At 74.1% G+C, this 50,822-nt stretch carries 45 protein-coding genes (1 of these 45 cut by a window edge); 16 read left to right on the top strand and 29 right to left on the bottom strand.

The features are described 5' to 3' along the window. From GA0070213_RS27725 to rimP, 8 genes are all read right to left on the bottom strand, one after another. Positions 1 to 437: the 5' portion of a DHH family phosphoesterase gene (locus GA0070213_RS27725; RefSeq protein WP_091071051.1), read on the bottom strand. Its footprint begins 649 nt before the window's first position; only the first 437 of its 1,086 coding nucleotides appear in the window; the start codon lies at positions 435 to 437; its stop codon lies off the left edge, out of view. After that, positions 434 to 922, bottom strand: coding sequence for a 30S ribosome-binding factor RbfA (rbfA, locus tag GA0070213_RS27730; protein WP_091071157.1), 489 nt, complete (start codon positions 920 to 922; stop codon positions 434 to 436). The genes GA0070213_RS27725 and rbfA overlap by 4 nt, the downstream gene beginning before the upstream one ends. Positions 923 to 1,102: 180 nt before the next feature. Beyond that, entirely contained in the window at positions 1,103 to 1,396 is a 294-nt protein-coding gene (locus tag GA0070213_RS27735; protein WP_091071054.1) for a DUF503 domain-containing protein, read from the bottom strand. Between the two features lie 42 nt (positions 1,397 to 1,438). After that, on the bottom strand, positions 1,439 to 2,479 hold the full coding sequence (locus GA0070213_RS27740; protein ID WP_091071056.1) for a TRM11 family SAM-dependent methyltransferase: 1,041 nt from the start codon (positions 2,477 to 2,479) through the stop codon (positions 1,439 to 1,441). Positions 2,480 to 2,559: 80 nt separating this feature from the next. After that, positions 2,560 to 5,562: a translation initiation factor IF-2 gene (gene infB / locus GA0070213_RS27745; RefSeq protein ID WP_091071058.1), complete on the bottom strand. Its 3,003-nt coding sequence runs from the start codon at positions 5,560 to 5,562 to the stop codon at positions 2,560 to 2,562. Between the two features lie 93 nt (positions 5,563 to 5,655). Next, the gene (locus tag GA0070213_RS27750) at positions 5,656 to 5,991 is read right to left on the bottom strand and encodes a YlxR family protein (RefSeq protein ID WP_091071061.1); all 336 of its coding nucleotides are present in this window, start codon (positions 5,989 to 5,991) and stop codon (positions 5,656 to 5,658) included. Between the two features lie 15 nt (positions 5,992 to 6,006). Further along, on the bottom strand, positions 6,007 to 7,050 hold the full coding sequence (nusA, locus tag GA0070213_RS27755) for a transcription termination factor NusA (protein ID WP_091071064.1): 1,044 nt from the start codon (positions 7,048 to 7,050) through the stop codon (positions 6,007 to 6,009). Next, the gene (gene rimP, locus GA0070213_RS27760) at positions 7,047 to 7,703 is read right to left on the bottom strand and encodes a ribosome maturation factor RimP (protein WP_091071066.1); all 657 of its coding nucleotides are present in this window, start codon (positions 7,701 to 7,703) and stop codon (positions 7,047 to 7,049) included. The genes nusA and rimP overlap by 4 nt, the downstream gene beginning before the upstream one ends. A 265-nt stretch (positions 7,704 to 7,968) precedes the next feature. Here rimP and GA0070213_RS27765 point away from each other — a divergent pair, with 265 nt between their 5' ends. From GA0070213_RS27765 to GA0070213_RS27795, 7 genes are all read left to right on the top strand, one after another. Then, positions 7,969 to 8,421, top strand: coding sequence for a hypothetical protein (locus GA0070213_RS27765; RefSeq protein ID WP_175441533.1), 453 nt, complete (start codon positions 7,969 to 7,971; stop codon positions 8,419 to 8,421). A 206-nt stretch (positions 8,422 to 8,627) separates the two neighbouring features. After that, a complete protein-coding gene (locus GA0070213_RS27770) occupies positions 8,628 to 9,086 on the top strand; it encodes a ferritin-like domain-containing protein (protein WP_091071163.1) in 459 nt (152 codons plus the stop codon). A 69-nt stretch (positions 9,087 to 9,155) separates the two neighbouring features. Next, positions 9,156 to 9,740: a PadR family transcriptional regulator gene (locus tag GA0070213_RS27775; RefSeq protein WP_091071069.1), complete on the top strand. Its 585-nt coding sequence runs from the start codon at positions 9,156 to 9,158 to the stop codon at positions 9,738 to 9,740. A gap of 22 nt (positions 9,741 to 9,762) precedes the next feature. Further along, positions 9,763 to 10,485 (top strand): ABC transporter ATP-binding protein, encoded by a 723-nt coding sequence (locus GA0070213_RS27780; protein ID WP_091071076.1) that lies wholly within the window; start codon positions 9,763 to 9,765, stop codon positions 10,483 to 10,485. Further along, positions 10,482 to 13,160, top strand: coding sequence for an FtsX-like permease family protein (locus GA0070213_RS27785; protein ID WP_091071079.1), 2,679 nt, complete (start codon positions 10,482 to 10,484; stop codon positions 13,158 to 13,160). Before GA0070213_RS27780 ends, GA0070213_RS27785 begins: the two co-directional genes overlap by 4 nt. 27 nt (positions 13,161 to 13,187) lie before the next feature. Continuing rightward, complete coding sequence (locus GA0070213_RS27790) at positions 13,188 to 13,655, top strand: nitroreductase family deazaflavin-dependent oxidoreductase (RefSeq protein WP_091071081.1); 468 nt, start codon at positions 13,188 to 13,190, stop codon at positions 13,653 to 13,655. A 16-nt stretch (positions 13,656 to 13,671) separates the two neighbouring features. Next, positions 13,672 to 14,397 carry a hypothetical protein gene (locus tag GA0070213_RS27795; RefSeq protein WP_091071166.1) on the top strand — a complete coding sequence of 242 codons (726 nt, stop codon included), beginning with the start codon at positions 13,672 to 13,674 and terminating at the stop codon, positions 14,395 to 14,397. 6 nt (positions 14,398 to 14,403) lie between these two features. Here GA0070213_RS27795 and GA0070213_RS27800 read toward each other — a convergent pair whose 3' ends face one another. Then, positions 14,404 to 15,120 carry a VIT1/CCC1 transporter family protein gene (locus GA0070213_RS27800; RefSeq protein WP_091071084.1) on the bottom strand — a complete coding sequence of 239 codons (717 nt, stop codon included), beginning with the start codon at positions 15,118 to 15,120 and terminating at the stop codon, positions 14,404 to 14,406. Then, positions 15,117 to 15,974 carry a type I methionyl aminopeptidase gene (gene map, locus GA0070213_RS27805; RefSeq protein WP_091071087.1) on the bottom strand — a complete coding sequence of 286 codons (858 nt, stop codon included), beginning with the start codon at positions 15,972 to 15,974 and terminating at the stop codon, positions 15,117 to 15,119. The genes GA0070213_RS27800 and map overlap by 4 nt, the downstream gene beginning before the upstream one ends. Positions 15,975 to 16,069: 95 nt before the next feature. Between map and GA0070213_RS27810 the strand changes: the two genes are divergently transcribed. Further along, entirely contained in the window at positions 16,070 to 16,381 is a 312-nt protein-coding gene (locus tag GA0070213_RS27810; protein WP_091071090.1) for an STAS domain-containing protein, read from the top strand. Here the strand turns inward: GA0070213_RS27810 and GA0070213_RS27815 are convergent. The 5 genes from GA0070213_RS27815 to GA0070213_RS27835 all read right to left on the bottom strand — a co-directional run bounded on the left by GA0070213_RS27815 (position 16,378) and on the right by GA0070213_RS27835 (position 24,514). Further along, a complete protein-coding gene (locus GA0070213_RS27815) occupies positions 16,378 to 20,037 on the bottom strand; it encodes a SpoIIE family protein phosphatase (RefSeq protein WP_091071092.1) in 3,660 nt (1,219 codons plus the stop codon). The genes GA0070213_RS27810 and GA0070213_RS27815 overlap by 4 nt on opposite strands. Before the next feature lie 123 nt (positions 20,038 to 20,160). After that, a complete protein-coding gene (locus GA0070213_RS27820) occupies positions 20,161 to 20,919 on the bottom strand; it encodes a gamma-glutamyl-gamma-aminobutyrate hydrolase family protein (RefSeq protein ID WP_245716580.1) in 759 nt (252 codons plus the stop codon). After that, positions 20,916 to 21,683, bottom strand: coding sequence for a 3-oxoacyl-ACP reductase (locus GA0070213_RS27825; RefSeq protein ID WP_091071168.1), 768 nt, complete (start codon positions 21,681 to 21,683; stop codon positions 20,916 to 20,918). Before GA0070213_RS27825 ends, GA0070213_RS27820 begins: the two co-directional genes overlap by 4 nt. A gap of 5 nt (positions 21,684 to 21,688) precedes the next feature. Next, positions 21,689 to 23,044 carry an aldehyde dehydrogenase family protein gene (locus GA0070213_RS27830; protein ID WP_091071095.1) on the bottom strand — a complete coding sequence of 452 codons (1,356 nt, stop codon included), beginning with the start codon at positions 23,042 to 23,044 and terminating at the stop codon, positions 21,689 to 21,691. Positions 23,045 to 23,149: 105 nt separating this feature from the next. Beyond that, the gene (locus tag GA0070213_RS27835; protein ID WP_091071098.1) at positions 23,150 to 24,514 is read right to left on the bottom strand and encodes a glutamine synthetase family protein; all 1,365 of its coding nucleotides are present in this window, start codon (positions 24,512 to 24,514) and stop codon (positions 23,150 to 23,152) included. A gap of 88 nt (positions 24,515 to 24,602) precedes the next feature. On the opposite strand from GA0070213_RS27835, the gene GA0070213_RS27840 reads away from it, so the two are divergent. Beyond that, the gene (locus GA0070213_RS27840) at positions 24,603 to 25,781 is read left to right on the top strand and encodes a PQQ-dependent sugar dehydrogenase (protein ID WP_091071100.1); all 1,179 of its coding nucleotides are present in this window, start codon (positions 24,603 to 24,605) and stop codon (positions 25,779 to 25,781) included. Between the two features lie 18 nt (positions 25,782 to 25,799). Here the strand turns inward: GA0070213_RS27840 and GA0070213_RS27845 are convergent, their stop codons facing one another. Then, positions 25,800 to 26,387: a TetR/AcrR family transcriptional regulator gene (locus GA0070213_RS27845; protein WP_245716581.1), complete on the bottom strand. Its 588-nt coding sequence runs from the start codon at positions 26,385 to 26,387 to the stop codon at positions 25,800 to 25,802. Between the two features lie 157 nt (positions 26,388 to 26,544). Here GA0070213_RS27845 and GA0070213_RS27850 point away from each other — a divergent pair, with 157 nt between their 5' ends. Beyond that, positions 26,545 to 27,324 (top strand): SDR family NAD(P)-dependent oxidoreductase, encoded by a 780-nt coding sequence (locus GA0070213_RS27850; protein ID WP_091071105.1) that lies wholly within the window; start codon positions 26,545 to 26,547, stop codon positions 27,322 to 27,324. 28 nt (positions 27,325 to 27,352) lie between these two features. Here the strand turns inward: GA0070213_RS27850 and GA0070213_RS27855 are convergent, their stop codons facing one another. The 6 genes from GA0070213_RS27855 to pcaF all read right to left on the bottom strand — a co-directional run bounded on the left by GA0070213_RS27855 (position 27,353) and on the right by pcaF (position 35,177). After that, positions 27,353 to 28,924, bottom strand: a complete 1,572-nt coding sequence (locus GA0070213_RS27855; RefSeq protein ID WP_091071108.1) for an amino acid permease — start codon at positions 28,922 to 28,924, stop codon at positions 27,353 to 27,355. Between the two features lie 248 nt (positions 28,925 to 29,172). Beyond that, complete coding sequence (locus GA0070213_RS27860) at positions 29,173 to 30,222, bottom strand: UbiA family prenyltransferase (protein ID WP_091071111.1); 1,050 nt, start codon at positions 30,220 to 30,222, stop codon at positions 29,173 to 29,175. A gap of 81 nt (positions 30,223 to 30,303) precedes the next feature. Next, complete coding sequence (locus tag GA0070213_RS27865) at positions 30,304 to 30,804, bottom strand: DUF456 domain-containing protein (protein WP_091071115.1); 501 nt, start codon at positions 30,802 to 30,804, stop codon at positions 30,304 to 30,306. A 75-nt stretch (positions 30,805 to 30,879) separates the two neighbouring features. Continuing rightward, positions 30,880 to 33,030: a putative bifunctional diguanylate cyclase/phosphodiesterase gene (locus GA0070213_RS27870; RefSeq protein WP_091071118.1), complete on the bottom strand. Its 2,151-nt coding sequence runs from the start codon at positions 33,028 to 33,030 to the stop codon at positions 30,880 to 30,882. A gap of 6 nt (positions 33,031 to 33,036) precedes the next feature. Then, the gene (locus GA0070213_RS27875; protein WP_091071121.1) at positions 33,037 to 33,855 is read right to left on the bottom strand and encodes an SAM-dependent methyltransferase; all 819 of its coding nucleotides are present in this window, start codon (positions 33,853 to 33,855) and stop codon (positions 33,037 to 33,039) included. A 116-nt stretch (positions 33,856 to 33,971) separates the two neighbouring features. Next, a complete protein-coding gene (gene pcaF, locus GA0070213_RS27880) occupies positions 33,972 to 35,177 on the bottom strand; it encodes a 3-oxoadipyl-CoA thiolase (protein ID WP_091071123.1) in 1,206 nt (401 codons plus the stop codon). A 111-nt stretch (positions 35,178 to 35,288) separates the two neighbouring features. Here pcaF and GA0070213_RS27885 point away from each other — a divergent pair, with 111 nt between their 5' ends. The 4 genes from GA0070213_RS27885 (at position 35,289) to GA0070213_RS27900 (ending at position 39,578) form a co-directional block, all read left to right on the top strand. Further along, the gene (locus GA0070213_RS27885) at positions 35,289 to 36,254 is read left to right on the top strand and encodes a glutathione S-transferase family protein (RefSeq protein WP_091071124.1); all 966 of its coding nucleotides are present in this window, start codon (positions 35,289 to 35,291) and stop codon (positions 36,252 to 36,254) included. Then, positions 36,247 to 36,879, top strand: a complete 633-nt coding sequence (locus tag GA0070213_RS27890) for a DUF998 domain-containing protein (RefSeq protein WP_091071127.1) — start codon at positions 36,247 to 36,249, stop codon at positions 36,877 to 36,879. The genes GA0070213_RS27885 and GA0070213_RS27890 overlap by 8 nt, the downstream gene beginning before the upstream one ends. Positions 36,880 to 37,143: 264 nt before the next feature. Beyond that, entirely contained in the window at positions 37,144 to 38,433 is a 1,290-nt protein-coding gene (locus GA0070213_RS27895) for a dicarboxylate/amino acid:cation symporter (protein WP_175441534.1), read from the top strand. A 77-nt stretch (positions 38,434 to 38,510) separates the two neighbouring features. Next, positions 38,511 to 39,578 carry an NADH:flavin oxidoreductase/NADH oxidase gene (locus GA0070213_RS27900; protein ID WP_091071131.1) on the top strand — a complete coding sequence of 356 codons (1,068 nt, stop codon included), beginning with the start codon at positions 38,511 to 38,513 and terminating at the stop codon, positions 39,576 to 39,578. Between the two features lie 39 nt (positions 39,579 to 39,617). Here the strand turns inward: GA0070213_RS27900 and GA0070213_RS27905 are convergent, their stop codons facing one another. The 5 genes from GA0070213_RS27905 to GA0070213_RS27925 all read right to left on the bottom strand — a co-directional run bounded on the left by GA0070213_RS27905 (position 39,618) and on the right by GA0070213_RS27925 (position 47,600). After that, positions 39,618 to 43,124, bottom strand: coding sequence for an ABC transporter ATP-binding protein (locus GA0070213_RS27905; RefSeq protein WP_091071133.1), 3,507 nt, complete (start codon positions 43,122 to 43,124; stop codon positions 39,618 to 39,620). 90 nt (positions 43,125 to 43,214) lie between these two features. Next, entirely contained in the window at positions 43,215 to 43,808 is a 594-nt protein-coding gene (locus GA0070213_RS27910) for a TetR/AcrR family transcriptional regulator (RefSeq protein ID WP_091071134.1), read from the bottom strand. 10 nt (positions 43,809 to 43,818) lie between these two features. Next, entirely contained in the window at positions 43,819 to 45,969 is a 2,151-nt protein-coding gene (locus tag GA0070213_RS27915; RefSeq protein WP_091071136.1) for a YhgE/Pip domain-containing protein, read from the bottom strand. Then, positions 45,966 to 46,661, bottom strand: a complete 696-nt coding sequence (locus GA0070213_RS27920) for an ATP-binding cassette domain-containing protein (protein WP_091071138.1) — start codon at positions 46,659 to 46,661, stop codon at positions 45,966 to 45,968. Before GA0070213_RS27920 ends, GA0070213_RS27915 begins: the two co-directional genes overlap by 4 nt. Positions 46,662 to 46,760: 99 nt before the next feature. Further along, positions 46,761 to 47,600 carry a GNAT family N-acetyltransferase gene (locus GA0070213_RS27925; RefSeq protein ID WP_091071141.1) on the bottom strand — a complete coding sequence of 280 codons (840 nt, stop codon included), beginning with the start codon at positions 47,598 to 47,600 and terminating at the stop codon, positions 46,761 to 46,763. Positions 47,601 to 47,737: 137 nt separating this feature from the next. Here GA0070213_RS27925 and GA0070213_RS27930 point away from each other — a divergent pair, with 137 nt between their 5' ends. Beyond that, positions 47,738 to 48,322: a PadR family transcriptional regulator gene (locus GA0070213_RS27930; protein WP_091071143.1), complete on the top strand. Its 585-nt coding sequence runs from the start codon at positions 47,738 to 47,740 to the stop codon at positions 48,320 to 48,322. 52 nt (positions 48,323 to 48,374) lie between these two features. Here the strand turns inward: GA0070213_RS27930 and GA0070213_RS27935 are convergent, their stop codons facing one another. Beyond that, positions 48,375 to 49,193 carry a class I SAM-dependent methyltransferase gene (locus GA0070213_RS27935; protein ID WP_091071146.1) on the bottom strand — a complete coding sequence of 273 codons (819 nt, stop codon included), beginning with the start codon at positions 49,191 to 49,193 and terminating at the stop codon, positions 48,375 to 48,377. 128 nt (positions 49,194 to 49,321) lie between these two features. Between GA0070213_RS27935 and GA0070213_RS27940 the strand changes: the two genes are divergently transcribed. After that, complete coding sequence (locus GA0070213_RS27940; protein WP_091071148.1) at positions 49,322 to 49,996, top strand: winged helix-turn-helix transcriptional regulator; 675 nt, start codon at positions 49,322 to 49,324, stop codon at positions 49,994 to 49,996. Positions 49,997 to 50,054: 58 nt separating this feature from the next. Here GA0070213_RS27940 and ispG read toward each other — a convergent pair. Beyond that, the coding region (gene ispG, locus GA0070213_RS27945) for a flavodoxin-dependent (E)-4-hydroxy-3-methylbut-2-enyl-diphosphate synthase (protein WP_091063152.1) at positions 50,055 to 50,822 on the bottom strand (768 nt) is incomplete at its 5' end.

Consider the following 50,822-nt stretch of genomic DNA (forward strand, 5'->3'; position numbering starts at 1 on the left):
GAGGCGTGGTGGTCGAGCACCAGCGCCGTGCCCGCGGTGGCCAGCCGGTCGGCCAGGTCACCGAGCCGGGACTCGCTCGCCGCGTCGAAGCAGATCACCAGGTCCGGGTCCGGGTAGGCGTCGTCCTGCGACACCAGCAGCTCCACGCCGGGCAGCCAGCGGAACGGCTCGGGCACGCCCGCCGGGCCGGGGAACGTGGCCTGGAGCTGACGTACGCCGAGCCGGCGCAGGCCCAACGCGAAGCCGAGCATGCTCCCGAGCGCGTCCCCGTCCGGGTTGACGTGGCAGATGAGCAGCACCCGCGCGTCGGCGCGGAGGTCGCGTACCGCCGCGACGGCGGCCGCCCAGTCGGCGTCGGTGGGACCGCCCGCCGCGGCGTCGTCAGGCCCGGCGGCGGCCGGCGCACCGGCCTCGGCGTCCTCGACGGCCTCGGTCACCGCCGGTCGCCGCCGCGCGGCTCGTCGTCCGTCGACGACGCGCCCTCGGCCGGCTCGTCCTCGTCGTCCTCCTCCACCCGGTACGGCTGGGCGTCGCCCGCGTAGGCGGCCTTGGCGGCCAGCCGCTGCACCTCGGCGTCGGCGGAGCGGGCGGCGGTGAGCAGGTCGTCGATGTGCTTGACCTGGTTCTGCACGTCGTCGAGGACGAAGGTCAGCGTCGGCGAGTGCCGCAGCCCGAGCGCCTTGCCGACCGTGCTGCGCAGCATGCCCTTGGCGCTCTCCAGCGCGGCGGCGGTGCTCGCCTGGGCCGCCGCGTCGCCGAGCACCGTGTAGAAGACGGTGGCGTCGCGCAGGTCGGCGGTGATCCGGGCGTCGGTGATCGTGATCATGCCGAGCCGGGGGTCCTTGATCTGGCTCCGCACCACCGACGCGACGAGTTCACGGACGCGCTCCGCGTGCCGGCGTACCTTGGCCGGATCCGACATGTCCCCCACCTCCACGATCACTGTTCCTACGACCCCGGCGCGCCTGACGCCGCGATCGGGAAACCGCCGGCCGGGGACGGGCTGCGCCCGGGCCCGACCGCCCAACGTCCGAGAACATTACCCGCGCCCCACGGGGCGGCGCGCGGCACGGCCGGGCTGCCGCGCGACGCGCCGACGGTGTCAGTCGTCCGCGCCGTGCAGGCGGCGGCGCACCGACAGCAGCTCGGTCTCCGGGCGGGCGGCGACCAGCCGCTCGCAGGAGTCGAGCACCTCACGGACGTGCGCCGGTTCGGCGGCCACCACGGCCACCCCGATCTCGGCCCGGCCGTGCAGGTCGAGCGCCCCGACCTCGGCGGCCGAGACCTCGAACTTGCGCAGCGCGGCGATGATCGGCCGGACGTAGGACCGCTTGGCCTTCAGGGAGCGGGAGTCGCCCGGGAGCAACAGGTCGAACAACGCGGTTCCGGTATACACGGCGAGCAACGGTACGCGGCGCGCGGTTCACGTGGCACCCGATTACGGCGCGACCGCGACCAGCACGTCCCGCTCGATGGCCTGGTCGACCCGGTGGGCGAGGTCCCGCCAGCCGGGCCCGTCGACCACCCGCAGGCCGGCGGCGGTCAACACCGCCTCCGCCTCGGCGCGCGGCGCCACGTGCGTGTTCCAGGACAGCCCCAGGGCGCCGCCCGGGCGCAGCAGCTCACGCCACACCGGTACGGCGGCGGCGAGCAGCTCCAGTGGGCTGCGGGACAGGCCCTGGCCAGTGCGGCTGCCGTGCGCCACTCCGTACGGGGCGTCGGTGACGATCACGTCGGCGCACCGGGGGCGCAGCACCTCGCGGGCCCGGGTGGTGTCGGTGTTCAGCACGACGACCCGCTGGGTGACGCCGGCCCGGTGCGCGTCCTTCGACGGCGAGAGCACCGCCTCGAAACGTCGGGCGACCAGCTTGCGGTCCCGGCGCACCGACGTGGTCTCCGCGGTGTGCTTGAGTCGCTTGCGGCGCAGCCAGGTGCGCAGGAACCCGGCGTACGCCTCCACGTCCTGGCTGTCGCGTTCGACGCCGATGCCGTCGTGGCCGTACATGAGCGCCTGGTTGAGCGTGGTGCCCCGGCCGCAGAGCGGGTCCAGCACCACGAGCCCGCCGTCGAGCATCCGGGGCGCGGCGGCGGAGGCGAGCAGCGTGACGTTGAGCAGCAGCCGGGTGAACTGCTCGTTGGTCTTCCCGGCGTACTTGGGGATGGTGATCAGGTCCGAGTCGTACGCGGCCAGCGGGTGCAGCGGCACCGGCCGGAGCAGGTCGCCGACCCGTTCGAAGAGCGCGTACGCCGCCGACAGGTTCGCCAGGTGGGCCAGGTCCCGGGTGCCGAGGCCGGGTTCGGGCGCGGTGAAGGTCAGGTAGTCGACCCCGCCGATCCGGGTGACGTCGACGTCGCCCGGCGCCACCTCGAGCACGCCCGAGCGGGCGAACACGGTCAGTTCGGCGCGGGCCAGCCGGACGGCCGCGTCGGCGTAGACGCGGTTGGCGGAGGGGGCGAGGAGCAGTGCGTACCCGATCACGCCGGAGATTGTCGCAGCCTGCGGAAACGGCGACGGCCGGGACCCGAAGGCCCCGGCCGTCGACCGTCGTGCACATCACCTCAGGCGCGCGGCTTCTCCCGCATCTCGAAGGTCTCGATGACGTCGCCGACCTGGACGTTGTTGTAACCGCCCAGCGTCAGACCACACTCGAAGCCTTCGCGGACCTCGGTCGCGTCGTCCTTGAACCGCTTCAGGGAGCTGATCGTGAGGTTGTCCGCCACGACCGCCCCGTCCCGCAGCAGACGCGCCTTGGCGTTGCGGCGGATGAGACCGGACCGGACGATACAGCCGGAGATGTTGCCGATCTTGGACGAGCGGAAGACGTCGCGGATCTCCGCGGTGCCCAGCTCGACCTCCTCGTACTCCGGCTTGAGCAGACCCTTGAGCGCGGCGTCGATCTCCTCGATGGCCTGGTAGATGACCGTGTAGTACCGGATCTCCACGCCCTCGCGGTCGGCGATCTCGCGGACCTTGTTGGCGGCCCGCACGTTGAAGCCGATGATCGTGACCGCCTCGTTCGAGGCGCTCGCGAGCATGACGTCGCTCTCGGTGATCGCACCCACGCCCCGGTGGATGATCCGAAGCTGGACCTCCTCCGGGATGTCGAGGTTGAACAGCGCGTCCTCGAGCGCCTCCACGGAACCGGAGCCGTCGCCCTTGAGCACCAGGTTGAGCGAGGTCTTCTCGCCCTCCTTGAGCTGCTCCATGAGCGTCTCGAGGGTGGCCCGGCCACGGGAGTTGGCGAACGAGGCCGCACGCCGCCGTGCCTGCCGCTGCTCGGCGATCTGCCGCACGGTGCGGTCGTCCTCGGCGGCCAGGAAGGTGTCACCCGCACCCGGCACCGTGGTCAGACCCAGCACCATGACCGGACGTGCCGGGCCGGCGTAGTCCACCGGCTTGCCGTTCTCGTCCAGCATGGCCCGGACCCGGCCGTGCGCCCCACCGGCGACGATGGAGTCACCCGCCCGGAGCGTGCCCTTCTGCACCAGCACGGTCGCCACCGCGCCACGACCCTTGTCCAGGTGCGCCTCGATGGCCACACCCTGAGCCGGCCCGTCGATCGGAGCGGTCAGCTCCAGCGACGCGTCGGCGGTCAGCAGGACGGCCTCCAGCAGCTCGTCGATGCCGATGCCCGGCTTCGCGGCCACGTTGACGAACATGGTGTCGCCGCCGTACTCCTCGGCGACCAGGCCGTACTCGGTCAGCTGCTGGCGAACCTTGTCCGGGTTCGCGTCCGGCTTGTCGACCTTGTTGACCGCGACCACGATCGGCACGTCCGCCGCCTTGGCGTGGTTGAGCGCCTCGATGGTCTGCGGCATCACGCCGTCGTCGGCCGCCACCACCAGGATCACGATGTCCGTCACCTGGGCACCACGGGCACGCATGGCGGTGAACGCCTCGTGACCCGGGGTGTCGATGAAGGTCACCGCCCGGTCCTCGCCCTCGTGCGGGACGTGGACCTGGTAGGCGCCGATGTGCTGGGTGATGCCACCCGCCTCGCCGGCCACGACGTTCGCCTTGCGGATCGCGTCGAGCAGCTTGGTCTTACCGTGGTCGACGTGACCCATGACGGTCACCACCGGCGCACGGCTGACCAGGCGGTCCGCCGCGACCTCGGCGTCGAGGTCGATGTTGAACTGCGCGAGCAGCTCGCGGTCCTCGTCCTCCGGGCTGACGATCTGCACGTCGAAGCCGAGGTGCTCACCCAGCAGCAGCAGGGTCTCGTCGGAGCACGACTGGGTCGCCGTCACCATCTCGCCCAGGTTGAACATCTCCTGGACCAGCGAACCCGGGTTGGCGTTGATCTTGTCGGCGAAGTCCGACAGCGAGGCGCCACGGGACAGCCGGACGACCTGACCCTGACCGCGGGGAGCACCCGAGGACATGGTCGGGGCCGACAGGTTGTCGAACTCCTGTCTGCGCTGCTTCTTGGACTTGCGGCCACGGGTCGGCCGACCACCCGGACGCCCGAAGGCACCCGCGGCGCCGCCGCCACGGCCACGACCGCCGCCGCCGGGACGACCGCCGCCGCCACCTGGACGGAAACCACCGCCGGGAGCGCCGCCGCCACCGCCGGCACCGCCGCCGGGACCGCCGCGGTAGCCACCGCCACCGCCGCCGCCACCGGGACCGCCGCGGTAACCGCCGCCACCGCCGCCGCCACCGGGACCGCCGCGGTAGCCACCGCCGCCGCCGGGACGACCCGCGCCACCGCCGGGACCGCCACGACCGCCGCCGGGACCGCCGGGGCGACCCGTGGTCGGACGCTGGCTCGGCATCGACGCCGGGCTCGGCCGCGGCGGCATGGACGCCGGGCTGGGCCGCGGCGGCATGCCGGCCGGGCTGGGACGGGGACCGCCCCCACCGGCGGCCGGGGGCCGCTGCTGCTGGCCGCCCTGGATACCGAACGGGTTGTTACCGGCGCCGCGCGCCGGCGGGCGACCGCCGGGACGGGCACCGGGGCCCTGACCCGGGCCACCGGGACGGGCGGCCGGGGAACCCGGACGCGCCGGCATGGCGTTCGGGCCGGGACGCGGACCGGGGCGGGGACCGCCCTCGGCCGGAGGCTCCCGGCGCGGGTTCTCGCGCTGCTGCTGGCGGGCGGCCTGGGCGGCCTTGACCGCGGCCTCCTGCTCAGCCTTGAGCGCGGCGGCACGCGCTTCCGCGGCCGCCACTTCGATGTCGTGCGCGCTCGCCGGCTTGGCGACCGGGGTCGCCGGCTGCGGCGGGCCGGGGACCGGGCCCTTGGGCTTCGGTCCAGGGGTCGGCGCGGTCGGCCGCCGGGGCGGCATCGGTCGGGCCGAGACCCGGGGGGCGCCCGGGGTCGGGGTGGGCGTCGGGGTCGGTGCCGGGCCGCTGGGCGCGGCTGCCGGCGGGGCGGCGGGCGCCGGCGAACCGGCGGACGCCACGAACGCGTTCCGCAACCGTCGGGCGACAGGCGCCTCGACGGTGCTGGAGGCGGACTTGACGAACTCGCCCATCTCCTTGAGCTTGGCGAGAACGGTCTTGCTTTCGACCCCGAGCTCCTTGGCAAGCTCGTGTACGCGGGCCTTTCCTGCCACTGCACTCCTCACTCCGAGGTCGTGCGGGCAGCACCCGCAGCGACCTCACTCGTGCACTTGAAGCCTGGTCATTTCTGCGACTTCATCGTGTGCTCATGTCGGTCGTCCTACCTTGCTAGCGACCCTCGACCGGTCGGGTTGACCGGTCGTCGGGGGTTGCGCGTCGACGTGCTCGGCAAGCGCGCCGTGGTCGGGGACCCCGGCGACACGCAGCGCCCGCCCGAAGGCACGGCGCCGCACCGCCTGCGTGAAGCAGGCCGGATTGGGGTGCATGTTCGCTCCCCGACCCGGCAGTCTGCGGGCCGGATCGGGCCGGAGACTGGTCTGACCAGCCCCGTCACCGATCGCGACGACCCGCAACAACTCGCTGGCCGGCGCTCGTTTCCGGCAGCCCACACAGGTGCGCTCCGGCAGCGCGCGTCGTGCCACTGAAGAAGTCTACCCCTAGCTGCTCGAGACCGCGCCGCCCGGCTCCGGCACGTGCTCCGCTCCGCCCCGCCCGCCGGGGGCCGGCTGCTCCGCGTCGGACCGGATGTCGATCCGCCAACCGGTCAGCCGGGCCGCGAGGCGGGCGTTCTGCCCTTCCCGGCCGATCGCGAGCGAGAGCTGGAAATCCGGGACGGTGACCCGGGCGGCACGGCTGGCCAGATCGACCACCTCGACCCGCAGGGCCTTGGCCGGCGAGAGCGCGTTGCCGACGAAGGTGGCCGGGTCGTCGGACCAGTCGATGATGTCGATCTTCTCGCCGTGCAGTTCGCTCATCACCGCACGCACCCGCTGCCCCATCGGACCGATGCAGGCGCCCTTGGCGTTGACGCCGGAGGCGGTGGAGCGTACGGCGATCTTGGTGCGGTGACCTGCCTCACGGGCGATCGCGCCGATCTCCACCGTGCCGTCGGCGATCTCCGGCACCTCCAGCGCGAAGAGCTTCTTCACCAGCGCGGGGTGCGACCGGGACAGCGTGATCTGCGGGCCGCGCATGCCCTTGGCCACGTGCACGACCACGCAGCGGATCCGCTCGCCGTGCTCGTAGCGCTCACCGGGAACCTGCTCGGACTGCGGCAGGACGCCCTCGAGCTTGCCCAGGTCGACGCTGACGATGCCCTTCTCGCGCCGGGTCTCGTGGGCCTGCACCACGCCGGTGACCAGGTCGCCGTCGCGGCCGACGTACTCGCCGAAGTGCACCTCGTCGGTGGCCTCCCGCAGCCGCTGGAGGATCACCTGCTTGGCGGTCATCGCGGCGATCCGACCGAAGTCGTGCGGGGTGTCGTCCCACTCCCGGGTCACCGTGCCGTCGTCGTCCAGCTCCTGGGCGTAGACCGAGGCGGCGCCGCTCTTGCGGTCGATCTCCACCCGGGCGTGCGGCTCGGCGCCGTCGGTGTGCCGGTAGGCGGTCAGCAGCGCGGTCTCGATCGCCGCGAGGATCGTGTCGAACGGGATCTCCCGCTCGCGCTCCAGGGCGCGCAGCGCCGCGAGGTCGATGTTCACCTCTCCTCGTCCTCCAGATCTTCGTCGTCGTCGATGTCGGTGTCGTCACCGAGGTCGGAGTCGGCCACCTCGTCCAGGCGGTTGAACTCCACCTGGACCCGGCCGGGCCCGAGTTCGGGGTAGGGGTGCGCGGCCGGGCCGGCGTCGGTCTCCAGCGTCACGCGCTCGTCGTCGGCGGCCGTGATCCGGCCGGTGAGCTGCCGGTCCCCGGCGTCGCCGCGCACGGTGACCTTGACCAGCCGGCCGACGTTGCGCCGCCAGTGCCGGGGCAGGGTGAGCGGACGGTCCACGCCGGGCGAGCTGACCTCGAGCTGGTATTCCCCGGCGACGATGTCGCCACCGGCCTCCTCGGCGGCGTCCAGCGCCGCGGAGACCGCCCGGGAGACGTCCGCGACGGCGTCCAGGCTGATCCCGCCGTCGGCGCCCACGATCACCCGGACCACGTGCCGGCGGCCGGCGCGGGAGACGGACAGGTCCTCCAGGTCGTAGCCGGCGGCGCTGACCACCGGCTCGATCACCTCGCGCAGCCGGGTCCGGCGGGCGGCGAGATCGCCGCGGGGTGCGCCACCGCGATCCGCGCCGCGGGGACCGTCGGACCGGCGGGGTCGCCCCGCCGGCCCCGACGGCCGGGTGGCACGGCCACGCTGCGTCATTGCGCGCACCTCTCTGCTGTTGCCACGGTCCGTCGGAGCCGTGTTGTCCCGGGCCGGCGCCGGCGGGTCGACCCGCCAAGCCGGCACGCCACCGGGGCGTTCGCGCCCGGTGGCTGCGCAGAGCGTAACGCCTGGGTCCGGCGGCGGACCCGGCGGCGCACCGACGACCCTGCCCCACGGGGCGGCGGGGATGGTGTTGACTTGTCCGGTGGGGACCGGCAGAACACCATCCAACCAGGGCGTGGCGGGGCATTCCCGGCGGCGTCTGCTGCGCGCCGGGGCGCTCGTGGCGCTCGGCGGCGCGGTCGCGCCGCTGACTGGTTGTGATCTTCTCGACCGTGACGACGAGCCACCGCCGCCGGACGCGCTGGAGCCGCTGGTGGCCGAGTCGCTCGCGCTGGAGGCGCAGCACCGGGCCGCCGCGGGCACCACGCCGGCGCTGGCCGGGCGGCTCACCCCGATCGCCGAGGCGCACCGGGCGCACGCCGACGAGTTGCGCCGCGTGATCGGCCGACCGGCGCCGTCCGGCACGCCGGCGACCACCCCGTCGGGCTCGCCCGCCGCCGAGCCCGACGCCGTGCTCGCCCAGCTGCGCCGGGCCGAGCAGCAGGGGCGGACGAACGCCGCCAAGGCCTGCGCGGGCGCGCCGGCCGAGCGGGCGGCGCTGCTCGGCTCGATCGCCGCGGCCCGGGCCACCCACGTGGAGGCGCTGGCATGAGCGAACGCACCGAGCGAAGCGAGGGCCGTGAGGCCATGCCCGACCGGCACAGCATGAGCGAACGCACCGAGCGAAGCGAGGGCCGTGAGGCCATGCCCGACCGGCACAGCATGAGCGAACGCACCGAGCAAAGCGAGGGCCGTGAGGCCATGCCCGACCGGCACAGCATGAGCGAACGCACCGAGCGAAGCGAGGGCCGTGAGGCCATGCCCGGCCGGCACAGCGTGAGCCCGACCGCCGACCCGAACCGGGCCCTCACCGACGCGCTCGTCGCCGAGTACGCGGCGGTCTGGGCGTACGGGGTGATCGGCGTGCACCTGGCCGACGCGGCCCGTTCGGCCGCTCGGGCCGCGGAGGCGGCCCACCGGTCCCGCCGTGACGCCCTGGTCCTCCAACTCGCCGAGGGCGCCGGGCAGGTCCCGGCGGACTGGGCCGGTTACGCCCTGCCCTTTCCGGTGACCGACCGGTCGACCGCGTTGCGGCTGGCCGTCGAGATCGAGGAGCGCACCGCCGGCCACTGGCGGGCCGCGCTGCCGCACACCGCCGGGGCGGACCGGAACACCGCGCTCGCCGCGCTCACCGACTGCGCCCTTCGGGCCACCCGCTGGCGGCGTACGGCCGGCGTGACTCCGGTCACGGTTCCGTTCCCCGGTCGACCGGCCTGAGCGCGGTGCCGGTCACCCACGGGAGCCCTGCGGTTGCGGACCGCATACCAGGTATGCATACTCCAGGCCATGTCCATCCGCCACGGCCTGCTCGCCCTGCTCGAACGCGGCCAGATGTACGGCTACCAGCTGCGCGCCGCGTTCGAGGAGTCGACCGGGTCCACGTGGCCGCTCAACATCGGGCAGGTCTACACCACGCTGGCCCGGCTGGAACGCGACGGCCTGGTCCGCCCGTTGCCGGAGAACGAGAGCGGGCAGCGGCCGTACGAGATCACCGACGCCGGGCGGGCGGACCTGACGCTCTGGTTCGCCACTCCGATCAGCCGCGCCGACCGGCCCCGGGACGAGCTGTCGATCAAGCTGGCGCTGGCGCTGACCACTCCCGGCGTGGACGTCCGGGCGGTGGTGCAGACCCAGCGCAGCGCCACCATGCGCGCGCTGCAGGAGTTCACCCGGTTGAAGTACGCCAGCGACAAGCCGGAGGATCTGCCCTGGCGGCTGGTGCTGGACGCGATGATCTTCCAGGCCGAGGCCGAGGTGCGCTGGCTCGACCACTGCGAGACCAGCCTGGTCCGCCACCGGCCGGCGCCGGTCCGGCCCACCACCGCCCACCCCGAGGCGGTGGACCGGGCCGGCGACGAGGCCCGTCGGTGACACGACACGGAGGTCGGCGGAGATGAGCGGAGTGCTGGAGCTTCGCGAGGTGCACCGGACGCACGGCACGGGCGAGGCCGCCGTGCACGCGCTGCGCGGCGTGAGCCTCACCGTACGGGCGGGTGAGCTGGTGGCGGTGATGGGCCCCTCCGGCTCCGGCAAGTCGACGCTGCTGGCCCTGGCCGGCGGGCTGGACCGGCCCACCGGCGGCGAGGTGCTCATCGAGGGCGAGGCGCTCGGCGGGCTGCCGGCCCGCGAGTTGGCCCGGCTGCGCCGCCGCCGCATCGGGTACGTCTTCCAGGACCTCAACCTGCTCGGCAGCCTGACCGCGGTGGAGAACGTCGCGCTCCCGCTGGAGCTGGACGGCACCGGGGTACGGGCGGCCCGCCGACTCGCCCTGGCCGCGCTGCGCGAGGTGGAGGTCGCCGGTCAGGCCGACCGGTTCCCCGACCAGATGTCCGGCGGTCAGCAGCAGCGGGTGGCGATCGCCCGGGCGCTGGTCGGCGAACGCCGGCTGGTCCTCGCCGACGAGCCGACCGGCGCGTTGGACTCCCAGGCCGGCGAGGCGGTGCTGCACCTGCTGCGTAGCCGGGTGGACGAGGGCGCCGCCGGGGTGCTGGTCACGCACGAGGCGCGGCACGCCGGCTGGGCGGACCGGGTGGTCTTCCTGCGCGACGGCGTCCTGGTCGACTCCACCGCGCCGCTGATCGGCATCGAGCACCTGCTCAGCGGCAGCGGCCGGTGACCTCCGGCCGGCTCGCCGCGGCACGCGGCTCGTGGCGTACGGCGCTGCGGATCGCCCGCCGGGAGGCCCGCCGGTCCCGGCGACGGACGCTGCTGGTGCTGGTGATGATCGCGCTGCCGGTGCTCGGGCTCAGCTTCGCCGCGGTGAGCTACGACATGTCCGACCTGACCCGTTCGGAACGGCTCGACCGCCGGCTCGGCGCGGCCGACGCCGAGCTCCGCTGGAACAACCTCGCCCCGGTGCGACAGGACGCGTGGGGCGAGCAGTCCTGGTCGGTCGACGACGACCAGGTGCCCCGGACCCAGCCGGTGACCGCCGACGAGCTGCGGGCGCTCCTGCCCGCCGGGAGCCGGGTCACCCGGGTGCGCTGGTGGGTGTCGTTCGAGACGCGGATCGGCCGGAAGAAGGTGTCGATCGACGCGCGGGCGGTCGACCTGACCGATCCCCTCGCCCGGCCGCTGGCCACGGTCCGCGAGGGCCGGCCGCCGGTCCGGCCGGACGAGATCGCGGTCAGTCCGGCCGCGCTGCGCCGGCTGGACACCCGGGTCGGCGCGCCGGTGCGCGCCGCCGACGGAACCACCTACCGGGTGGTCGGGGTGGTCGAGTTCCCGGAGAATCTCCGCGAGATGGTCACCATGGCCGACGTGGCCCCGCCCGGGCCGCCGGCCGAGGAGAGCTGGCTGGTGGACCTGCCCGGCAAGGTGGACCGGGCGCTGGCCGACCGGCTCAACGCGCAGGGCATCGAGGTGACCGCCCGGCACCCGCTGCCCGGCCGGGACCAGCTCACCGACGACACGACGATGCCGGGCGCCGAGGAGACCGGCGTCTCGGTGCTGGTCGGCGGGTTGGGGCTGCTGGAGGTGGTGCTGCTGGTCGGCCCGGCCTTCGCGGTCGGCGTCCGCCGCCGGCGGCGGGACCTCGCGCTGGTCGCGGTGGCCGGCGGGGACGCGGTGCACCTGCGCCGGATCGTGCTCGCCGACGGTGTGGTGCTCGGCGCCGGTGGGGCCGCCCTCGGGCTGCTGCTCGGCGTCGGGACCGCGTTCGCCGGCCGGCCGCTGGTCGAGCAGTACCTGATCCACGAGCGCTTCGGCGCGTACCGCGTCTTCCCGACCGCGCTGGCCGCGATCGCCGCGGTCGCGGTGCTGGCCGGCGTGCTGGCGGCGCTCGCGCCGGCCTGGACCGCGGCCCGGCAGGACGTGATGGCCGGCCTGGCCGGCCGGCGCGAGACGCCCCGCCCGCGTCGCCGCTGGCTGCTGCTCGGGGCGCTGTTCACCGTCGTCGGCACCGCGCTGGCCGCGTTCGCCGCCACCCGCACCTCGCCGACCGGGGTGCTGGCCGGCGTGGTCCTCGGCGAGCTGGGGCTGGTCTTCTGCACGCCGACGCTGGTCGGGCTGCTCGCCCGGGCCGGCCGGCTGCTGCCGCTGACGCCCCGGCTCGCGTTGCGCGACGCCAGCCGCAACCGGTCCTCGGCCGCGCCGGCCATCTCGGCCGTGATGGCCGCCGTCGCCGGCAGCGTCGCGCTCGGCGTCTACGTGGCCAGTGACGCCGCCCGGGAGCAGTCCCGCTGGCAGCCCGGCCTGCCGCCCGGCCACCTGATGCTCCAGCCCAGCAGTTCGCCGGCCAGGACGCTGCCGGCGGCCGGCACGATCGCCGCGCGGGTCCGGGCGGTGCTGCCGGGCGCCGCCGTGACGGCCGTCGCCACCCCCGAGTGCGCCCGCCCGGCCGCGCCGGACGACTACTGCTACGCGCTGGCGGTGCGCCCGCCCGAGGAGCGCTGCCCGTATCCGCCGTACGGGCCGGGACCCGCGTCGGCCCGGAACGACCCCCGCTGCCGCCAACCGTTCCGGGACGCGAACGACGTCTCCCTGCCGGCACTCGTGGACGACGGCGCGGCGCTGCCCGCGCTCACCGGCGCCCCGGCCGACGAGGTGGCGGCCGCGCGGCGGGCGCTCGCGGCGGGTGGCGTGGTGGTCACCGACCCCCGTCAGGTGGTGGACGGCAAGGTCCGGGTGGAGGTCAACCACAGCTCCGGGGCTGCGACGACCGTCCGCCTGCTGCCCGGCCACGTCCTGCGCGGCGGCCTCCCGGTGGACCGGCTGGTGATCTCCCCCACCGCGGCGGACGCGCTCGGCCTGGCCCCCGCGCCGACCGGCTACCTGGTGGACACCACCGGCCCACCCACTGTCGAGCAGCGCGAGCGGCTGGCCGACGACCTGGCCGACGTGGTGCCGCTGTCGGTGGAGATGGCGACCGCGGACCCGACGTCGGACCAGCGGCCCGTCCTGCTCCTGCTGGCCGCCGCCTCCGGGATCATCACGCTCGGCGCGGCCGCGGTCGCCACCGGCCTGGCCGCCGCCGAGGGCCGTCGGGACCTGTCCACGCTCGCGGCGGTCGGCGCCGACCCACGGGTACGCCGGGTGCTGTCGCTCTGCCAGGCCGGCGTGATCGCGGTGCTCGGCTCGGCGCTCGGCATGGTGGCCGGGCTCGGCTCGGCCGTCGTCATCCTGGCCTCGCTCAACCAGCGGTACGCGCAGTCCTGGCCGGTGGAGCCGTCGTACCCGGTGGTCGTGCCCGGCCTCACCATGGCCGTCCTGGTGGTGGTGCCGCTGGTGGCGATGGCCGGCGCGGCCCTGCTCACCCGCTCCCGCCTGCCGATCGAACGCCGCCTCGACTGACGGCCCGTCCAGGGGCACACTGGGCGGGTGTCCGCTCTGGGATCCCTCACCCGTCGCCTCGGTCACCAGCAGTGGTTCGCCACCACCATGCGCGTGCTCGTCCCCGCCGACCGGCTGGTCGGCCGGCTGACGAAAGGGCGGGTGGTCGCGTTCGGGCTGGTGCCCACGCTGGTGCTCACCTCCACCGGCCGCCGCTCCGGCAAGCCCCGCAGCAATCCCCTGCTCTACGTCCCCGACGGCGACGCCTACGTGGTGATCGGCTCCAACTGGGGGCAGCAGCACCAGCCGTCGTGGACGTTCAACCTGTTGGCCCAGCCGGCCGCCGAGGTCGACGTCAAGGGGCGCCGGATCCCGGTGCGCGCCGAGCAGGTGGTCGGCGCGGAACGGGACCGGCTCTTCGACCGCCTGGTGCAGGAGTGGCCGGCCTACCGCACGTACGTGGAACGGGCCGGCGGTCGCGAGATCAAGGTCTTCCGCCTGGTCCCGACCGCCTGACGCGCGGGAGGTGCACGTGGTCGGCGGGCGGGAGATCGACCGGCTGGTCGATCCGCGGTGGCGGGTGGCCGAGCGGGTCGGCGACGCGGTGCTGCGCCGGTTCCCGGCCGACGTGCTCGCGGTCGCGGTGCACGGCCCGCTGGCGCACGGCGACGACGACGGCGGCGGGGACGGCGAGGTGGGGCTGTTGGTCGCCACCTACCGGCCGGGCGCCGGGCCGCCGGCGTCCACCCGCCGGGTGGACGGGGTGCTCGTCGACCTGACCGTGGCCGGGGCGGACGACTACCTGCGTCGGGCCACCACGATCACGGCGGGTTGGCCGCTGGCCGCCGACCGGTACGTCACCACCTGCGCGTTGCACGACCCGACCGGGTGGTTGCGACTGCTGCGCGACGAGCACCTGGCCCGGCTGGCCCGGGCCCGGCCGGGCGAGTTCACCACCGCCGCCCGGCAGGCCTGGTACCGGGGCAGCGCCGCGCACGCCCGCGCGCTGCGGCTGGCCGAATGGTACGAGACCGACCAGGCGCTGCTCATGCTCGGCGAGGCCCGGCTCGCGGCGGCCACCGTGCAGGGGCTGTTCAGCCGCACCTACTTCCGCGACCCCGGTGACGCGGTACGGCGTACCGGGCTGGCCGGGGCGGACATGACCGAGGTGGGTGCGGCGCTGGGCCGTCAGGCCGAGGAGTTGGCGGCCCGGGGGCGACCGGTCGACGGCACCGTGGACGACCTGCTCGACGGCTGAGGCGGGTCAGCCCAGCCCGCCGCCGACGCCGATCAGCATGCCGATCAGGTAGGTGGCGCCGGCCGCCAGCGCACCGAGCAGCAACTGCCGCAGGCCGCTGGTCCACCAGGAGCGGTAGGTGAAGCGGGCCACGATCGCCCCGGCGAGGAAGAGCCCCACCCCGCCGACGGCGAGGGCCAGCCAGAGGCTGGTGAAGCCGAGCAGGTAGGGCAGCAGCGGCACCAGTGCGCCGATCGAGAAGCAGATGAACGACGAGATGGCCGCCGCCCACGGGCTGGGCTGGTCGTCCGGGTCGACGCCCAACTCCTCCCGGACGTGGACGCGCAGCGCCTCCTCCGGGTTGCGCCGCACCGCCTCGGCGACCTGGGTGGCCAGGTCGCGGGGCAGGCCGCGGGCGACCCAGACGTCGGCCAGCTCGCGGGCCTCCGCCTCCGGGTGCCGCTCCAGCTCGCGCCGTTCCTTGGCCACCTCGGCGGCCACCTGCTCGTTGGCGGAGCGGACGCTCGTGTATTCGCCCAGGCCCATCGAGATGGCGCCGGCCACCAGGCCGGCCGTGCCGGTCAGCACCACGCTGCGCGGGGACACCCCGCCGCCGCCGACACCGGCGATCAGCGCGATGTTGGTGACCAGACCGTCCATCGCGCCGAACACCGCCGGCCGCAGCCAGCCGCCGGACACGTCCGCGTGGTGCGCCTCGCGCAGCGCCGCCGGGGTCTCGGTCACGGCAGGGTCAGGATCTCGTAGCCGTCGTCGGTGACGACGATGGTGTGCTCGAACTGCGCCGTCCACTTCCGGTCCTTGGTGACGACGGTCCAGCCGTCGTCCCACATGTCGTATTCGTACGTGCCGATGGTGATCATCGGCTCGATGGTGAACGTCATGCCGGGCTCCATCACGTCGGTGGGACGCGGGCTGTCGTAGTGCGGCACGTAGAGGCCGCTGTGGAAGGCCTCACCGATGCCGTGCCCGGTGAAGTCGCGGACCACGCCGTAGCCGAACCGCTTGGCGTACGACTCGATGACCCGGCCGACGACGTTGATCTGCCGGCCCGGGGCGACCGCCTTGATGCCGCGCATCATCGCGGTGTGGGTCCGCTCGACCAGCAGCCGGGCCTCCTCGCTCACCTCACCCACGCAGAAGGTGGCGTCGGTGTCGCCGTGCACCCCGTCGAGGAACGCGGTGACGTCGACGTTGATGATGTCGCCGTCGCGCAGCACGGTCGAGTCCGGGATGCCGTGGCAGATGACCTCGTTGAGGCTGGTGCAGCAGGACTTGGGGAAGCCCCGGTAACCGAGCGTCGACGGGTAGGCGCCGTGGTCGCAGAGGAACTCGTGCACCACCCGGTCGATCTCGTCGGTGGTCACCCCCGGCTTGCAGTGCTCGCCGGCGAGCTGGGTGGCCCGCGCCGCGAGCCGGCCGGCCACCCGCATCTTCTCGATGGTCTCCGGCGTCTGCACGTGCGAGCCCCGCCATTCCTGCGGGCGCTTCTTGCCCACGTACTCCGGGCGTGGGATGTGGGTGGGAACCGCTCGCCACGGGGAGAGCGTGCCGGGGGTCAGCGGCGCACGGACGGTCATGTCCTCAGCCTATCGCCGGCCCCCGTCGTGACCCCCGCCACGGCCCCGCCGGGCAGGTTGTTGCCGCGCCGCAAACGCTGTGCCATTGTTGCTGCGTGGATCAAGGGGGCGCACCGCCCGTCTTCTCCGTGACCGCGGAGGGCGACGGCGTCCGACTCCACGTCCAGGTGACCGGCGAGGTCGACATGGCGACCGCCGACACCATGTTCCAGACCGCGCTGCGCGAGCCCGCCAAGCAGCTCACGCTCGACCTGCGGTCGGTCACGTTCTTCGACTCCGCCGCCATCCACGCGGTGGTCCGGCTCGCCCAGAGGTTCCCGGCCGCGCTCACCGTGCTGCCGTCCCGTCAGGTGCGACGGGTGCTGGAGATCTCCGGCCTGGGCGAGCAGGACTGGCTGGCCGACTAGTCGGCCAGCCGGCGCCGCAACGTCAGCTCGGTGCCGTCCTCGGTGCGGGTCACGCTCATCTCCCCGAGCGCCTGGATCAGGGCCAGCCCGCGCCCGCGGAAACTCGACCCGCTGGACTCGCGCCACCGGCCGCTGTCCCGGATCGTGGCGGTCACCGTGCGATCGGCGATGGTGACCTCGACCCCGATGGTCGGATCGGCCGGGTCGACCGGGTGCTCGATCGCGTTCGCCGCGGCCTCCGAGACCGCCACCGTGAGGTCGAACAGGTCGGTCTCGCCGACCTGGTGGGCGACGAGGAAGTCCTCCAAACGCTTGCGCAGCACGCTGAGCCGGGTCGGGTCGGCCGGCAGCCGCAGCGCGAAGCGGTTCAGCTCGGCCGCCTCCAGCGCCAGCACCGCCACGTCGTCGCGCCGGGACCGCCCGGCCACCCGCTTGACCACGGCGTCCACCAGGTCGGCGACGTGCTCGCCGCGCACCGTGGCGTCGGCCCGCAGCTGGCCGAGCCCGGCGTCGATGCCCGACCCCCGGTCCTCGATCAGCCCGTCGGTGTAGAGCAGCAGCCGGCCGCCGGGGGCGAGTTCACCCTCGACGGTCCGGTAGGCGGTGCCCGGGATCGCCCCGACCGGTGGTCCGAGGGCCCGATCGTGCAGGAACGCCACGTCGTCTCCTCGGATCAGCAGGGGCGAGGGGTGGCCCGCGCTGGCGTACCGGAGGCGGCCGGTGCGCGGGGAGAAGTCGAGGCAGACGACGGTGGCGAAGGAGTCGCCGCCGGTGGAGTGGACGAGCTGGTTGAGCCGGGTCAGCGCCTCGCCCGGGTCGTAGCCCTCCAGCACGTACGCCCGCAGCGCGTTGCGGAGCTGACCCATCGCGGCGGCCGCCCGCACGCCCTTGCCGACCACGTCGCCGATGACCAGCACCAGCTCGTCGTCGGAGGTGCCGATCACGTCGTACCAGTCGCCGCCGACCTCGACGTCGGCGCTGCCCGGCAGGTAGCGGCTGGCCACCACCGCGCCCGGTAGTTGCGGCAACGTCCGCGGCAGCAGGCTGTGCTGGAGCGTGGTGGCGATCCGGTGCTCGGCCTCGTAGAGCTGGGCGTTCTCCAGTCGCACGCCGACCAGCCGGGCCAGCTCGGTCAGCGCCGCCTGCTCGGTGCCGCCGCCCTCGCGCCGCCACACCCGCAGCTCGCCGAGCTGCTCGCCGGTGGTGCCGGTGAGCGGCAGCACCGTGGACGGCTCGGCCGGCAGGTCCCCGCCGGCGTCCTCCTCGTGGCGGGCGCCGGTGGCGACGACCATCACCCGGCCCGCCTCGGCCAGGCTGAGCGCGTGCTGCGCGGCCACCCGCACCACGTCGACGGTGGAGCGGGCCGTGTTGATCGCCACGGCGGCGTCGGCGAGCGCCCGCAACCGGCGGATGATCTGCCCGCGGAGCTGGCCCAGCTCGACGTTGGCCCGGACCCGGGCGACCAACTCCTGGCTGGAGAAGGGCTTGGTGAGGTAGTCGTCCGCGCCGGCCGAGAGGCCGGCGACCTCCTCGGCGGCGCCGGCGCGGGCGGAGAGCATCACGATCGGCACGTGCCGGGTGAGCGGGTTGCCGCGCAACGCGGTCACCAGCCCGAAGCCGTCCAGCCGGGGCATCATCACGTCGGTCAGCACCAGGTCGAACGGGGTGTCCACGGCCAGCCGCAGCGCCTCCACGCCGTCGCGCACGGCCACCACGTCGTACGCCGGGGAGAGCAGCCGGCTGACGTGCTCGCGCAGGTCGGGGTTGTCGTCGGCGAGCAGGACACGGCCGGAGCCGCCGGGCGTGCCGGACGGCTCGGGCAACCCGGCCGGCCGGGCCACCTCGTCGGTCCAGAGCGCGGTCTCGGCGACGTGGAGCCGGGCCTGTTCCGGCTCGGTCAGCGGCACCGGGGCGAGCGCGGACACCCGGTCGGCGGGCAGGTGCGCGTAGCCGAACGGCACGGTCACGGTGAACGTGGTGCCCCGCTCGACGACGCTGCGCGCGGTGACCGTGCCGCCGTGCATCTCGACCAGCTCGCGGACCAGGGCGAGCCCGATGCCGGTGCCCTCGTGGGTGCGGGAGCGGGCCCCGGCCACCCGGTGGAACCGTTCGAAGACCTGCGGCAGCTCCTCCGGCGCGATGCCGACCCCGGTGTCGGTGACCTCCAGCACGGCCGACCCGTCGCCCGCACGCACCCGGACGGCGATCTCACCGTCGAAGGTGAACTTCACCGCGTTCGACACCAGGTTGAGGACGATCTTCTCCCACATGTCCCGGTCGACGTAGACGGGCGCGGGCAGCGGTGGGCAGTCGACCACCAGGCGCAGCCCGGCCCGCTCGGTGGCCGAGCGGAACGTGCTGGCCAGCCGGGCGGTGTAGTCGGACAGGTCGGTGGGCTGGAAGCGGGCGGCCAGCCGGCCGGACTCCAGCCGGGAGAAGTCGAGCACGGTGTTGACCAGCTTGAGCAGGCGCAGCCCGTTGCGGTGCATGACGGTCAGCCGGTCGAGGTAGCCCTCGGGCAGCTCCCGGTCGGCGAGCATGTCCTCCAGCGGCCCGAGGACCAGCGTCAGCGGGGTGCGGAACTCGTGGCTGACGTTGGCGAAGAAGTTGGTCTTGGCCCGGTCCAGCGCGGCCAGCTCGGCGGCGTGGGCGCGCTCCTGCTCGTACACCCGCTGCTTGCCCACGGCGCGGGAGACCTGCGCGGCGACCAGGTCGACGAAGTCCCGGTAGTCGTCGCCGAACGGCAGCCGGCGGGCCACGCCGAGCAGCAGCGCGCCGGCCGGCTCGTTGGTGGCGGTCAGCGGCAGCAGCAGCGCTTGGTCGGCGGCGTCCGCCGGCACCGCGCCGGGCAGGTCGGCGGTGGCGATCCAGCGCGGCACGGTCAGCGGCTCGCCGGCGGGCAGGCCGGACCAGCCGGCGACCGTGGCCGGGTCGACGCCGGAGCAGCCGGCGAGCGCCCGGGCGCCGTCGGCGTCGGAGAGCCACATCGCGCTGAACGGCACGTCGGCGCGGTGCGCGTCGAGCACCCGGGCCACCGCCCGGCCCAGCTCCAGCGTGCTCGGCACGTCGCCCAACTCGTTGCCCAGCTCGGCCAGGGTCCGCAGCCGGCGCTCGCCGAGCACCCGGCCGGTGGTCTCGTTGACGAAGCAGAAGATCCCGTTGACGGTGCCGTCGGCGTCCCGGATCGGGTCGTACGAGACGTCGAAGTAGACGTCCTCCAGGAAGCCGTGCCGGTTGATCACGAACGGATGGTTCTCGCCCCGGTAGGGGACGCCGGTGCCGCGCACCCCGTCGAGCAGCGGGCCGAGGACGTCCCAGGTCTCGGCCCAGTGCAGCCGGGCGGACTGCCCGATCACCGCCGGATGCTTGTCACCGATGGTCGGCCGGTAGGCGTCGTTGTAGAACGCCAGGTGCTCCTCGCCCCAGAACACCACCATCTGGGCGCGGGACGCCAGCATGGTGCTCAGCGCGTGGCAGAGCGCGGCGGGCCAGCTGGCCGGGGCGCCGAGACGGGTCGCCGACCAGTCGAAGCCGCGTAGCCGCTCGCCCATCTCACCGCCGGCGGCGAACGCGGCGGTCAGCAACGGTGGGAGTGACGACTCGCCGGCCGCCGGGGACGAACGACCGACGCCCCCGCCCCCCTGGGCCGAGCCCATGCAGCCTCCCGCTCCGGCCATGTCCACGACGGCCGGCGCAACCACGCCGACCGTCCCCGCCTACTACCCCGGCGAACGAGCAACGTAACGCACGCGGCCCGGTGGGCGCTGGTTACCTCCGCCTCATCCTGTCGTAACCGGGGGGCGGGGGCGAGCCGGGCGGGGGCGCGGGCCGGCCGGCTGTGATCCGTGCGACATCGCGGCCCGGACCAGGGCGGTGACCGGGCGCGGATCGGCCTCGTTCTCCGGATGCCACTGCACGCCGAGCACGAAGCGCCGCGCCGGATCCTCCACCGCCTCCACCACCTGGTCGTCGGCCCGGCCGGTGACGACCAGGCCGCCGGGGTCGGCGACCGCCTGATGATGGTACGAGTTGACCCGGTCCACCCCGGCCATCACGTCCCCGGCCAGGCTGCCGGCGGTGAAGCGCACCGGATGCGACCCGTACACCCCCGGCGCGGGACGGTGCCCGTCGTGCCCGACCACGTCCGGCAGGTGCTGGTGCAGGGTGCCGCCGTAGGCCACCGCGAGCAGTTGCATGCCCCGGCACACCCCGAGCACCGGCAGGTCGGCCGCGAGCGCGGCGGTCAGCACCGCCAGCTCACCGGCGTCCCGTTCCGGCCGGGCCTCGGTGCGCGGGTCAGGTGGCTGGCCGTACCGTTCCGGGCCGACGTCCGCGCCGCCGGCCAGCAGCAGCCCGTCCAGCAGCTCCAGCACGTCGGCGTCGGTGTCGTCCGGGGGCAGCACCACGGCCCGGCCGCCGGCCGCGGTGACGGACCGGACGTACGCCTGCGGCACCAGCGTCGCCGGCACGTCCCGCCACACCGCCCAGCCGGCCGGCTCGACGTACGCGGTGATGCCGATGACCGGCCGCCGCGTCACAGCGGAGTCACGTAGGCGCCGGTGATGCCGCCGTCCACCACGAACTGCGCGGCGGTCATGAAGGAGGCGTCGTCGCTGGCCAGGAACGCCACCGCGGCGGCGATCTCGGTCGGGTCACCGAACCGGCCCATCGGCACGTGCACCAGCCGCCGGGCGGCCCGCTCCGGGTCCTTGGCGAACAGGTCCAGCAGCAGCGGGGTGGCGACCGGGCCGGGGCAGAGCGCGTTGACCCGGATGCCCTCGCGGGCGAACTGGACCCCCAGTTCCCGGGTCATCGCCAGCACCCCGCCCTTGCTCGCCGTGTAGGCGATCTGCGACGTGGCCGCCCCCATCAGCGCCACGAACGACGCGGTGTTGATGATCGAGCCCTTGCCCTGCCGACGCATGTGCGGGATGACGTGCTTGCAGCACAGGTAGACGCTCGTGGTGTTGACCCGCAGCACCCGTTCCCAGGCGTCCAGTCCGGTCTCCAGGATCGAGTCGTCGTCGGGCGGCGAGATGCCGGCGTTGTTGAAGGCGACGTCCACCCGGCCGTGGCGTTCCACCACGCCGTCGAAGAGGTCGCGGACGGCCGCCTCGTCGGCCACGTCGGTGGCGACGAACTCGCCGCCGACCTCCTCGGCCGCCCGGGTGCCCGCGTCGGCGTCGATGTCCACGCAGACCACCCGCGCCCCCTCGGCGGCGAAGCGCCGCACGGTGGCCAGCCCGATGCCGCTGCCCGCGCCGGTCACCACCGCCACCCGGTCGGAAAGTCGTCCCTGCACGGTGATCACTCCTCGGTGCCGATGAACACGTTCTTGACGTCGGTGAAGGCGTGCAGCGCGTCCGGACCCAGCTCCCGGCCGAGCCCGGAGCGTTTCATCCCGCCGAACGGGGTCCAGTAGCGCACCGAGGAGTGCGAGTTGACGCTGAGGTTGCCCGCCTCGACCGCCCGGGCCACCCGCACGGCCCGGCCGACGTCGCGGGTCCAGATCGAGCCGGAGAGCCCGTACTCGGTGTCGTTGGCGAGCCGGATCGCGTCTGCCTCGTCGTCGAACGGGAGCACCGAGACGACCGGGCCGAAGATCTCCTCGCGCCAGTGCCGGTCGGTCGGGGCGCCGGCGAGCAGCACCGTCGGGGGGTACCAGAAGCCGGGCCCGTCGGGGTGGGAGCCGGTGAACGCCACGTCGGCGCCGTCGACGTACCCGGCGACCCGGTCCCGGTGCGCGGCGGAGATCAGCGGCCCCATCTCGGCGGTCTCCCGGGCCGGGTCCTCCACCCGGAACGCCCGTACGGCCGGTTCGAGCAGTTCCAGGAAGCGGTCGTACACCGGGCGTTGGACCAGGATCCGGGAGCGGGCGCAGCAGTCCTGGCCGGCGTTGTCGAAGACCGAGGACGGCGCGGTGGCCGCCGCCTTCGCCAGGTCGGCGTCGGCGAAGACGATGTTCGCCGACTTGCCGCCCAGCTCCAGCGTCACCCGCTTCACCTGCTCGGCGCAGCCGGCCATGATCCGGGTGCCGACCTCGGTGGAGCCGGTGAAGCAGATCTTGCGGACCGCCGGGTGGGTGACGAACCGCTCGCCCACCACGCCGCCCCGCCCGGGCAGCACGGTGAAGACGCCCTCGGGCAGCCCGGCGTCGAGTGCCAGCTCGGCCAGGCGCAGCGCGGTCAGCGGGGTCAGCTCGGCCGGTTTGAGCACCACCGTGTTGCCGGCGGCCAGCGCCGGGGCGAGGCCCCAGCCGGCGATCGGCATCGGGAAGTTCCACGGCACGATCACGCCGACCACGCCGAGCGGTTCGTGGAACGTGACGTCGAGCCCGCCGGGCACCGGGATCTGGTGTCCGGTGAGCCGCTCCGGCGCGCCCGCGCAGTAGTCGAGCACGTCCCGGACGTTGCCGGCCTCCCAGCGCGCGTTGCCGACGGTGTGCCCGGCGTTGCGCACCTCCAGCCGCGCCAGCTCCTCCAGGTGCGCGTCGACCTCGGCGGCGAACCGCCGCAGCAGCCGCGCCCGGTCCCCCGGCGCCACCCGACGCCACCCCTCGAACGCCGCCGCGGCCCGCCCCACCGCCGCGTCCACGTCCGCCGGGGACGCCGACGCCACCTCCCCCAATCTCCCCCCGTCAACCGGCGAGATCACCTCACCCACGCCGCTCCCCCTTCTCCTCGCCGATCTTGCAGTTGCTGCCCCGACAAAAGCCGCTCATGCCGCACGCCGAGGGCCGCAAGTGCAAGATCAGCGAGGGGCGGCGGGTCAGAGGCGCTCGAAGCCACGCACCAGCTCCCAGTCCGTGACCGCGGCGTCGAAGGCGGCCAGCTCGACCTTCGCGTTGTTGGCGTAGTGGGCCACCACCTCGTCGCCGAACGCCTCCCGGGCCACCGCCGACCCCTGCCAGAGGTCGAACGCGTCGCGCAGCGTGCCGGGAACCCGCTCGGCGGCCGGGTCGTCGTAGGCGTTGCCGGTGCACTCGTCCGGCAACTCCAGTTCGTGCTCGATGCCGTGCACCGCGCCGGCCACCAGCGCGGCGATTGCCAGGTAGGGGTTGACGTCGGCGCCCGGGACGCGGTTCTCCACCCGCATTCCCTGCCCGTGCCCGACCAGCCGCAGCGCGCAGGTGCGGTTGTCGGTGCCCCAGCGCAGCGCGGTCGGCGCGAACGAGCCGGGCTGGTACCGCTTGTAGGAGTTGACGTTCGGCGCGAAGAGGAGACTGAACTCGCGCATCGTGGCGAGCAGCCCGGCCAGCACCCGCTGCCCGGTCACGCTCAGGTGCGCCGGCCCGTCGCCGAGCATCGCCGACGAACCGGCGGCGTCGCGCAGCGAGAAGTGGATGTGGCACGAGTTGCCCTCGCGCGCGTTGGGCTTGGCCATGAACGTGATCGACATACCCTCCTGGGCGGCGATCTCCTTCGCCCCGTTCTTGTAGACGACGTGGTGGTCGGCGCAGGCCACCGCCTCGTCGTAGCGGAAGGCGATCTCGTGCTGGCCGAGGTTGCACTCGCCCTTCGCGCTCTCCGGGGTGAGCCCGGCGCCGGCCATCTCGGTGCGGATGCGGCGCAGCAGCGGCTCCACCCGGGCGGTGCCGAGCAGCGAGTAGTCGACGTTGTACTGGTTCGCCGGGGTCAGCTCGCGGTAGCCGCGCCGCCACGCCTCCTCGTACGAGTCGCGGTAGAGCACGAACTCCAGCTCGGTGCCGGCGTACGCGGTCAACCCGTGCCCGGCCAGCCGGTCGAGCTGCCGGCGCAGGATCTGCCGGGGGGAGGCGACCACCGGGCCGGAGCCGTCCAACCACTCCAGGTCGGCCAGCACCAGCGCGGAGCCGGGCTGCCACGGCGTGCGGCACAACGTGTTCAGGTCGGGGCGCATGGCGAAGTCGCCGTAGCCGCGTTCCCAGCTCGACATCGCGTACCCGTCGACGGTGTTCATGTCCACGTCCACGGCGAGCAGGTAGTTGCAGCCCTCACTGCCGTTCTCCACCACCTGGTCGAGGAAGAACGGCGCGTGGATCCGCTTGCCCTGCAGGCGGCCCTGCATGTCGGTGAGGGCGAGCACCACCGTGTCGATCTCGCCCTCGGCGACGGCGACCCGCAACTGCTCCAGGGAGAACGGCGTTCTACTCATCAGGGGGCCTCCATCACCAAGGTCTACTGGCAAACCGGATCACCGTCAATGCCCCGGTGGGGCCGGGGGCGAAACGCGAGGAGTGCACATGCGTCGTCGGATCGTCGCGGCTGCCGCCGCCGTCCTCGCGATCGGGTTCGGCGCCACCGACGCCCGCGCCGACCGGCAGCCCACCGGTCACCCCGCGGGACCGCTCGTCGCCACCGCCCCGCAGCCGGACCTGGTCGACCTGCGCCCGGCCGGCTTCGAGCGGCACGTCGACAGGCGCGCGGCGGTCGGCTACGACCTGGCGAACCCGCGGGTGGTCGCCTCCGGGCTGGCGGTGCCCTGGGGGCTGGCCTTCCTGCCCGACGGCAGCGCCCTGGTCGCCCAGCGGGATCTGGGCACCATCCTCCGGGTGCGCCCGGGCCGGCCCGCGCAGCAGGTGGCGCGCGTCGCCGACGTGGTCGCCGGCGGCGAGGCCGGCCTGCTCGGGCTCGCCGTCTCCCCCGGCTACCGGTGGGACCGGTGGGTCTACGCCGCCTACACCACCGCCGCCGACATCCGCGTGGTCCGGTTCCGGCTGGCCGCGACGCCCGTCCCGCAGGTGCTCGTCAGCGGCATCCCCCGGGCCACCTTCCACGACGGCGGGCGGATCGCGTTCGGCCCCGACGGCATGCTCTACGTGGGCGTCGGCGACGCCGGGGTACCCGCCCGCGCCCAGGACCTGACCAGCCGCAACGGCAAGATCCTGCGGATCCGCCCGGACGGCGCGGTGCCGGCGGACAACCCGTTCCCCGGCTCGCCGGTCTACAGCTACGGCCACCGCAATGTGCAGGGGCTCGCCTGGGACCGGCACGGCCGGATGTTCGCCACCGAGTTCGGGCAGAGCACCTGGGACGAGGTGAACCGGATCGTGCCGGGCGGCAACTACGGCTGGCCGGTGGTGGAGGGTGTCGCCGGCGACAGCCGGTTCCGGGACCCGGTGGTCGTGTGGCCGCCCGCCCAGGCGTCACCGAGCGGCGCCGCGTTCGCCCGGGGCACGCTCTACGTGGCCGCGCTGCGCGGCACCCGGCTGTGGACGATCCCGGTCGACGCCGCCGGCGAGGTCGGCGTACCGGTGGCGGAGCTGGTCGGGACGTACGGCCGCCTGCGTACCGTCGCGGTCGCCCCGGACGGCGCACTCTGGGTGACCACCAGCAACCGCGAGCCGCGCGGCGTCCCGCCGGCGGCCGACGACGACCGCATCCTCCGCTTCCCGCGCACCCACCCCCAACCCCCGGCCTAGACCCCGGCGCCTCGGCCGTCAGCGTGCCCCGTACCGCGCGACCGTGGTGCGAACGGCTTCCTCCACGACCGCGGTCGTGCGGGCAGGGGTCACCGTCCAGTCCGGGAGCAGAAGGCTCGGCCAGAACAGATAGTTGGAGATCATGCCGAGGAACTGGGTGGCGGCCAGCTCCGGGTCGGCGACGTCTGCCGTTCCCGCGTCGCGCTCGGCCAGGAGATAGATCCGGACGGTCTCGAAGTACGGCAGTTTGCCCTGCGAGAAGTGCGCCCTGGCCAGCTCGGGAAAGCGCGGTAGCTCGGCGATGACGATGCGGAACAGGTCGGTCATCTCCGGCTGGCCCAACAGCGTCGCGTAGCGCCGTCCCAGAACGGTGAGACCGGCCGTCAGGTCACCGGCGGGCGGCACGTCGGCGACGTCGTTCCCGGCCCACGAGTCCCCGACGATGGCATCGAACAATGCCGCCTTCGTCGGAAACTGCTTGAACAGCGTCGCTTTCGACACGCCGGCGCTGTCGGCGATACGGGCCAGTGACGCCCGGTCGTAGCCCAGTTCGAGGAAGAGTTCGGTGGCGGCTCGGACGATGAGCGCGCGCTTCTCCTGCGCCACGCGCTGGTGGTAGGCCGAGGGCGCTGGGGTCATCCGCCCATCATAGAGAGGTGAGTGGGTTGACTCACCACGAGCCGGAGCGTAGCGTCGGCGTGGTGAGTCACTCGACTCACCACCTGCTCCCGGGTGTCGTTCCTCGTACCCCTCGGAGGATCCGATGTCTCGCTTCGCCGATCAGACCGTGCTCGTGACCGGTGGCACCGGCGGGCAGGGGGCCAGCCACGTCCGCGCCCTGCACGCCGAAGGCGCCAACGTCGTCATCACCGGCATCGATGCCGGACGTGGCGCCGGCCTCGCCGCCGAATTGGGAGACCGGGCGCTCTTCGTCCGACTCGACGTGTCCCAGGAGGAGTCGTGGACCGCCGCCGTCGCGGAGACCGAGAAGGCCTTCGGTGCGCTCACGATCCTGGTCAACAACGCCGGGGTGCAGAACCCGCCGGCCCTCATCGAGTCCACCGACCGGGCCACCTGGGCCCGTATCCTCGACATCAACCTCACCGGCACCTTCCTCGGCATCAAGGCAGCCGCCCCGGCGCTGCGGCGCGCGGGCGGAGGAGCGATCGTCAACATCGCCTCCACCATGGGCATCGGCGGCACCGCCTTCTACGCGCCCTATGTCGCCAGCAAATGGGCGGTTCGAGGGCTCACCCGGACCGCTGCCCTCGAGTTGGGCCGCGACGGTGTCCGCGTCAACGCGATCCACCCCGGCGTTGTCGCCACCCCGTTCATCACCGAGCCGGCGGCCGGCAGCGACGCCCCGATCGCCGACTTCTACTCACCCGAACCGTTCGCCGTCCCGCGACTCGGGCAGCCCGCCGACATCACGGCGCTGCTGCTGTTCCTCGTCTCGCCGCAGGCGGCGTTCATCACCGGCGCCGAGTACGTCATCGACGGCGGCCTGCTCCTCGGCCCCGCACTGCAGAAGGAAGCCGCATGAACCCCCGCGAGCCCGCACGGCGAGGGGGTCAGGAGGGTGGGACGGGGTCGGGGGTGTCGTGCTCCTCGACGGTGCGGCGGGGGCCGGTGAACCACGTACGGGCCGACGCGTACCACCAGATCGCGACGCCGAGCAGCACGCCACCGATCGCCAGCGGGGCGTAGTTCACCGCGGTCCAGGAGAAGTCGGCGTTGCCCGGCACACCGGCCGGGACGATCGGCAGCACGAAGTAGACCGAGATGATCGCGATCTCCACCACCGCGATCCAGCCGAGCACCTTGTAGCGCCGGCCGAGCGTCCACGGCCCCGGCACGAACCGGTCGCCCATCCGCAGCCGCAGGAAGATCGGGATGATGAAGGACAGGTAGAGCCCGATCACCGCCACCGACACCACCGCGTAGAACGCGACCGGGATGCCACCGCGCTGGTAGAGCGCGGGCAGGGTGAGCACCAGCCCGGCCAGCGTGGCGCCGATAATGGCGTTGACCGGCGTGCCGTTGCGGTTGACCCTGGACCAGAGCCGCCAGCCGGGCACCGCCCGGTCCCGGCTGAACGCGTACGCCATCCGCGACATCGAGGTCACGCAGCTCATCCCGCAGAAGAACTGCCCGATGGTGGAGATGATGATGACCGCCTTGAAGAAGAACGGGGTCAGCGCGGTCTCGAAGATCGCCCCGGAGAAGCCACCGGCGGAGTTGATGGCGTCGACGTCGGTGGCGGCGAACAGGAACGCGAGCAGCAGGATCCAGCCGCCCACCGCGGAATAGAAGATCGACCGCCACAGCCCCTGCGCGGCGGCCTTCGACGCGCCCCGGGTCTCCTCGGAGACGTGCGCGCAGGCGTCGAAGCCGGTGATCGTGTACTGGGTGAGCAGGAAGCCCAGCGGCAGCACGTAGAACCAGAACGTCAGCCCGCCGGTGTCACCGTCACCGAAGCCGGAGTTGTTGAACCGCTCGGTGAACACGAACCGGAAGCTCTGGTGGTCGTCCGGGACCAGGACCAGGATCAGCACCACCGCGGCCGCGCCGGCCACGTGCCACCAGACCGAGACGTTCTGGAGTACGTCGATGATGTGGTGCCCGTAGATGTTGATCAGACCGTGCAGCGCGAGGATCACCACGAACAGCCCGAACGTCTGGTGCCCGGTGCCGGCCCAGCCGTCGAAGAGCGCCGACAGCGTCAGGTTGAGGAAGGTGGCGCAGCCGTAGTCGACGGAGGCGGTCACCGCGACCAGGCCGATCAGGTTGAGCCACCCGGTGAACCAGCCGTGCACCGGCCGCCCCATCGTCGCCGCCCACCAGTAGATGCCGCCCGCCGTCGGGTACGCCGACACCAACTCGGCCAGGCAGAACCCGATGATCAGGATGAACATCGAGATCAGCGGCCAGCCCCAGGAGATCGCGATCGGGCCGCCGTTGTTCCACGCCTGGCCGAACGTGGTGAAGCAGCCGGCCAGGATCGAGATGATCGAGAACGAGATGGCGAAGTTGGAGAAGCCGCTCCACTTGCGGCGCAGCTCCTGCTTGTAGCCGAGTTCGGCGAGTCGTCGGGCGTCGTCGTCCATCGGCTGCTCGGCGGTCGGCGCGGGCGTCGTGGCCACTGCACACCTCCTCGAGGCGAGTGCTCGCAGTCTGCTCTTCGCCGATCAAGGTGGTCAATACCCGGGCCGGGTAAATGCGTTGTCCCGTCGCTCCGCCGGAGGCATGCTTGAAGCCGTGACCAGGCCCGACCCGACGGGCCGGCGCCGGGCGCTCGGCAACGCCCGGTCCGCGGCGGCGCGCGGCGTCCACCTCTCTCTCACTGATGTACGGCGTTCCGCCGTACCCCGGACGCCCGCGTCGCCGCACCTCACGCCGGGCCGGCGGCGATCCACCAGGTCAGGAAGTCCCCCGCCGGCACCGCGAAGAGCAGGCAGACCCCGGCCAGCCTGGGAATGGACGGCCGGCGCACGGCCACCGCGTAGCCGGCGATCAGCACCGACGCCCACAGGTCCTGCAGGGTCCACGAGTCCCGCCGCACCAGAACGCCCAGGTGACAGCAGACCAGCCACACCCCGGTCGCGGCCGCCCAGAGCGCCAGACCGGCGCGCCGGCATCGGCGCGTACCCCAGCGCACCGCCGCCGTGGTGTCCCCGGCCGCGGTGTCCGCGTCGACGTCCAGCACGGTCGTCGGCAGGTAGAGCGCGGCCACCAGCAGCAGACCCAGCACCGCCACGAGCACCGGATAGCTGGTGACCGGCCGGTGCAGGGACCACCCGGCCAGCGGCGCGAGCACCCCCACGGCGAGCGCGTTGGCGGCGACGTCCAGACCCGGCCGGGTCTTGAGGCGTACCGGTGGGGTGCTGTAGGCCCACCCGAGCAGCAGCACCAGGGCCGTGCCCAGGGCGAACGCCGGCCCGATCGCGGTGACCGTGAGCGCGAGCGCCGCGACGGTGGCCCCGACGTGCCAGCGGAGCAGGTCGGCCTCGGTGAGCAGGCCGATGACCAGCGGCGCGGTCGCCTTGCGCGGGTTGCGGCGGTCGCTGGGCAGGTCGTGCCGGTCGTTGACGGTGAGCACGGCGGTCCACAGCAGCGGCCCGAGCACGACCAGTGCCACCAGTGACCGCGGCAGCGCCGCGGTCGGCGGCAGCCAGGTGCGCGTGGCGAGCACCGACCCGGCGTACGCGGCGGCCCAGCCCAACGGCCAGAACCAGGGCCGGGTCAGGCGCAGCAGCGCCCACGTCCGGGCCGCGCGCCGGTGGACGGCGGGGCGGTGCGACGTCTCGGTCCGGCCGGCCGGTGGGCCGGCGGCGGGGTGCCGCAGCGTCGCGGTGCGGGTGCCGGCTCGACGGGTTGCGGCACGTGGCAGCGCCCGGACGCGGGTCGCTCGCCGGCGGCCCGTCGGGTGAGGGAGGACCATGGGACCGACGCTAGGGACCGGCCGGGCCGGTGACGTCACGCCCGCGGACCAACCGCCTCCCCCGCGACGGGGATCGGCGCGTCAGGCGAACAGCAGGCCGGCCACCCAGAGCGCGCCGATCACCATGCCCGCCATGAACTCGACCAGCATGGACAGCCCGGCCGCCTTGAGCGCCTGCACGGTGGCCGGCCAGGCCAGCTTGTTGCTGCCCAGCCGCAGCAGCTCCGCCCCCCAGATCCCGGCGACGAAGCCGATCGGCAGCCCGATCACCGGGATGACGAAGAACCCGATCACGCCGAGCAGCGCGCCGGCCAGCAGCGAGCGGGTGGGCACGCCGGTCCGCTTCAGGTTCCGCCCCGGCCAGAGGTACTTGACCACGGTGCCGCCCGCGGCGACCACCGTGGCGGCGGCCAGCACCGCCCAGCGGCCCGCGCCGGCGTCGCCGAACAACGCCCACACCAGCACGCCGCCCCAGCACAGCGGCAGCGCCGGCAGGCCGGGCACCACCACGCCGGCCAGCCCGGCCAGGATGGCGAGCGCGGCGACCAGCGACACCACGGCCTGCGAATCGGTCAGACTCACCGTGTTCCTCTCGTCGGTGCGAACTGTTAACAGGGGGCCCCGCCTCTACCGAAAGCGTTAAGCGGGGGCCCTTCCTTACCCCGCGAGGCGGGCGCGGATGGCGTCGGCGGGCATCGGGGGGCCGAACCAGCGGCCCTGGCCGGTGTCGCACCGCAGCGCGCGCAACCGTTCCGCCTGCACCTCGGTCTCCACCGCCTCGGCCGTCACCGACAGCTCCAGCGCGTGCGCCAGCCGGACCAGCGCGTCCACGATCCGCTCGTCGCGGTGGTCGGCGACCGCGTCCGCGCCGTCGCCCCGGATCCCCTCCACGAACGGGCCGGCCAGCTTCACGCAGTGGATCGGCAGGCGGCGCAGGTAGGCCAGGTTGGAGTAACCGGTGCCGAAGTCGTCGATGGCCAGCCGCAGGCCGAGGCCGGCGAGCTGGTGCAGCGCCCGAAGCGGCTCGCCCGCGCTGCCCATCACCGCGCTCTCGGTCAGCTCCAGTTGCAGCAGCTCCGCGGGGAGGCCGCTGTGCTGCAACGCCTCGGCCACCGTCTCCACGATCGCCGGGTCGTCGGCCTGCCGGGCGGCCAGATTCACGCTGACCACGGGCGTGGTGTCCGGGTGGGCCCGCCGCCACGACTCGGTGTCCCGGCACGCCTGGTTGAGCACCCAGGCGCCGAGCCGGACGATCAGGCCGGTCTCCTCGGCCAGGCCGATGAACCGGTCCGGCCCGAGCAGGCCCAGCTCCGGGTGCTGCCAGCGGACCAGCGCCTCGACGGCCACCATGGTGCCGTCCAGCAGCGAGACGATCGGCTGGTAGTGCAGCACGAACTCGCCCCGGTCCAGCGCGGCGGGCAGGTTCGCGGCGAGCGCGGAGCGGGCGATGTCGGCGGCGCTGCGCTCCGGGTCGTACACCGCCCAGCGGCCCCGCCCCTCCGCCTTGGCCCAGTAGAGCGTGGTGTCGGCGGCCTTCATCAGCTCGCCGACGTTGGTCTCCGCCGCCGGGCAGTCCACGATGCCGATGCTGGCCGAGACCGCGAGCTGCTGGTCGGCGACCTGCACCGGGGCGGAGACCGCGGCCAGGGCCAGCTCGGCCACCTCCACCGCGTCGTCGAGGCCACCGCCGGAGTCGACCAGGATGACGAACTCGTCGCCGCCCATCCGGGCCACCACGTGCCCACGGCCGGACACGCAGTCGCTGAGCCGGCGGGCGATCACCTGGAGCAGCCGGTCACCGAGGTCGTGGCCGAGGCTGTCGTTGACCGCCTTGAACCCGTCCAGGTCGATGAAGCAGAGCCCGACGCGCTGCTCCGGGTCGGCCGCGTCGAAGACGTCGCCGAGCTTCTCGAAGAACAGCGTCCGGTTGGGCAGGCCGGTCAGCGGGTCGTGCAACGCCTGGAAGCGCAGCCGCTGCTGCAGCTCGTACCGTTCGGTGATGTCCTCGATCATGGCGACGGTGAACCGTGGCCGGCCGTCGTCGTACCGGATCAGCGAGACGGCCAGGTCGGTCCAGACGACGCTGCCGTCCTTGCGGTAGTAGCGCTTCTCCACCCGGGCGCTGTCCCGCTTGCCCTCGATCAACTCCTGGTAGACCTCCCACATGCCGGCCGCGTCGTCGGCGTGGGCCAGCGCCGACACGTTCATCCGGCGCATCTCGGCGACGGTGTAGCCGAGCATGTCGGCGAAGGACTGGTTGACCTCGATGATCTGCCCGTCGACGCCGGCGATGCCGATGCCGATGGCGGCGCCGGTGAAGACCGCCCGGAAGCGGGCCTCACTGTCCCGCAACGCCTGCTCGACGGTGTCCCGGGCCTGCCAGGCGGAACGGGCGATCCGCTCCTGCTGGCTGAACACCCGGTCGCGCAGCGCCCGGGCGAACCCGGCGGCGAACGCGCCCTGCACCAGGACGAGGCGTTCCCGCAGCTCGGGCCCCTCCGGCCGGGCCGGCAGCACCCACTGCAGGAACCGGTCACCGAGCGCCTGCACCGACCAGTCGAGCACGCCCGGCTCGGTGAGGTGCGCCTCCACCAGGGCACGCCCCACCTCCTCCGCCGGGCCGGCGGAGAAGGTGGGCGCCAGCAGGGCGCGGGCCAGTCGTTCGGTGAGCGGCACCAGCAGGCGCTCGGTCTCGGCCGCGCTCATCGGCACGAACCCGATCCGCCGCACCGCCCGGGCCCACTCGGTGGCGTACGCCACCGCGCCGGGCCGGCTGAAGTCACCCCCGTCGTGCTCCGGGGCGCGCACGTCGGCTCACCCGGCGGCGCGGTCGTGCCGGGCGACGCCGCCGAACGCCCCGAATCGCTCCGGGTGCTCGTCCACGTCGGACGGCGAGTCGGGCCGCCACAGCGGCATGTGCACCACGCCCGGTTCGAGGATCGTCCAGTCGCCGAAGAACCCGCTGATCTCGGCCCGCGAGCGGAGCGTGATCTCGGTGGCGGTACGCGCCGACAGCCGCTGCGCGTCCAGCATCTCCTGCGGCTGGTCCTCGAACGTGGAGTGCGAGATCACCAGGTAGCTGCCCGGTGCGGCGGCGGCCCGGAGGGTGGCCAGGACCTCGGCCGGCCGGTCGGCGTCCGGCAGGAAGTGCACCACCCCGGCGAGCAGGATGCCCACCGGCCGGTCGAAGTCGATCAGGCCGCTGGCCCGGGCCTGGTCCAGGATCAGCTTCGGCTCGCGCAGGTCGGCCAGGATCGCGACGGCCCGGTCGTTGCCGGCCAGCAGCTCGCGGCTGTGCGCCACCGCGACCGGGTCGATGTCGACGTAGACGATCCGCGCCTGCGCGTTCGCGGCCTGGGCCACCTCGTGCACGTTGCCGACGGTGGGAATGCCGGAGCCGATGTCGAGGAACTGGTCGATGCCGGCGTCGAGCAGCACCCGGACCGCCCGGCGCAGGAACTCCCGCCCGGAGCGCATGGTGGCCGCCAGGTTCGGTGTCATGGCCGCGATCTGCTCGGCGAGCTGCCGGTCGATCTCGAAGTTGTGCGCCCCGCCGAGGAAGTAGTCGTAGACCCGGGCGGCGCTCGGCCGGGTCAGGTCGATCTCGGCGGGAAGTCCGTCCGGCGTCTGCATCGCTCGGTCTCCCAGGTCGTCACCCGCCACGAGGGGCGGATCATGTGGTCCAGCCCACTCTATGCGCGGACGGCCAGGTACGGGAGATCCACTTGTCGCGATGCCGCCGGTCGGTCTCAGGCGGCCGACTCCAGCAGCAGCGAGATGCCCTGCCCGACGCCGACGCACATGGTGGCCAGCGCCCGCCGGCCGCCCCGCCGACGCAGCTCCAACGCGGCGGTCAGCGCCAGCCGGGCGCCGCTGGCGCCGAGCGGGTGGCCCAGCGCGATCGCCCCGCCGTTGGGGTTGACGTGCTCGGCGTCCTCGGGCAGACCCAGCTCGCGCAGCACCGCCACGGACTGCGCGGCGAACGCCTCGTTCAACTCGACCACGTCGACGTCGGCCGACGCGAGGCCGTGGCGGTCGAGCAGCTTGCGGGTGGCCGGCACCGGCCCGATCCCCATGATCCGGGGCGGGACACCGGCCGCCGCCGCGCCGCGTACCCGGGCCAGCGGGGTGAGGCCGTAGCGGTCGACGGCCGCCGCGGAGGCCACCAGCAGCGCCACCGCGCCGTCGTTGACGCCGGAGGAGTTGCCGGCGGTGACCGTGCCGCCGTCGCGGAACGGGGTGGGCAGCGCGGCGAGCTTCTCCAAGGTCGTCTCGCGCGGGTGCTCGTCGACCTCGACCAGCTTCGTCTCCCGCCTGCCCGCCGGCACGGTGACGCCGACGATCTCCTCGGCCAGCCGGCCGTCGGCCTGCGCCTTGGCGGCCCGCTGCTGCGACCGGTACGCGTACTCGTCCTGCGCGGCGCGGCCGACGCCGAACTCGGCGGCCACGTTCTCCGCCGTCTCCGGCATCGAGTCGATGCCCCAGCCGCGCTTCATCAGCGGGTTCACCAGCCGCCAGCCGATGGTGGTGTCGTAGACCTCGGCGGTGCGGGCGAACGGCGTGGTCGCCTTCGGCATGACGAACGGCGCCCGGCTCATGCTCTCCACGCCGCCGGCCACCACCAGGTCGGCGTCGCCGGCCACGATCGCGCGGGCGGCGGAGGCGAGCGCGTCCAGGCCGGAACCGCAGAGTCGGTTGACGGTGCTGCCCGGCACCTCCTCCGGCAGCCCGCCGAGCAGGGCGGCCATCCGGGCCACGTTGCGGTTGTCCTCGCCGGCCTGGTTGGCGCAGCCGAGGATCACGTCGTCGGTGCGGGCCCAGTCGACCGACGGGTGACGTGCCACCAACTCGCGGATCACGTGCGCGGCCAGGTCGTCGGGGCGGACCCCGGCGAGGGCGCCGGCGTACCGGCCGATCGGGGTGCGGACTCCGGCAACGAGGTAGGCCACGGTCATCGCGCGCACGTCCTTCGAGGGGTGGGAAGGGCTCGGTCGGCGGGCCGCCCGCCGGGTCACGGGGGCGCCCGGCGCCAGGATATCCGCGCCCGGAGCGGATAGGTTGGCGGCATGGCCGGGGCCCAGTTCAGCGCAGAGACCAGTGGTGGCGGCGCGTTCGTCCGCCAGCCCAACCGGTTCACCGGGCGGGTCACCCCGCACTCCACCTCGCCGGCGGGCGGCGGGCCCGACGATCAGGGGCGCTGGCCGTTGGAGGCGGGCCGCTACCGGCTGATCTGGTGCCGGGCCTGCCCGTGGGCGCACCGGGCCCGGATCGTGCGGAGCCTGCTCGGCCTGGACGAAGTGATCTCGCTGGGCACGGTGGACCCGATCCGCGACGAGCGGGGCTGGCGGTTCGCGCTCGACCCGGACGGCTTCGACCCGGTGCTGGGCATCGGGTTCCTCTCCGAGGCCTACCTGTCCACCGACGCCGACTACACCGGCCGGATCACGGTGCCGGCGCTCGTCGACACGCTGACCGGTCGGGTGGTCACCAACGACTACCCGCAGCTCACGCTCGACCTCTCCACCGAGTGGCGACGGTTCCACGCCCCGGGGGCGCCCGACCTCTACCCGGTCGAGCTGCGCCCCGAGATGGACGCGCTGATGGCGGAGATCCACACCGACGTCAACAACGGTGTCTACCGGTGCGGCTTCGCCACCTCCCAGGAGGCGTACGACGAGGCGTACACCGCGCTCTTCGCGCGGCTGGACGCGCTGAGCGAGCGGCTCGCCGGCCGGCGCTACCTGATGGGCGACACGATCACCGAGGCGGACGTGCGGCTGTTCACCACGCTCGTCCGCTTCGACGTCGCCTACCACGGGCACTTCAAGTGCAACCGGCAGAAGCTGACCGAGATGCCGGTGCTCTGGGCGTACGCCCGCGACCTCTTCCAGACGCCGGGCTTCGGGGAGACGGTGGACTTCGACCACATCAAGCGGCACTACTACGCCACCCACGACATGATCAACCCGACCCGGATCGTGCCGCTCGGTCCGGACCTCGCCGGCTGGACCACGCCGCACGGGCGTGGCTGAGCGCACCGCGCACCGGGTCGCCGCCGCCGGAGCGGCCGGCTGCGTGGTGGCCGGCGCGGTCGCGGTGACGATCGCCGTCGTCGCCGGCCCGGGTCCGGGCCCGACCGGGTACGTCAGCGAGGCCGGCGTCACCGACAGCGGGTACGCCGGGGCGTACCGGATGGGGATCTTCACGCTGGCCGCGGCGCTGCTGCTGCTCGCCGGGGCGCTGCCGGCGGTGGCGCGGGCGGCGTCCGTGCTGCTCGGCGTCGGCGCGGTCGCCACCGTGCTCTCCGGCACGGTGACGTGCAGCGCCGGCTGCCCGCTGCCGCCGTTCGAGGCGGCCACGGTGGCCGACCTGGTGCACGGCGGGGCCAGCATCGCGGCCACCGCCGCGGTGGTGTTCGCGATGCTGGCGCTGGTCTTCTCCCCCGCGGTCGGTGTCGCGCTGCGGCGGATGGCCGCGGTCGGCGCGGCGCTGGCGTTGCCGCTGGCCGGCGCGGTCGGGCTGGCCATGTTGCTGGTGGGGCGCGGCGCGCTGGTGGGGGTGCTGGAGCGGGTGTTGCTGGCGGTGACCGCCGGCTGGGGGCTGGCCACCGCCGTGGTGCTGGTAAGGCGGGGCCCCCTGTTAACGCCTGAGCGATAGGCGGGGGCCCCTTTTAACAGACGGGTGTTAACACGGGGCCCCTCCTTCCCTGCGGGGCGGTGTAAGGGGCGTCACGGGGAACGGTCCTTCCGTGCGGCGGGGCACGGGAGTAGCGTGGGCCGACGATGACCAATGTCTGGTGCCTCACCGAGCGCCTGTACGTCGATCTCCGACGGCAGGCCAGCGGCGTCTGTCCGGCCTAGCTCCGCTCCCGACGCCCCCCTTTCCTCCCCAGACCTTGGACCCGCCCTCATGGCTTCCGCCCTGCGCAAGATCCCCTTTTCCGTGCAGATCCTGCTCGGCCTCGTGCTCGGCGTGGCGCTCGGCTTCCTCGCCCGCGCCAACGACCTCGCCTGGCTCACCAGCACCCTCGACACCGTCGGCGGCCTCTTCGTCCAGCTCCTGAAGCTGGCCGTGCCGCCGCTGGTCTTCACCGCCATCGTGGTCAGCGTGGTCAGCCTGCGCGGCGTGGCCAACGCGGCCCGGCTGGCGCTCAAGACGCTGCTCTGGTTCGGCATCACCGCGCTGATCGCGGTCTCCATCGGCATCGGCATCGGCCTGCTCACCGACCCCGGTCGCGGCGTCAACCTGAACCCGGCCGGCGCCGAGGCGCCGAAGACCACCGGTTCCTGGATCGACTTCCTCACCGGCATCGTGCCCACCAACCCGGTCGGCGCGTTCGTCGAAGGCAACGTCCTGCAGATCGTCTTCCTCGCCCTGGTGGTCGGTGCCGCCGCGCTGCTGGTCGGCGAGCCCGCCGAGCCGTTCGTGCAGTTCAACCGCTCGGTCCTGTCGATCGTGCAGAAGGCGCTGTGGTGGGTCATCCGGCTCGCCCCGATCGGCACCCTGGGCCTGATCGGCAACGCCGTCGCCTCGTACGGCTGGGACCTGCTGGCCCCGCTCGCCAAGTTCACCACCGCCGTCTACGTCGGCTGCGCCCTGGTGATGTTCGTGGTCTACCCGGTGCTGCTGGTCGCCGCCGGCCGGCTCAACCCGCTGCGCTTCTTCGCCGGCGCCTGGCCCGCGATCGAGCTGGCCTTCGTGTCCCGCTCCTCGGTGGGCACCATGCCGGTGACCCAGCGTTCGGTGGAGCGCCTCGGCGTCCCCCGCGAGTACGCCTCCTTCGCGGTGCCGTTCGGCGCCACCACGAAGATGGACGGATGCGCGGCGATCTACCCGGCGCTCGCCGCGATCTTCGTGGCGCAGGTGTTCGGCGTGGACCTGGGCGTCACCGACTACCTGCTGATCGCGTTCGTCTCGGTGGTCGGCTCGGCCGCCACCGCGGGCCTGACCGGGGCGATCGTGATGCTCACGCTGACCCTGAGCACGCTGGGCCTGCCGCTGGCCGGCGCCGGCCTGCTGCTGGCGATCGACCCGATCCTGGACATGATGCGTACCGCCACCAACGTGACCGGGCAGGCCGTGGTGCCGACCATCGTGGCCGCCCGGGAGGGCACGCTCGACCGGGCCGCGTACGACTCGGCCGGCAAGCGCGACCTGATCGAGCCGGTCGAGCCGGCCGAGAACGAGCGGCTCGCTCCCGTACCCGCCTGATCCCACGCCCTTCGGGTGCGTTTCCGGTCGCCGGGGCGACCGGGAACGCACCCGAAGTCATGACCGGAGGAGAAACCATGAGCGCCCTGTTCACCCCGCTCGCCCTGCGCGGCGTCACAGTGCCCAACCGGATCGCGCTGGCGCCGATGTGCCAGTACAGTGCCGGGCCCGACGGCCTGCCCACCGACTGGCACCGGGTGCACCTCGGCGCCCGCGCGGTCGGCGGGGCCGGGCTGGTGCTCAGCGAGGCCACCGCCGTGGTGCCCGAGGGGCGGATCACCCCGCAGGACGTCGGCCTCTGGTCCGGCGCGCACGTCGACGCGTGGCGGCCGGTCACCGCGTTCGTCGCCGGTCAGGGCGCGGTCCCGGCCGTGCAGCTCGCGCACGCCGGGTTCAAGGCGTCGACGTACCGGCCCTGGGCGGCGGAGCGCGGCGGCGTGCCGGACGCCGAGGGCGGCTGGACGCCGGTCGGCCCCGGAGGCGACCCCTTCGTGCCCGACTACCGCACGCCGGCCGCGCTCGACGAGGCAGGCATCGCGCGGGTGGTGGACGCCTTCGCCGCCGCCGCCGGGCGGGCGCTGGACGCCGGGTTCGCCGCGGTGGAGATCCACGCGGCGCACGGTTACCTGCTGCACGAGTTCCTGTCCCCGCTGACCAACCGGCGCACCGACGGCTACGGCGGTGACCGGGCCGGGCGGATGCGGCTCACCCTGGAGGTGGCCCGCGCGGTCCGCGCCACGGTCGGCGAGGCGGTGCCGGTGCTCACCCGGATCTCCGCCACCGACTGGACCGACGGCGGCTGGACGGTCGAGGACAGCGTGGTGCTCGCCGGGGAGCTGGCCGCGGCCGGCGTGGACCTGGTCGACGCCTCCTCCGGCGGGGCGTCCGCCCGCGCGTCGGTGCCGGTCGGTCCCGGCTACCAGGTGCCGCTGGCCGCCCGGATCCGCCGCGACGCGGGCGTGCCGACCGGCGCGGTGGGCCTGATCGTCGAGCCCGAGCAGGCCGAGCGGATCGTCGCCGACGGCGAGGCGGACCTGGTGCTGCTGGGCCGGGAACTGCTCCGCGACCCGTACTGGCCGCGCCGCGCCGCCGCGAAGCTGGGCGCCACCCCGGCCTGGCCGGACCAGTACGCCCGGGCCTTCTGACGGTCTCCCGCCCCGCCCTGGGGAGGGCGGGGCGGGAGGTCAGCCGGCCAGGTGGTTCCAGCGGGGCTCCAGGTCGGACCAGGCACCTTGGTCGGCGACCACGCCGTCGACCAGCACCACCACGTGGTCGGCGCGGACCAACGCGGCCCGCTTGGCGGTCGAGCCGACCACTGTCACCCCGTGCTCGCGCAGCGCCGCCCACAGCGCCAGCTCCGTGGTCACGTCCAGCGCCGACGACACGTCGTCGGCGACCAGCAGTTCGGTACGCGGGGCGAGCGCCCGGGCCAACGCCAGCCGCTGGAGCTGGCCGCCGGAGAGCCGGGTGCCCTTGTGCCCGATCAGCAGCCCGAGCCCGCCGCCGGCCGCGGCCAGGTCGTGTTCGAGCTGCGCGGTCGACACCGCGCCGGCGGCGTCCACCGGGTGCCCGAGCGCGATGTTCTCGGCGACCGTGCCGGAGAGCACCCGGGGCATCTGACCCACGTAGCCGACCTGGTTGGGCCGCAGGAACAGCTCCGGCTCGGTGACCGGTTCGCCGTTCCAGCGCAGCGCGCCGACGTGGTGCACGATCCCGGCGAGCGCCCGCAGCAGCGACGACTTGCCGGCGCCGACCGGGCCGACCACCAGCACCAGCTGCCCGCGTTCGACCACCAGGTCGACGTCGCGGACGGCGAGCGTGCCGTCGGAGTGCAGCGCGCCGAAGCCGGCCAGCTCCAGCCGGCGCAGCGGGTGCCGGGGCGGCGGCTCGGGTGCCGGCGCGGTGCCGGCGGCCAGGTCGAGCCCGGGCACCGCCGCCGAGTAGGTGCTCATCCCGGCCATCTCCACGGTCCGCCGGGTCCACACCCGCGCCGACGGATACTGCGACACCAACGCCGCGGTGGTCCACGCGAACCAGCGGGCCGCGCCGAGCGTGGAGACCGCCACCAGCGTCGCGCCGGCGGAGAGCCCACCGGCCAGGTAGAGCGCCCACGCGCCGATCGGCAGCAGCCCGCTCGCGATCGACGGGGTGGACCGGGCCCACACCTGCATGGCGATCTCCCGGCGCTGCCGCTCGCTGCGGATGACGTCCAGCCCGGCGAGGTGGTCCAGCACCGGGCGGGTGGCACCGGCCAACTTCACCGTGCGGGCGGCCGACAGCGAGGAGACCAGCGCGGTGGCGAACGCGGCACGCGCCTTCACCGTGCCGGCCGCGGTGCGTTCCAGCCGGGGCCCGAACAGCGTCGCCGCCAACCCGGAGACCACCATCGTGCCGACGAAGAACGCCGCCGGGATGAAGCTGCCGGTCACCAGCGTCATGGTGAGCACGATGGCCAGCGAGATGAACTGGTCCATCAGGTTGTCGGCGAGCTGCACCACCCGGTCGGTGTCGCCGCCCTGCGCCACCACCTCGGCCGGGGTGTGCCCGCTGACCCGGCGTGCGCCGGTCTGCCCGTGCACCAGCCGGGCGCTGATCCGCAGCATCTGCCGGATCCACCAGTGCGGGAACCACACGTTCGTCAGGTAGGGCAGCGGCAGCACCACCAGCAGCGCGGCGGCGATGCCGAGCGCGGGCAGCCACGGGTCGCCGCCGCCGACCACGTCGGCCCAGAGCCACGGCAGCACCGCGCCGTCCAACCCGAGCAGCGTCATCACGATGAACAGGGAGACCGCGGCCAGGCCGTACCGGGGGTCGTTGACACCCAGCCGGAGGATCTCCCGCATGGTCCGCGCGCGCGGCGCGGGCGGCGCCGGTGGCGGTTCGACGCGGGGCACCGCGCCGCGCCGCGACGGGGTGGACCCGTCCGGCGCGTCGGCCCAGTCGGTGGCGACCGGCTCGTCGGCCCAGCCGGGCCCGTCGAGCAGTTCCACGCCGCCGCCGCGGGCGCCGGTCCCGGCGTACGCCCCGGCGTGGCTGGTGGCGAGCAGCTCGGCGAAGCGCGCGGACTCACGCAGCGGGCCGGCCTCCAGCACCGCCCCGTCGGCCATCACCACCACCTCGTCGCAGCGGCGCACCGAGGAGAGCCGGTGCGCGATGACGATGCCGATCCGGTCGGTGAGCAGCCGTTCGGTGGCCTGGCGGACCCGGTTCTCGGTGACCGGGTCGAGCCGCGCGGTGGCCTCGTCGAGGATCACCACGTGCGGGTCGCGCACCAGGATCCGGGCGAACGCCACCAGTTGCTCCTGCCCGGCGGAGAGCACGTGCCCGCCCTCGCCGAGCCGGGTGTGCACGCCGTCGGGCAGCTCCGCGATCCACCCGGCCAGGCCCAGCTCGGCCAGCGCCCGCTCGGCGGCGCCGAGCAGCTCCGGGTCGAACAGCGCCACGTTCTCGGCGAGCGTGCCGGCGAGGATCTCGGTGCGCTGCGGCACCACGGCGATCCACCGGCGCAGCTCCTCGACGTCGAGGTCGACCAGGTCGACGTCGCCGAGGAGGACCGTGCCGCGGGGCACCTCCACCGCCCGGGTGAGCACCTTGGCCAGCGTCGACTTGCCCGAGCCGGTGCGCCCGACGAGCGCGTAGGAGCGGCCGCGGGTGAAGTCGAGCCGAACGTCGCGCAGCGCCGGGCCGCGTTCGTCCCCGGCGGCGGGGTAGCGGAAGGTGAGCCCGCGCACGGTCAGGTCACCGTCGGCCGGGGCGAGCCCGCCGACCGGCTCCTGCCGTGAGCCGGCCAGCAGTTGCACCCGGGCCCACGCGCCGAACGCCTGTTGCAGGTGCGGCACCCAGCGGGCGATGTGCTCGACGGTCGCGCCGAACGCGATCGCGAGCAGCCAGACGGCGGTGAGCCGGGCGGCGTCGACCCGGCCGGTGGCGAGCGCCCACGCGCCACCCAGCACCACGCCGACGATGCCGGCCCGGACGCCGCCGGCGGCGAGCGCGGTGACCCGGCCGGAGAGCCGGAACACCCGGTCGCCCCGGGAGATCACCGCGGCCGCCCGGCGGGCGTAGAGGCGCAGCACGTAGGGCCGGGCCAGGCTGGTGCGCACGTCGTCCTGGCCGTGCACCGCCTCCTCCATCACGGCGGCGAGGTCCGACCACGCCTCCTCCTCGGCCATCCGGGCCGGGGCGATGCGGGCGGTGGGGCGGCGCAGCACGACCGCGAGCAGGGCGGTGAGCAGCACCATCCCGACGCCGGCCGGCCACCAGACGACGAGCGCGCTGACCGTGGCGAGCACGCAGACCGCGATGCCCTGCGCCAGCCGGACGCCGGTGTTCCGCATCTCGGCGGCGACCTGGTAGACGTCGTTGTCGATCCGGTCGAGCAGTTCGCCCACCGGGGTGGTCTCCAGCGCCGGCAGCTCCTGCCCGAGCGCGACCCGGCAGAGCCGGCGGCGCACGTCGGCGGACCAGTCGGCGGTGAGCCGGGCCATGATCAGCCCGATCACGAGGTCGGTGACGACCGCGGCGACGAGCGCCACGGCCAGCGCCACGAACCAGCCGGACGAGCGGTGCACGAGCACCGGGCCGGCGAGCGCGGACGCGGCGGCCTGGCCACCGGCGCCCAGCACGATCAGCAGCAGGACGGCCGCCATCCGCCGGGGTGCGGTGGCCCAGAGGTCTCGGAGCAGGCGCATAGGACAGTCCTCCGGACTCGGACGGGTGGGGGCGGTGATCCCAGCCTTCCCGTCCGGGCGGCCCGGTTCAAACGAATTACCGCGTTCCGGTCAGGTCTGGGCGACCCGGCGGACGATGCCGAGCAGCGACTCCTGCACGTCGGCGATCGGCCGGTCGGGCTGGAAGACCAGCCAGTCCACCGCCACCACCAGTCCGACACCGAACAGCGCCGAGCTGGCGGTGCGGACGTCCAGGTCGTCCGGCAGGTCGCCGCCGGCCACCCCGGCCCGGACGGTCTCGGCGATCACCTCGATCGCCTCGCCGCGCAGCAGCCGCAACGTCTGCTGCCACTCCCGGTTGGTGCGCCACATCTCCGAGAGCAGGAGCTGGGCGAACGCCCGGTAGCGGCGGATGTAGTCGAGTTCGGCGCGGACCAGCGCGGCGAGCGCCTCGCGGGGCGGCAGACCGTCGACGGCGGCGCGGAACTCGGCGGTGAGCAGGCCGATGCCGTGCCGCAGAAGCTCCTCGAAGAGGACGGTCTTGGACTCGAAGTTGTAGTAGACGGTGCCCTTCGCCACCCCGGCCCGGGCCGCGATGTCGTCCACGGTGGTCGCCGAGAAGCCCTGCTCGGCGATGAGCTCGACCGCCGCCACGAAGAGGCGCTGACGGGTGTCCTCCCGCCGGCGGGTCCGTCCGTCCGTCACCGGCCCATCCTCACATGGTCAGTTCGGGGTGCAGCTTGGCCGGGGTGAGCCGGCGGGACCGGCGCGCCGAGCCGACGGTGAGCGCCAGCGCGCCCAGGCCGAACGCGAGCAGCACCAGCGCGCCGGTGACCACCGGCCCGGCCGGACCGCCGTTGACGGTGTGCCGCAGCCCGCTCACCACGTACGTCATCGGCAGCCAGGGGTGGATCGCCTGGAAGAAGCCGGGTGAGGTCTGCACCGGGTAGGTGCCGCCGGACGAGGTGAGCTGGAGCATCAGCAGTGCCAGCGCGGCGAGCCGGCCGGCCGGGCCGAGCGCCACGCCGAGCAGTTGCATGATCGCGGTGAACGCCAGCGAGGCGAGCGCGAGCAGCCCGAACGTCGCCGCGCCGTGCTCCGGGTCCAGCCCGAGGGCCAGCGTGACGACCGTGTAGAGCACGGTGACCTGGGCCAGGCCGATCGCCGCGGCGGGTAGCCAACCGGCGAGCACCACCCGCCAGCCGGCCGCGCCGGACATCACGTGCCGCCGGTTGACCGGCCGCAACAGCATGTACGTGATCATCGCGCCGACCCAGAGCGCCAGCGCCAGGAAGTACGGGGCGAAGCCCACCCCGTACGAGCCGGCCGGGTGCTGGGAGTCGCGGATCAGGCCGACCGGGTCGGCGAGCACGTCGGCGCGGCTCGAAGCGTCGTCGTACCCGGGTAGTTTCTTCTCCCCGGCGGCGAGCCCGTCGGCGAGGTCGCCGGCGCCGCCCTCCAGCCTGGTCAGCCCGTCGGCCAGTTTGGTGCTGCCGGTGCCGAGCTGGTCGAGGCCGCCGTCGAGCTGCCGGGCGCCGGTGGAGAGCCGGTAGAGCCCGCCGCGCAGCTGGTCGGCGCCGGTCGAGGCGGCGCCGAGTCCGTCGCGGAGCTTGGCGCTGCCCTGGGCCAGCGTGCCGAGCCCGCCGGCCAGCTCGTCGACCTTGGCGCGGGCCGAGGCGACGTCGTCGGCCAGGTGCGGCGCGGCGGCGGCCACCTCCCGGGCGGTCTTCGCGACCTCGGTCATCTGCTTCTTCAGCGCGGCCAGGTCGGTCCGGTCCAGCGCGGACCGCAACGCCTTCGCCTGGGTGACGGCCTGGCCGGCGGCCTTGCGGGCGGCGGCGAAGTTCGGGTCGTCGGCGAGTTCGGGGTGGTCCTTTGCGACCGCGTCGAGCCGGTCGGAGATCTCCTCGGCGAGGCCGACCACCTCGTCGGCCTTGGCCGGCAGCGCGTCCAGGCCGTCGGCGAGCTGCTGCGCGCCGGTGGCGACCGCGGTGGCCGCCTGCTGGATGCGGTCGGCGTTGCGGCGCAGCACCGGCTCGTACTTGTTCGCGGCGGCGTCGACCTTCGCGGCGGCGGCCTTCGTCTCGGTGGCGGCCCGGCCGGCGCCGTCGGCGAGTTGCGCCGCGCCGGTCCGCAGTTGGTCGAGGCCCTTGGCGAGCTTGTCGGCGCCCTGGACCGACTGGTTCAGCCCGCCGGCGAGCTGCCCGGCGCCCTTCTCGGCGTCGCCGAGCCCGTCGGCGAGTTGACCGGCGCCCCGTTGCGAGGTGCCGAGCCCGTCGGAGATCTTCCCGGCGCCGTCGGCGGCGCGGCCGGTCTCGGCCTTGGCATCGGTGAAGCCGATCAGCATCTTGTCGAAGTACGAGGCGGCGGTGCTCTCCGCGGCGGCGGCCCGGATCTCGCTGAACGCCGAGCGGGCGAGCAGCCCGGAGAGGTAGTTGGTGGCGTCGTCGTTGACCACCTTCAGCTCGCCCTGCCGGGCCGTCCGGTCCGGCTCGGGGCCGGCGGCGAGGGTGGCCGAGAAGTCGGCCGGGATGGAGAAGACCAGGTGGTAGCGGCCGTCGCGCAGGCCCTTCGTGGCGTCGCGCTGGTCGGTGACGGTCCAGCCGAAGACCTTGCGGTCGATCAGTTCGTCGGTGAGGTCCCGGCCGGCGTGCACCTCGGTGCCGTCGCTCGCCGTGGCCGGCCGGTCGGCGTTGACCAACGCGACCGGGATCCGGTCGAGCTTTCCGTACGGGTCCCAGAAGGCGTAGAGGTAGAGCGCGCCGTAGAGCAACGGCACCACGGTGAGCACGGCGAGCGCGGCGCGCGGCAGCCGGCCCCGGGTCATCCGGCGCAGCTCGAACAGGGCGAGTCGCAGGACGCTCACGCGGGCACCTCCACGGCGGTCAGGGCGGGGGTGGGCAGGGCCGGGTCGCCGATGCGGTGCACGGTGGCGGCCGTCCCCTCCTCGACGGCGCGGGCGCTGGCGATCACCGCGTACCCCTGGCCGGCGAGGCGTTCCAGCGCGGCCCAGATCCACTGCCGTTCCGGGCGGTCGGCGCCGGCGTCCACGTCGTCGGCGACGATCAGGCTGGGGCCGGCGAGGCTGGCCAGCACCAGCCCGAGCACCTGTCGTTCGACCGGGGTGAGGTCGCGGCCGTACCGGTCGGGGTCGAGCGGGGCGTCGGTGAAGCCGGCGCCGGCGACGGCGGCGGCGTAGGCGTCGCGGCGGTAGGCCCGGCGGGCCCGCACCGCCGCCACCGGCACGAGCTGACGGCGGCGGCGCGGCACCGGCCCGAGCAGCAGCAGGCGTTCGGTGAGGTGCTCGGCGACGGTGAGCGTCGGGTCGGGCTCGTGCACGCCGGCCACCTGGCCGAGCGCGGCCGGGCCGCGGCGGCGCAGTTCGCCGTGGCTGTGCGGGAAGCGGCCGGCCAGGGCGAGCAGCAGCGAGGTCCGCCCGCTGCCGGGTGGCCCGGTCACCGCGTGCAGCTCACCGCGCTCGGCGGTGAGGTCGACGTCCCGGTAGACCCAGCCGCGCCGGGTCCGCAGACCCAGCCCGGCGGCCTCGACGATTGTCATCCCACCCGCTCCGACTTCTAGACTGACTGGTCAGTACAAAAACATGACCAGCATAGCGTCGGGTGTCCGGTTCGAGGCAACACGAGGAGAGGGTGATCCTCAGAACAGCACGGTGGCCAGCGTGCCGACCGGGCGGAAGCCGCAGCGCTCGTAGACCCGGCGGGCCGGCAGGTTGAAGTCGTTGACGTAGAGGCTGACCGTGGGCGCGACCCGGGCCAGCGCGTCGCGCACCACCGCGGCCATGGCGGCGGCCGCGATGCCCCGCCCGCGCCACTCCGGCGCCACCCAGACGCCCTGCACCTGCGCGGTGCGGCGGGTCACCACGGCCAGCTCGGCCTTGAAGACCACCCGGCCGTCGACGAAGCGCGCGTAGGCCCGGCCGGCGCGCACCAGCTCGGTCACCCGCCGCCGGTAGCCGCGACCGCCGTCCTCCGCCATCGGGGAGACGCCGACCTCCTCGGTGTACATCGCCACCGCCGCCGGGAAGAGCCGGTCGACCTCACTGCCCCGCACCCGACGCACCTGCGGGTCCGGCGCCACCGGCGGCACCGCGTCCGTGGCCAGCAAGGGCTGGTTCGGACGTACGTCCCGAGCCGGCCCCCAGTGCGCGGAGAGGCGGTCCCAGAGGCCGAGCACCGCGTCGGCGCGACCCACGATCGAGGAGCAGAGCCGCTCCTCCTCGCCCAGTTGCTCGGCGAACGCGGCCACCGCCGACTCGGACGCGAGCACCGGGGTCAGGTTGCCGCCCAGCCAGCAGATCGACTCCAGGTTGCGCCGGGAGCCGTAGCCGAGGATCCGCGCCTCGGCCCGCCACCAGGCCAGGCCGCGCGCCGCCACCCGCTCGGCGACCTGCGCGCCGGCGTACGGGTCGGCGTCGAGCAACCGCTCGACCGCACGGCGCTCCGACTCCCCCAGTTGGCGTACCGGCATCGTGAGCACGCTTACCAGCCTGCCAGATGCACGCGGTGACCCGCGGGCCGACCGGACACCTCGTCAATCCGATCGGGCGTCTTGTCGGCGATGCGTTGGCGATATATCGTTGATGCATCAGCGATACTCGACAGAAGGAGAGCCCGATGAGTTTCCACCGACACGTGCACGCCCTGCGCGACGAGATGCACCGGCACGGCGGCTTCGGCTTCCCGCCCGTACCTCCGCCCCCGCCGTTCCCGCCCGGACCGCACGGCCACGGACGCGGCCGGGGTGGCCGCGGGCGCGGGCGGCGGCCGAACGTGCGTGGTGCCGTGCTGGCCCTGCTCACCGAGCGGCCGATGCACGGCTACGAGATGATCCAGGAGATCGACTCCCGCACCGGCGGGGCCTGGCGGCCCAGCCCCGGCTCGATCTACCCCACCCTGCAACTGCTGGAGGACGAGGGCGTCATCGCGACCGCCCCCGACTCCGACGGCGGGCGCAAGCGGTTCGCCCTCACCGAGCAGGGTCGGGCCGAGGCGGCCGAGGCGGCGCAGACCCCGCCCTGGGCGGAGTTCGCCGAGCAGACCGTCAACAGCTGGCACGACATCCGCGACGCCGGCACGCAGGCCATGAACGCGCTGCGGCAGGTGATGACCACCGGCACGGACGACCAGCGCGCCCGCGCCGCCCAGGTGCTCGACGAGACGCGGCGCAAGCTCTACGCCATCCTCGCCGAGTCCGAGTGACCACCGGCGCGCCTGACGGCACACCGGCCGGCTCCCCGGCCGGTGTGCCGGGTCAGGCTCGGCGCGCGGTCACCAGCAGGTACTCCCACCGCATCACGCCGTCGACCAAATGCCGGTCGGCCAGGTCGAGCAGCGCCCGGTCCAGCGCGGCGGTCCGCTCCGGGTCGTCGGCGTTGGCCCGGTAGACCGCCACCGTCGGCCCGTAGTGGGCGGCGAAGAAGTCGCGGAACTCGGCCGCCGTGGCGAAGCGGTTCACCACCACGGCGTCCCGTCCCAGCGTGAGCGCGCTCACCCGGTCGCCGAACAGGTCCCGCACGTGCTCCTCGTCGCCCCAGAGCGGAGGCGGCTGGGCGCCCGGCGGCGGTGGCGGCGCGTACGGCCGCATGGCCGCGAACAACTGCCCCACGAACCCCTGCGGGGTCCAGTTGACCAGGCCGATCGTGCCGCCCGGCCGACAGACCCGGAGCAGTTCGTCGGCGGCCACCCGGTGCCGGGGCGCGAACATCACGCCCACGCAGGAGAGCACCCGGTCGAACTCGCCGTCGGCGTACGGCAGGGCCTCGGCGTCGGCCTCCTGCCAGGTCACCGTCAGCCCGTCCCGCTCGGCCCGCGCCCGACCGATCGCCAGCAGCTCCGGGGTCAGGTCGCCGGCCACCACCTCCGCCCCGGCCCGCGCCGCCGGCAGGGCCGCGTTGCCGGTGCCGGCCGCCACGTCCAGCACCCGGTCACCCGGCCCGACCCGGGCCGCCCGGACCAGCGTCGCCCCCAACTGGGGGATCACCTGCTCGGCCACCGCGGCGTAGTCGCCGAGGGCCCACATCCGGCGGTGCCCGGCCTTCACGGCCGCGTCCCGTTCCCGTTCCTCGATCATCGTCGGCTCCTCACCCGTCGTGCCTGACCAGGACGTTAGGCAACGGAACACCGGCCCCCCAGTACGAGATCTGTACCGCTCCCGACAGGTCGCTGGCCGGGCTACCAGGCCGCGCGTACGGTGCCGGCATGGGCGCCTCCTACCACCAGTTCTGCCCCGTGGCGAAGGCCATGGAGCTGCTCGACGAGCGGTGGACGCTGCTCGTCGTGCGGGAGCTGGTCAGCGGCTCGGAACGGTTCAACGAGCTGCGCCGGGGCCTGCCCCGGATGTCACCCACGCTGCTCTCCCGCCGCCTGCACCAACTCGTCCGCGCCGGCGTGGTGGAGCGGCGGGTCGACGGCGCGGACGTGCGCTACGTCCCGACCGCCGCCGGCCGGGAACTACGACCCGTGCTGGAGGCGCTCGGCGCCTGGGGGGTGCGCTGGATCGGCGAGCTGGGCGATGCCGACCTCGACCCGAAGCTGCTGCTGTGGGACATGCACCGGCACGTCGACCACGGCGTGGTCCCGCCGGGGCGTACCGTCGTGCGGTTCCGCTTCCGCGACGTGCCGGCCGGGCTGCGCGACTGGTGGCTGGTCATCGCCGACGGCGAGGCCGACGTCTGCGACCAGGACCCCGGGCACGACGTGACCGTGACCGTCACCGCGGACCTGCGCGCCCTGGTCCAGGTCTGGCTGGGTGACCTGGGCTGGCCGGCGGCGCTGCGCACCGGCGCGGTCGAGGTGGCCGGGCCGGAGACGCTGCGCCGAGCGGCGCCCGGGTGGTTCACGCTCTCCCCGTTCGCCGCGGTGCCCCGGCCCTGAGACGGCGCGTGCGGCCGCCCCGGTGAGGGGACGGCCGCACGGCGACGCGGAGAGACGGTCAGTGGACGGTGACGGTGGCGCCGCCGGGCAGCAGCTCGCGTAGTTCTTCGGGGATCTCGGCGCCCATCTCGTCGGCGATGCGCAGCGCCTCCTCGATCAGGGTCTCCACGATCTGCGCCTCGGGAACGGTCTTGACGACCTTGCCCTTGACGAAGATCTGACCCTTGCCGTTGCCCGAGGCGACACCCAGGTCGGCCTCGCGGGCCTCACCCGGACCGTTGACCACGCAACCCATCACCGCCACCCGCAGCGGCACCGGCAGCCCCTCCAGGCCGGCGGTGACCTCCTCGGCCAACTTGTAGACGTCCACCTGGGCCCGACCGCAGGACGGACAGGACACGATCTCCAGGCCACGCTCGCGCAGACCCAGCGACTCCAGGATCTGGTTACCGACCTTGATCTCCTCCACCGGCGGCGCGGACAGCGACACCCGGATCGTGTCGCCGATCCCCTCGGCCAGCAGCGCCCCGAACGCCACCGCCGACTTGATCGTGCCCTGAAACGCCGGACCCGCCTCCGTCACACCCAGGTGCAACGGATAGTCACACCGCTCGGCGAGCTGCCGGTAGGCGCGGATCATCACCACCGGGTCGTTGTGCTTCACCGAGATCTTGATGTCGCGGAAACCGTGCTCCTCGAACAACGAGCACTCCCACAACGCCGACTCCACCAACGCCTCAGCCGTGGCCCGCCCGTACTTGGCCAACAGCCGCTTGTCCAACGAACCGGCGTTCACCCCGATCCGGATCGGCACCCCCGCATCCCC

The organism is Micromonospora humi, from assembly GCF_900090105.1.
GTDB lineage: Bacteria > Actinomycetota > Actinomycetes > Mycobacteriales > Micromonosporaceae > Micromonospora > Micromonospora humi.

Coding starts and splice junctions, on each gene's coding strand:
- GA0070213_RS27905 (WP_091071133.1), bottom strand. CDS start 43,124: ATGCGCCTGCTCCGAGACCTCTGGGCCACCGCACCCCGGCGGATGGCG.
- GA0070213_RS27860 (WP_091071111.1), bottom strand. CDS start 30,222: ATGGTCCTCCCTCACCCGACGGGCCGCCGGCGAGCGACCCGCGTCCGG.
- GA0070213_RS27815 (WP_091071092.1), bottom strand. CDS start 20,037: ATGGGCTCGGCCCAGGGGGGCGGGGGCGTCGGTCGTTCGTCCCCGGCG.
- map (WP_091071087.1), bottom strand. CDS start 15,974: ATGACCGTCCGTGCGCCGCTGACCCCCGGCACGCTCTCCCCGTGGCGA.
- GA0070213_RS27900 (WP_091071131.1), top strand. CDS start 38,511: ATGAGCGCCCTGTTCACCCCGCTCGCCCTGCGCGGCGTCACAGTGCCC.
- GA0070213_RS27770 (WP_091071163.1), top strand. CDS start 8,628: ATGCCCGGCCGGCACAGCGTGAGCCCGACCGCCGACCCGAACCGGGCC.
- GA0070213_RS27920 (WP_091071138.1), bottom strand. CDS start 46,661: ATGACAATCGTCGAGGCCGCCGGGCTGGGTCTGCGGACCCGGCGCGGC.
- GA0070213_RS27885 (WP_091071124.1), top strand. CDS start 35,289: ATGGCCGGGGCCCAGTTCAGCGCAGAGACCAGTGGTGGCGGCGCGTTC.
- GA0070213_RS27775 (WP_091071069.1), top strand. CDS start 9,156: ATGTCCATCCGCCACGGCCTGCTCGCCCTGCTCGAACGCGGCCAGATG.
- GA0070213_RS27935 (WP_091071146.1), bottom strand. CDS start 49,193: ATGATCGAGGAACGGGAACGGGACGCGGCCGTGAAGGCCGGGCACCGC.
- GA0070213_RS27840 (WP_091071100.1), top strand. CDS start 24,603: ATGCGTCGTCGGATCGTCGCGGCTGCCGCCGCCGTCCTCGCGATCGGG.
- rbfA (WP_091071157.1), bottom strand. CDS start 922: ATGTCGGATCCGGCCAAGGTACGCCGGCACGCGGAGCGCGTCCGTGAA.
- GA0070213_RS27850 (WP_091071105.1), top strand. CDS start 26,545: ATGTCTCGCTTCGCCGATCAGACCGTGCTCGTGACCGGTGGCACCGGC.
- GA0070213_RS27835 (WP_091071098.1), bottom strand. CDS start 24,514: ATGAGTAGAACGCCGTTCTCCCTGGAGCAGTTGCGGGTCGCCGTCGCC.
- GA0070213_RS27780 (WP_091071076.1), top strand. CDS start 9,763: ATGAGCGGAGTGCTGGAGCTTCGCGAGGTGCACCGGACGCACGGCACG.
- GA0070213_RS27930 (WP_091071143.1), top strand. CDS start 47,738: ATGAGTTTCCACCGACACGTGCACGCCCTGCGCGACGAGATGCACCGG.
- GA0070213_RS27940 (WP_091071148.1), top strand. CDS start 49,322: ATGGGCGCCTCCTACCACCAGTTCTGCCCCGTGGCGAAGGCCATGGAG.
- rimP (WP_091071066.1), bottom strand. CDS start 7,703: ATGACGCAGCGTGGCCGTGCCACCCGGCCGTCGGGGCCGGCGGGGCGA.
- pcaF (WP_091071123.1), bottom strand. CDS start 35,177: ATGACCGTGGCCTACCTCGTTGCCGGAGTCCGCACCCCGATCGGCCGG.
- GA0070213_RS27875 (WP_091071121.1), bottom strand. CDS start 33,855: ATGCAGACGCCGGACGGACTTCCCGCCGAGATCGACCTGACCCGGCCG.